The sequence below is a fragment of the Mesorhizobium sp. M0518 genome (genome assembly GCF_040321125.1).
Classification (GTDB): domain Bacteria; phylum Pseudomonadota; class Alphaproteobacteria; order Rhizobiales; family Rhizobiaceae; genus Mesorhizobium.
This window is the reverse complement of sequence record NZ_JAMYQY010000005.1, coordinates 1-57,671: the sequence shown is the minus strand read 5'-3', so window position 1 is coordinate 57,671 and position 57,671 is coordinate 1. Positions and strand designations below refer to the sequence as shown.

At 62.7% G+C, this 57,671-nt stretch carries 49 protein-coding genes (1 of these 49 running past the window's edge); 29 read left to right on the top strand and 20 right to left on the bottom strand.

Annotated features, from left to right (window positions below):
* The 6 genes from NKI66_RS08700 to gltX form a co-directional block, all read left to right on the top strand.
* On the top strand, positions 1–153 hold the final stretch of the coding sequence (locus NKI66_RS08700) for a DNA-3-methyladenine glycosylase I (RefSeq protein WP_352751449.1). The gene continues 564 nt to the left of window position 1, outside the view; 153 of the gene's 717 nt are visible here — the last part of the coding sequence; its start codon lies beyond the left edge, outside the window; the stop codon is at positions 151–153.
* Between the two features lie 129 nt (positions 154–282).
* Entirely contained in the window at positions 283–1,989 is a 1,707-nt protein-coding gene (locus NKI66_RS08695; protein ID WP_352751448.1) for an NAD+ synthase, read from the top strand.
* Between the two features lie 37 nt (positions 1,990–2,026).
* Positions 2,027–2,437, top strand: a complete 411-nt coding sequence (locus tag NKI66_RS08690) for a GNAT family N-acetyltransferase (protein ID WP_352751446.1) — start codon at positions 2,027–2,029, stop codon at positions 2,435–2,437.
* 380 nt (positions 2,438–2,817) lie between these two features.
* Positions 2,818–4,623, top strand: coding sequence for an ABC transporter ATP-binding protein (locus NKI66_RS08685; RefSeq protein WP_352751444.1), 1,806 nt, complete (start codon positions 2,818–2,820; stop codon positions 4,621–4,623).
* Positions 4,624–4,853: 230 nt separating this feature from the next.
* Complete coding sequence (locus tag NKI66_RS08680; RefSeq protein ID WP_352751442.1) at positions 4,854–6,059, top strand: hypothetical protein; 1,206 nt, start codon at positions 4,854–4,856, stop codon at positions 6,057–6,059.
* 186 nt (positions 6,060–6,245) lie between these two features.
* Positions 6,246–7,619, top strand: a complete 1,374-nt coding sequence (gene gltX / locus NKI66_RS08675; protein ID WP_352751440.1) for a glutamate--tRNA ligase — start codon at positions 6,246–6,248, stop codon at positions 7,617–7,619.
* Here gltX and NKI66_RS08670 read toward each other — a convergent pair.
* The 3 genes from NKI66_RS08670 to NKI66_RS08660 form a co-directional block, all read right to left on the bottom strand.
* A complete protein-coding gene (locus NKI66_RS08670) occupies positions 7,537–8,751 on the bottom strand; it encodes a DUF2865 domain-containing protein (protein WP_352751438.1) in 1,215 nt (404 codons plus the stop codon). The two genes, gltX and NKI66_RS08670, sit on opposite strands and share 83 nt — an antisense overlap.
* 90 nt (positions 8,752–8,841) lie before the next feature.
* Complete coding sequence (locus NKI66_RS08665; protein WP_352552978.1) at positions 8,842–11,166, bottom strand: NADP-dependent malic enzyme; 2,325 nt, start codon at positions 11,164–11,166, stop codon at positions 8,842–8,844.
* Positions 11,167–11,343: 177 nt separating this feature from the next.
* On the bottom strand, positions 11,344–12,123 hold the full coding sequence (locus NKI66_RS08660; protein WP_352751436.1) for an SDR family oxidoreductase: 780 nt from the start codon (positions 12,121–12,123) through the stop codon (positions 11,344–11,346).
* A gap of 118 nt (positions 12,124–12,241) precedes the next feature.
* On the opposite strand from NKI66_RS08660, the gene NKI66_RS08655 reads away from it, so the two are divergent.
* Positions 12,242–13,057 carry a UDP-2,3-diacylglucosamine diphosphatase gene (locus NKI66_RS08655; protein ID WP_352751434.1) on the top strand — a complete coding sequence of 272 codons (816 nt, stop codon included), beginning with the start codon at positions 12,242–12,244 and terminating at the stop codon, positions 13,055–13,057.
* Positions 13,058–13,181: 124 nt separating this feature from the next.
* Positions 13,182–14,396 (top strand): MFS transporter, encoded by a 1,215-nt coding sequence (locus NKI66_RS08650; protein ID WP_352751432.1) that lies wholly within the window; start codon positions 13,182–13,184, stop codon positions 14,394–14,396.
* On the opposite strand, the gene dgcA is transcribed toward NKI66_RS08650, so the two are convergent.
* Positions 14,367–15,350 (bottom strand): N-acetyl-D-Glu racemase DgcA, encoded by a 984-nt coding sequence (gene dgcA / locus NKI66_RS08645; RefSeq protein WP_352631662.1) that lies wholly within the window; start codon positions 15,348–15,350, stop codon positions 14,367–14,369. The genes NKI66_RS08650 and dgcA overlap by 30 nt on opposite strands.
* Before the next feature lie 76 nt (positions 15,351–15,426).
* On the opposite strand from dgcA, the gene NKI66_RS08640 reads away from it, so the two are divergent.
* The 4 genes from NKI66_RS08640 to NKI66_RS08625 all read left to right on the top strand — a co-directional run bounded on the left by NKI66_RS08640 (position 15,427) and on the right by NKI66_RS08625 (position 19,513).
* Entirely contained in the window at positions 15,427–16,614 is a 1,188-nt protein-coding gene (locus NKI66_RS08640) for an MlaE family ABC transporter permease (RefSeq protein ID WP_023810578.1), read from the top strand.
* Between the two features lies 1 nt (position 16,615).
* On the top strand, positions 16,616–17,437 hold the full coding sequence (locus NKI66_RS08635) for an ABC transporter ATP-binding protein (protein WP_352440286.1): 822 nt from the start codon (positions 16,616–16,618) through the stop codon (positions 17,435–17,437).
* Between the two features lie 14 nt (positions 17,438–17,451).
* Positions 17,452–18,825, top strand: coding sequence for an MlaD family protein (locus NKI66_RS08630; protein WP_352440287.1), 1,374 nt, complete (start codon positions 17,452–17,454; stop codon positions 18,823–18,825).
* A gap of 79 nt (positions 18,826–18,904) precedes the next feature.
* Positions 18,905–19,513, top strand: a complete 609-nt coding sequence (locus tag NKI66_RS08625; protein WP_502895168.1) for an ABC-type transport auxiliary lipoprotein family protein — start codon at positions 18,905–18,907, stop codon at positions 19,511–19,513.
* Between the two features lie 51 nt (positions 19,514–19,564).
* Here the strand turns inward: NKI66_RS08625 and NKI66_RS08620 are convergent, their stop codons facing one another.
* Positions 19,565–20,179 (bottom strand): 3'-5' exonuclease, encoded by a 615-nt coding sequence (locus NKI66_RS08620; protein ID WP_352751429.1) that lies wholly within the window; start codon positions 20,177–20,179, stop codon positions 19,565–19,567.
* A 185-nt stretch (positions 20,180–20,364) separates the two neighbouring features.
* The gene (locus NKI66_RS08615) at positions 20,365–26,676 is read right to left on the bottom strand and encodes a kinesin (RefSeq protein WP_352751427.1); all 6,312 of its coding nucleotides are present in this window, start codon (positions 26,674–26,676) and stop codon (positions 20,365–20,367) included.
* Positions 26,677–26,948: 272 nt separating this feature from the next.
* On the opposite strand from NKI66_RS08615, the gene NKI66_RS08610 reads away from it, so the two are divergent.
* From NKI66_RS08610 to NKI66_RS08600, 3 genes are all read left to right on the top strand, one after another.
* Positions 26,949–27,317: an Hpt domain-containing protein gene (locus NKI66_RS08610; RefSeq protein WP_128303564.1), complete on the top strand. Its 369-nt coding sequence runs from the start codon at positions 26,949–26,951 to the stop codon at positions 27,315–27,317.
* 111 nt (positions 27,318–27,428) lie between these two features.
* Entirely contained in the window at positions 27,429–27,749 is a 321-nt protein-coding gene (locus tag NKI66_RS08605; RefSeq protein ID WP_013531878.1) for a 2Fe-2S iron-sulfur cluster-binding protein, read from the top strand.
* Between the two features lie 193 nt (positions 27,750–27,942).
* Positions 27,943–28,971, top strand: a complete 1,029-nt coding sequence (locus NKI66_RS08600) for an NAD(P)/FAD-dependent oxidoreductase (RefSeq protein WP_352751424.1) — start codon at positions 27,943–27,945, stop codon at positions 28,969–28,971.
* Between the two features lie 3 nt (positions 28,972–28,974).
* Here NKI66_RS08600 and NKI66_RS08595 read toward each other — a convergent pair whose 3' ends face one another.
* Both NKI66_RS08595 and NKI66_RS08590 read right to left on the bottom strand, forming a co-directional pair.
* Positions 28,975–30,456: an MDR family MFS transporter gene (locus tag NKI66_RS08595; protein ID WP_352751422.1), complete on the bottom strand. Its 1,482-nt coding sequence runs from the start codon at positions 30,454–30,456 to the stop codon at positions 28,975–28,977.
* Positions 30,457–30,661: 205 nt separating this feature from the next.
* The gene (locus tag NKI66_RS08590; RefSeq protein ID WP_050592737.1) at positions 30,662–31,321 is read right to left on the bottom strand and encodes a DUF922 domain-containing Zn-dependent protease; all 660 of its coding nucleotides are present in this window, start codon (positions 31,319–31,321) and stop codon (positions 30,662–30,664) included.
* Positions 31,322–31,424: 103 nt separating this feature from the next.
* Here NKI66_RS08590 and folP point away from each other — a divergent pair, with 103 nt between their 5' ends.
* From folP to folK, 3 genes are read left to right on the top strand one after another with little or no spacing between them, the layout of a single operon-like run.
* Positions 31,425–32,276 carry a dihydropteroate synthase gene (folP, locus tag NKI66_RS08585; protein WP_352751420.1) on the top strand — a complete coding sequence of 284 codons (852 nt, stop codon included), beginning with the start codon at positions 31,425–31,427 and terminating at the stop codon, positions 32,274–32,276.
* A 3-nt stretch (positions 32,277–32,279) separates the two neighbouring features.
* Complete coding sequence (gene folB, locus NKI66_RS08580; protein ID WP_023813034.1) at positions 32,280–32,639, top strand: dihydroneopterin aldolase; 360 nt, start codon at positions 32,280–32,282, stop codon at positions 32,637–32,639.
* Positions 32,623–33,135: a 2-amino-4-hydroxy-6-hydroxymethyldihydropteridine diphosphokinase gene (gene folK / locus NKI66_RS08575; RefSeq protein WP_023813033.1), complete on the top strand. Its 513-nt coding sequence runs from the start codon at positions 32,623–32,625 to the stop codon at positions 33,133–33,135. The genes folB and folK overlap by 17 nt, the downstream gene beginning before the upstream one ends.
* A 27-nt stretch (positions 33,136–33,162) precedes the next feature.
* Here folK and NKI66_RS08570 read toward each other — a convergent pair whose 3' ends face one another.
* Complete coding sequence (locus NKI66_RS08570; RefSeq protein ID WP_023813032.1) at positions 33,163–33,708, bottom strand: DUF924 family protein; 546 nt, start codon at positions 33,706–33,708, stop codon at positions 33,163–33,165.
* A gap of 14 nt (positions 33,709–33,722) precedes the next feature.
* The gene (locus NKI66_RS08565) at positions 33,723–35,558 is read right to left on the bottom strand and encodes a monovalent cation:proton antiporter-2 (CPA2) family protein (protein ID WP_023813031.1); all 1,836 of its coding nucleotides are present in this window, start codon (positions 35,556–35,558) and stop codon (positions 33,723–33,725) included.
* Between the two features lie 160 nt (positions 35,559–35,718).
* Here NKI66_RS08565 and NKI66_RS08560 point away from each other — a divergent pair, with 160 nt between their 5' ends.
* From NKI66_RS08560 to NKI66_RS08550, 3 genes are all read left to right on the top strand, one after another.
* Positions 35,719–36,708: an AraC family transcriptional regulator gene (locus NKI66_RS08560; RefSeq protein ID WP_352751418.1), complete on the top strand. Its 990-nt coding sequence runs from the start codon at positions 35,719–35,721 to the stop codon at positions 36,706–36,708.
* Between the two features lie 60 nt (positions 36,709–36,768).
* A complete protein-coding gene (locus NKI66_RS08555; protein WP_352440296.1) occupies positions 36,769–37,977 on the top strand; it encodes an MFS transporter in 1,209 nt (402 codons plus the stop codon).
* A 182-nt stretch (positions 37,978–38,159) separates the two neighbouring features.
* A complete protein-coding gene (locus NKI66_RS08550) occupies positions 38,160–38,426 on the top strand; it encodes a hypothetical protein (RefSeq protein WP_127295927.1) in 267 nt (88 codons plus the stop codon).
* Positions 38,427–38,492: 66 nt separating this feature from the next.
* Here NKI66_RS08550 and NKI66_RS08545 read toward each other — a convergent pair whose 3' ends face one another.
* The 4 genes from NKI66_RS08545 to NKI66_RS08530 form a co-directional block, all read right to left on the bottom strand.
* Positions 38,493–39,047, bottom strand: a complete 555-nt coding sequence (locus NKI66_RS08545; protein ID WP_023813027.1) for a hypothetical protein — start codon at positions 39,045–39,047, stop codon at positions 38,493–38,495.
* Between the two features lie 125 nt (positions 39,048–39,172).
* Positions 39,173–40,273 carry a YcjF family protein gene (locus NKI66_RS08540; protein WP_352720146.1) on the bottom strand — a complete coding sequence of 367 codons (1,101 nt, stop codon included), beginning with the start codon at positions 40,271–40,273 and terminating at the stop codon, positions 39,173–39,175.
* Complete coding sequence (locus NKI66_RS08535; RefSeq protein WP_352720145.1) at positions 40,270–41,748, bottom strand: YcjX family GTP-binding protein; 1,479 nt, start codon at positions 41,746–41,748, stop codon at positions 40,270–40,272. The genes NKI66_RS08540 and NKI66_RS08535 overlap by 4 nt, the downstream gene beginning before the upstream one ends.
* A 63-nt stretch (positions 41,749–41,811) precedes the next feature.
* Complete coding sequence (locus tag NKI66_RS08530; protein ID WP_352440299.1) at positions 41,812–42,315, bottom strand: SixA phosphatase family protein; 504 nt, start codon at positions 42,313–42,315, stop codon at positions 41,812–41,814.
* Between the two features lie 330 nt (positions 42,316–42,645).
* On the opposite strand from NKI66_RS08530, the gene dksA reads away from it, so the two are divergent.
* Entirely contained in the window at positions 42,646–43,062 is a 417-nt protein-coding gene (gene dksA, locus NKI66_RS08525) for an RNA polymerase-binding protein DksA (RefSeq protein WP_023813023.1), read from the top strand.
* 214 nt (positions 43,063–43,276) lie between these two features.
* Here the strand turns inward: dksA and NKI66_RS08520 are convergent, their stop codons facing one another.
* Positions 43,277–44,017: a hypothetical protein gene (locus NKI66_RS08520; protein ID WP_352440300.1), complete on the bottom strand. Its 741-nt coding sequence runs from the start codon at positions 44,015–44,017 to the stop codon at positions 43,277–43,279.
* Between the two features lie 223 nt (positions 44,018–44,240).
* Here NKI66_RS08520 and cckA point away from each other — a divergent pair, with 223 nt between their 5' ends.
* Together cckA and NKI66_RS08510 are read left to right on the top strand one after the other, a co-directional pair.
* The gene (cckA, locus tag NKI66_RS08515; protein WP_023813021.1) at positions 44,241–46,814 is read left to right on the top strand and encodes a cell cycle histidine kinase CckA; all 2,574 of its coding nucleotides are present in this window, start codon (positions 44,241–44,243) and stop codon (positions 46,812–46,814) included.
* 86 nt (positions 46,815–46,900) lie between these two features.
* Positions 46,901–47,608 carry a purine-nucleoside phosphorylase gene (locus NKI66_RS08510; RefSeq protein WP_023813020.1) on the top strand — a complete coding sequence of 236 codons (708 nt, stop codon included), beginning with the start codon at positions 46,901–46,903 and terminating at the stop codon, positions 47,606–47,608.
* A gap of 9 nt (positions 47,609–47,617) precedes the next feature.
* Here the strand turns inward: NKI66_RS08510 and NKI66_RS08505 are convergent, their stop codons facing one another.
* The 3 genes from NKI66_RS08505 to NKI66_RS08495 are packed head-to-tail and all read right to left on the bottom strand — an operon-like array spanning position 47,618 to position 51,227.
* Positions 47,618–48,835 carry a cytochrome c gene (locus NKI66_RS08505; protein ID WP_023813019.1) on the bottom strand — a complete coding sequence of 406 codons (1,218 nt, stop codon included), beginning with the start codon at positions 48,833–48,835 and terminating at the stop codon, positions 47,618–47,620.
* The gene (locus tag NKI66_RS08500; protein WP_023813018.1) at positions 48,832–50,598 is read right to left on the bottom strand and encodes a GMC family oxidoreductase; all 1,767 of its coding nucleotides are present in this window, start codon (positions 50,596–50,598) and stop codon (positions 48,832–48,834) included. Before NKI66_RS08500 ends, NKI66_RS08505 begins: the two co-directional genes overlap by 4 nt.
* 2 nt (positions 50,599–50,600) lie before the next feature.
* The gene (locus NKI66_RS08495; RefSeq protein WP_245273274.1) at positions 50,601–51,227 is read right to left on the bottom strand and encodes a gluconate 2-dehydrogenase subunit 3 family protein; all 627 of its coding nucleotides are present in this window, start codon (positions 51,225–51,227) and stop codon (positions 50,601–50,603) included.
* Between the two features lie 580 nt (positions 51,228–51,807).
* On the opposite strand from NKI66_RS08495, the gene NKI66_RS08490 reads away from it, so the two are divergent.
* Positions 51,808–52,245 (top strand): VOC family protein, encoded by a 438-nt coding sequence (locus NKI66_RS08490; protein ID WP_023813016.1) that lies wholly within the window; start codon positions 51,808–51,810, stop codon positions 52,243–52,245.
* A gap of 10 nt (positions 52,246–52,255) precedes the next feature.
* On the opposite strand, the gene NKI66_RS08485 is transcribed toward NKI66_RS08490, so the two are convergent.
* On the bottom strand, positions 52,256–52,561 hold the full coding sequence (locus NKI66_RS08485; RefSeq protein WP_023813015.1) for a ribbon-helix-helix domain-containing protein: 306 nt from the start codon (positions 52,559–52,561) through the stop codon (positions 52,256–52,258).
* Positions 52,562–52,788: 227 nt separating this feature from the next.
* Between NKI66_RS08485 and NKI66_RS08480 the strand changes: the two genes are divergently transcribed.
* The 3 genes from NKI66_RS08480 (at position 52,789) to NKI66_RS08470 (ending at position 55,417) form a co-directional block, all read left to right on the top strand.
* Positions 52,789–53,184, top strand: a complete 396-nt coding sequence (locus NKI66_RS08480; RefSeq protein WP_023813014.1) for a VOC family protein — start codon at positions 52,789–52,791, stop codon at positions 53,182–53,184.
* A gap of 84 nt (positions 53,185–53,268) precedes the next feature.
* Positions 53,269–53,799: a twin-arginine translocation pathway signal gene (locus NKI66_RS08475; protein WP_023813013.1), complete on the top strand. Its 531-nt coding sequence runs from the start codon at positions 53,269–53,271 to the stop codon at positions 53,797–53,799.
* Positions 53,800–53,845: 46 nt separating this feature from the next.
* Entirely contained in the window at positions 53,846–55,417 is a 1,572-nt protein-coding gene (locus NKI66_RS08470; protein WP_023813012.1) for a GMC family oxidoreductase, read from the top strand.
* Between the two features lie 65 nt (positions 55,418–55,482).
* On the opposite strand, the gene NKI66_RS08465 is transcribed toward NKI66_RS08470, so the two are convergent.
* Positions 55,483–55,896 carry a hypothetical protein gene (locus NKI66_RS08465; RefSeq protein WP_023813011.1) on the bottom strand — a complete coding sequence of 138 codons (414 nt, stop codon included), beginning with the start codon at positions 55,894–55,896 and terminating at the stop codon, positions 55,483–55,485.
* Positions 55,897–56,235: 339 nt separating this feature from the next.
* On the opposite strand from NKI66_RS08465, the gene urtA reads away from it, so the two are divergent.
* On the top strand, positions 56,236–57,516 hold the full coding sequence (gene urtA / locus NKI66_RS08460) for an urea ABC transporter substrate-binding protein (RefSeq protein WP_245273273.1): 1,281 nt from the start codon (positions 56,236–56,238) through the stop codon (positions 57,514–57,516).
* Positions 57,517–57,671: the final 155 nt, after the last annotated feature.

Genomic DNA, 57,671 nt, shown 5'->3' with positions numbered 1-57,671 from the left:
TCGAAGAAGGACATGGACAAGATCCAGAGGCAAATCAACCAATGGGCAGCGGAGACGCATCTGCCGCGCCGGCATATTTCACGCATCCTGGCGATGTCGATCGGCGAGAACCATTCGCCGAAAGCGCTGCGCGAATATATGGGCGACGACTGATACCTAGTCGTCTCGCCACGATTGAAGCACGTCGATCGGTCCGTACACGATTGACGTATGTCAATCGGTCCGAATTGGTCCAAACGAACGCCATTGCCCGGGCAATTTTGCCGCGCTAAGTCAGCAGGCATGACCAAGAAGCTCGACATCCTGCGCATCGCCGTCGCCCAGCTCAATCCGACTGTCGGCGATATATCAGGCAATCTCGCCAAGGCCCGCGAGGCGAGGGCGGATGCCGCACGTCAAGGCGCCGATCTCGTGCTCTATACCGAGCTTTTCCTCGCCGGCTACCCGCCGGAGGATCTGGTGCTGAAGCCGGCCTTTTTGAAAGCCTGCGAAAAGGCGGCACAGGATTTTGCCGCCGACACCGCGGATGGAGGTCCCGGCGTCATCATCGGCACGCCGTTGAAGCGCAAGAGCGGCACGCACAATTCGATCGTCTTCGCCGATGGCGGCAAGATCATCGCCGAGCGTTACAAGCTCGATCTGCCGAACTACGGCGAGTTCGACGAGAAGCGCGTGTTCCAGGCCGGACCCGAGATCCAGGGGCCGGTCAATTTCCGCGGCGTGCGCATCGGAGTTCCGATCTGCGAGGACATCTGGGGCGATGTCGATATCTGCGAGTCGCTGGCCGAAAGCGGGGCGGAAATCCTGCTGGTGCCGAACGGCTCGCCCTATTATCGCGCCAAGATCGATGTCCGCCACCAGGTCGTCATCCGCCAGGTCATCGAATGCGGGCTGCCGATGATCTATGCCAACCAGCTTGGCGGCCAGGACGAGCTGATCTTCGACGGCGCGTCGTTTGCCATTGGCGCCGACAAGACGCTTGCCTTCCAGATGAGCCAGTTCGAGGAAGCGGTCGACATCACCACCTGGAAGCGGACCCGCGACGCCGCAGGCGCGCAAAATGGAAATTCCGAAGGCTGGGTCTGTTCCGAAGGGCCGATGTCGAAAATCCCGGACCGGGAGGAGGCCGATTATCGCGCCTGCATGCTAGGCCTGCGCGACTACGTCAACAAGAACGGCTTCAAGAATGTGGTGCTTGGTCTGTCCGGCGGCATCGATTCGGCGATCTGCGCGGCGCTCGCCGTCGATGCGCTCGGCGAGGAACGCCTGCGCGCCGTCATGATGCCCTATCGTTATACCTCGAAAGACTCGCTGAAGGATGCCGAGGATTGCGCCCGGGCGCTCGGCTGCCGCTACGACATCGTGCCGATCTTCGAGCCGGTCGAAGGGTTCCTGCACGCGCTGACGCAGATGTTCGAAGGCACCAAGGAAGGCATCACCGAGGAGAATCTGCAGAGCCGCGCGCGCGGCACCATCCTGATGGCGATCTCCAACAAGTTCGGCTCGATGGTCGTCACCACGGGCAACAAGAGCGAGATGTCGGTTGGCTACGCCACGCTCTATGGCGACATGAATGGCGGCTTCAATCCGATCAAGGATCTTTACAAGATGCAGGTCTACGCGCTGTCGCGCTGGCGCAACAGCCACGTGCCGCCGGGCGCGCTTGGTCCCTCGGGCGAGGTGATCCCGAAAAACATCATCGACAAGGCGCCATCGGCGGAATTGCGCGAGAACCAGACCGACCAGGATTCGCTGCCGCCCTATCCGGTGCTGGACGATATTCTCGAATGCCTGGTTGAGAACGAGATGGGCGTCGACGACATCGTCGCGCGCGGCCATGACCGGGCGACGGTGACGCGCATCGAGCACCTGCTCTACATCGCAGAATACAAGCGAAGGCAGGCGGCGCCGGGCGTGAAGATCACCAAAAAGAATTTTGGCCGCGACCGCCGCTATCCCATCACCAATCGTTTCAGGGATCGCAGCTAAGTACCGAAAGCGCGCGGCGGTGCGGCCGGAGACAGCCATGCCCGATTGTGAAATCAGCTTCGACATATCACGGATCGATTTCCGTGCGACATCGGACCTGTTGATGGCAAGCTATTGGGGCGCCGGACGCACTGATGAAGTCCATCGCCGCGCCTTTGCCAATTCACTGTGCGTCGGTGCCTATGTCGATGGCAAGCAAGTCGGCTTCGGGCGCGCGATCACCGACCGCACGGTATTCGCCTATCTCGCCGATATCATCGTCTGGCCGGAGAACCGCGGGCAGGGCATAGGCAGCCGGCTCGTCCAGGCCCTGATCGACCATCCGGAGGTCAGGACCGTTTTCCATTGGAGCCTGTCGACCAGCGATGCCCATGGCATGTATGAAAAGCTCGGGTTCAAGCCATCAACCGATGGCCGCTACATGCGCTTCGATCGCGTTCCTGAATGAGGCGCGGCTTGCCCGCCATTGTTGCAAAATAATCGCAGTGGTTGGACCAGATACGCTTTTGGCGTCAGCCCGTCTTGGCGATGCATCGAAGCGTCTCTATAAGGACCCCTCCGCAATTGTCTTGCGGGAGGTCCGAATGGCAGTATTTCACATGGAAGTGCGAGGCCGCGAAGCCTAGGTCTCATCCGGCGCTCCGCGAAGGTTTCCCCTTCGTGCTGATGCCGGATCGAGCACAGGCTTATGCCGATGCCGATCGCCGCCCGATTATGGGCGATACGCCAAATATGCCGCTCCGCTTCCGGGCAATCACTTGGCCCCTTGCGCGGCTTCTTCAATTTTCGACCTACTGGGATCGGGCTCGTTTGTGCCCGAATGACATCATGGCTCGTTTCAAGATCGATTTGCGCGCGAGCGCCTTTCGCAGCGTTCTTGGCTTCACGCTCACCCATTGGCGGCGCCAGCCCTGGCGGCTCTCGCTCATCATGGGCAGCTTCCTGCTGTCGACGCTGGCCGATGTGCTGACGCCGCTCTACTCCGGCCGGCTGGTGGACGCCGTCGCCAGCAGCGCCGGCGCCGACGCGATTGCCTGGAATGCCGCGATGACGGCGTTCTCGATGCTGATGGCGTTGGCGTTGGCCGGCGTCGTGTTGCGCAATCTTGCGTTCATGGGGATCGTCGAGTTGACGTTGAAGATGATGGCCGACATCGCCGCCGATGCTTTCCATCGCGTCCAGCGCTTTTCCACCGACTGGCATGCCAACAGCTTTGCCGGTTCGACCGTTCGCAAGGTGACGCGCGGCATGTGGGCGCTCGACCTGCTCAACGATACCATCCTCATCGCGCTGCTGCCGTCGGTCGTCATGCTGGTCGGCTCGACGTTGCTGCTCGGCTGGTTCTGGCCGTTGATGGGTGCGGTCGTTGCTGCCGGTTCGGTGCTGTTCATCACGGTGACGGCGCTGCTGTCGCTTGGCTATGTCGCGCCGGCGGCAAGGCTCGCCAACACCTGGGATACCCGCCTCGGCGGCTCGCTGGCCGACGCGGTCAGCTGCAACGCCGTCGTCAAGGGCTTTGGCGCCGAGGAGCGCGAAGAACGCCGCCTCGCCAAGGTCGTCGCCAAATGGCGTGCGCGCACACGGCGCACCTGGGTGCGCGGTACCATCAACGGCACCACGCAAGGCGTGCTGCTGCTGGTCATGCGCGCCGCGGTGATCGGCCTGGCGCTGATGCTGTGGTCGTGGGGGCAGGCGAGCGCCGGCGACGTTGCCTTCGTGCTGACCTCGCTTTTCGTGCTGCAGGGCTATCTCAGGGATATCGGCACGCATATCCGCAATCTGCAGCGCTCCATCAACGATATGGAAGAGCTGGTCGATTTCCAGTCCGAACCGCTCGGCATCGAGGACCGGCCAGGTGCCGAGCCGATCCGGATCACCGAAGGACGGATCAGCTTTGACAACGTCACCTTTCACTATGGCCATCACCGATCGGCGCTTTACCGCGACTTTTCGGTCGATATCGCGCCGGGTGAGCGCGTCGGGCTGGTCGGCCATTCGGGGTCGGGCAAGACCACCTTCGTCAAGCTTATCCAGCGGCTCTATGACGTGAATGCGGGGCAAATCCTGGTCGACGGCCAGGACGTCTCGCAGGTGGCGCAAGCCTCGTTGCGCGGGCAGATCGCCATCGTTCAGCAGGAGCCGATCCTGTTCCACCGGTCGCTGGCCGAAAACATCGCCTATGCCAGGCCGAGTGCGACGCAGGAGGAGATCGAGCATGCCGCGAAGCTGGCGAGTGCGCATGACTTCATCACCAACCTGCCGAAGGGCTACGGCACGCTGGTCGGCGAGCGCGGCGTGAAACTGTCGGGCGGCGAGCGTCAGCGCGTGGCGATCGCGCGCGCCTTTCTTGCCGATGCTCGCATCCTGATCCTCGACGAGGCGACATCGAGCCTCGATTCGGAATCGGAGGTTCTGATTCAGCAGGCGATGGAGCGGCTGATGGTCGGCCGCACGACGCTGGTCATCGCGCACCGGCTTTCGACGGTGCGGGCGCTGGACCGGCTGCTGGTCTTCGATCGCGGCAACATCGTCGAGGAAGGCTCGCATGACGAACTGATCCGGCTGAAAGGCGGCATCTACCGTCGCCTGTTCGAACGCCAGGCGTTGGAACTGACCAAGGGACTTGTGAGCTGACCTGAGGCGGCCTCCAGCTTCGGCCGGAGGCCGCCTCTGTCCGGCACGGTCAGCCTAGCGGGCTGGAGCAGGCATGCGATCGCAGGGCCGCGGCCAACCCGCGGATCAGCGCCGTGATGCTGGCCGACTTGATTTGCCTGTGAAGTCCTGTCCGGATAGTAAGTCTTGAGACCTCTGTTCATCATACTGACCGAGATACGTTGTTTCTACCATTGGTTGATATATATCCGATGGAGAGCAACCTACGGACGTTCTTCACGATGCATCTTTCTGCGAATGCCGAGGAAAAGTTGGCTGCGCCGTCAGTGCTGGAATCTCAGCATGGCTCGGTTCGTCCGCTCGCTGCCGAAGATCTCGAGCGCGTCGCCGCACTCTTCCTGACGAAGTTTCGCCGCCGCCGCCGCCACCTCCTCGATCGCGCGATCGCGGAGACGGCCGCGTATATGAGAGAGATTTATCTCGACCCTGCCGGCCACTCCGGGGAAAGCAACGCTCTTGTCCAGATCAACCGGCACGGTCGTCTGGGTGGGTTCCTCGGCGTTCTGAAAGCCCGCTACGAGCTCAATGGAGCGGCATTGAATGCGGCGATCATCGGGCCGCTCATGGCCGACCCCGGCACCGATGACGGCTCGGCCGGACCCCAATTGCTGCGTGCCTTGCATCAAGGCGAATTCGATCTGCAACTGACCGATTCGGCCAACCGGACATCCTTGGCCTTCGCGCGTCCGATGAAGTATCAACTCCTGCCGGTGCATTGTCTGGGATGGACATATGTTTTCCGGCCGGCGGCGATGGCCGCCTCCGCACTGCACCGTAAATGGCCTGGCCTGCCTCGCCTTGTACTCGATCCATGCGCGAGAGCATTCGATGCTCTCGCGAAGAAAAGGTTCGAGCCCCCCGTCCTCCATTCATCGTCACATCGCACCCACCGTGAGCCGATCGATGCCGTGCAATTTGCCGAGAAGCTGCCGACTCTCCTGTCTGGTTACGCTCTTCGGCCGAGTTGGAAGGATGGGGAACTGCCACGACTGCTTGCGCTGGCGGCCGAGAAGCGGGCCGACGGCCCCCTTCATTTCGGTGGGATCTACGACGAAACGGGCAAAATGCTCGGTTGTTATGCCTTCTACGGTCAAGCCGGCGACATGGCGAACCTGTTGCAAATCCAGGCATTCGGATCGCACTGGGGCGCGACACTGGATGCGCTTGTCGCCGCCGCATGGGAGATGGGCTGCGTCGGCATCACCGGACAGACGCAAACCAAATTCATCCCCCAACTCTTTGGCTACAAGAATGTCTTCTTCCGCTATGCCGGGGGAACGATGGTGCGCTCGCGGATCGCCGAGGTCACGGAAGCGGTCCGCTCCGGCGACATTTTTATCGGTGGATTGGTGGGCGACCGCTGGACCCGCCTCAGTTCCGATGATTTCGGCCGCTGATCGCCTTCAACCGGTCGTCGGCCCTAGCGGCTGGCTACGCTTGGGTCACAAAGGCCGCCTCCGGACTGCGCGCCTCCTGAGGCGTCCACCGCCCGGTCTTTTCATTCCAGCCGCCATGTTCTATGTCTGCCGGGCAACGCGGGGGCGCGTCTTGTCAACCACAAAAGCATCCGGTACGCCCCGTTCATGACAGTTACCGTTCGTTTCGCCCCGTCGCCGACCGGCCGCATTCATATCGGCAATGCGCGCACGGCCCTGTTCAACTGGCTGTTCGCCATGAACAACAAAGGCCGATTCATCCAGCGCTTCGACGACACCGACATTGCGCGCTCGAAGCAGGAGTTTTCCGACGCCATCCTCTATGACCTGCATTGGCTGGGCATTTTTCCCGACGCCACCGAGTACCAGTCGCGGCGCTTCGAAGTCTATGACGCGGCGGTCGAGAGGCTGAAGACGGCAGGCGTTCTCTATGCCTGCTATGAAACGCCGGAGGAACTCGATCTCAGGCGCAAGGTGCGCCGCACGCGCGGCCTGCCGCCGGTCTATGGCCGCGAGGCGCTGACCCTGACGCACGAGCAGATCGCCGAGTACCAGGCCGATGGCCGCCAGCCGCACTGGCGGTTTCTCCTCCCCAATTTCTCAGGCGATCCACAACAGCCGGAACGCACCGAAATCCACTGGAACGACCTGGTGCGCGGCGAGGAAACCGTCGATCTGGCCTCGCTTTCCGATCCGGTCCTGATACGCGAGGACGGCACCTATCTCTACACGCTGCCTTCTGTCGTCGACGACATCGAGATGGGCGTCAGCCATATCATCCGGGGCGACGACCACGTCACCAACACCGGCGTGCAGATCGCCCTGTTCCAGGCGCTGGCTGCCGAGCCGCCAGTGTTCGGCCACCATAATCTCCTGACCACCGCATCGGGCGAGGGCTTGTCTAAGCGCACCGGCGCGCTCTCCATCGAGAGCCTGCGCGAGGACGGCATCGAGCCGATGGCCGTCGCATCATTGGCCGTTCTGGTAGGCACTTCGGAGAATGTCGCAGCGATGCCGACGATGGGCGAACTCGCCGAACGCTTCGATCCGGCGGCGACATCGAAATCCGCGGCCAAGTTCGATCCGGACGAGCTGTTCGTACTCAACCGGTCGCTGCTGCACCACATGCCGTTCGCCGAGGCACAAGACCGTCTGATCGTGCTCGGCGTCTCCGGCGAGCAGGCCGAACCGTTCTGGCTGGCGGTGCGCGGCAATCTCGACAGGCTGGCCGATGCGGTCAATTGGTGGCGCATCCTGCGCGAAGGGCCTCAGGAGACGCCGGAATTTTCCGATGAGGACCGCGACTTTCTTCGACAGGCGTTCGACCTGTTGCCGGAGGAACCCTGGACCGCGACGATCTGGAAGGACTGGACGGGCAAGATCAGGGAAGCGACCGGCCGCAAGGGCAAGGCGTTGTTCATGCCGCTCAGAACAGCCCTTACCGGACTGCCTTCGGGGCCGGAGCTTGCAGATCTATTGCCGCTGATGGGTCGGGAAGGAACGTTGGCCCGACGACCCTGACCTTCCGCTGTTCCGGCGGCAAGGCTGATATCGGCGACGTCACCGGCTTGGCGGAAACCCGCTTGATCGTCTCGCGGTCGAGCCCGCCTTCCTGATTGGCCAGCGTTTCGGGATCGGCACCTGGATCCGGTTTGGAGATCGGCACCGGAATGAACGGTGCGGAGTCCGTCTCGGGTTGCAACTGTTCCGGATTCGGCGGGTTGCCGGCGATGATCTGAAAACCCTGCGCGGCGGCGTTGCAGCCGCAAGCCGGCGGCCGCGACATATCGGGCTGCTTGTAGAGATAGGCGGTCGGCAATTCACTGTAGGGCCGGCCGGTGATAGATGACGTCATCGAGGCCGAATCGTCGCCCATGCCGCGCGAGTAGAAAACCTGCATTTCGGTGCCGGGGCAGCTCGATTCGCAATTCTTCTGGTCACGTTCGAAATCGCCAGCCGAGGCTGAGTTCGACATCGGGAAGAAGTAGCCGTCGCAGGTGCGCACACAGGAGGTGTGGAACTCACCGCCGACGCTCGGAAAATCGGGTATGCCGGGCTGGTTGAGCACCCGGCGGACATTGCGCTCCTCGCCTGGATCGTCGGGCGGGCTAGGCTCATCAAGCATATCGAGTTGCTGGCTGTTGCCGCCAAAAAGCTGATTGAACAGGTTTGCGCTGCCGCCGTCGCGGTTGGCTTCCTGCAAAGGCGTCCGCCGAGGCGCTACGATGTCGTCGCGGCAGCCATTGGCGTCAAGCGCCGCCAGGATGCGTCCGCGGTCGCGGCGAGAGCCGCCGCCGGCCAGCCGCTCGCGCTTGTTCTGCAAGGCGTCGAGATTGGCATTCATGCGGTCGATCGTGGCGTTGAGTCCGGCGCATTGATTGAGGTTGCGGCCAAACAGCGAAAAACCGCACCCGGCCCGGCTCGCCTGGCTGCGAGCCTTCAAAATCTGTTCATGCTGCCTGGCAATTACGGAATCGTATTTCCGGATCAGCGCCGGACCGCCACCGCCGCCGCGCGAGGACGCGGCAAGATCGGCTTCCAGCTGGCGGCAGACCCGCGAAGCAGCCTGTGGCTCGGCCACCCCCCAGGTTGCAGACAACAGGAGGCCAAGCAGCACGGCAGCATGCGCCTGCTTCCACCCTCCGCTTGCCATCCGCCCAAACTCCGCCTGCCAAATCCCGACTGTTAGCCCCGCAAGGCTACCGTGTTCGCGGTTAACTGCAGTTTACCGCGAAATCCGTGTTCAGCCCAGATTGACGACCGCCTGTGCCTTGTGGGCGGCTTCGACCACGGCAAGCGCCGTCATGTTGACGACGCCGCGCGAGGTGACGGACGGCGTCAATATATGCGCCGGCATGTCGGTGCCGAGCAGGATCGGCCCGACGTGTAGCGCATCCGTCATGGTTCTGAGCGCCGTCAGCGTGATGTTGGCCGAATCGAGGTTGGGGAACACCAGCAAATTGGCTTCGCCCTTCAGCCTCGAATGGGGATACACGCGCTGGCGCAGGTGCTCCGACAGAGCAGTGTCCGCATGCATCTCGCCATCGCATTCAAGGTCAGGCGCGATGCGCGCCAGGATCGCCGCTGCTTGCCGCATCTTCAGGGCACTGGGCGAATCGCGCGAGCCGAAATCGGAATGCGACAAGAGCGCTGCCTTAGGCTCGATGCCGAAGCGCTGGATTTCTTCCGCCGCCAGCACGGTCATTTCGGCGATTTCTTCCGCCGTCGGGTCGACGGAGACGTGGGTGTCGGTCAGGAAGATGATGCCGCGCTGCGAGATCAGCATGGAAAGCGTCGACAGGTCGTGGTCCTTGATGCCGGCGCGGGGGCCGATGATCAAGGTGACGTTGCGCAGATGCCGCTCGAAGCGGCCTTCGAGGCCGCAGACCATGGCATCGGCATCGCCGCGCTTCAGCGCAAGCGCTGCGATTACCGTGTTGTCGGTGCGCACCATGGTGCGCGCGGCCTCCGTCGTCACGCCACGCCGGCCGGCGAGTTCGATCAAAAGGTCGACATAATGGCGGTAGCGCGGATCGTCTTCCGGGTTGATCAGGCCGAAATCGACACCGGGCTTGATGCGCAAGCCGTAGCGCTTCAGGCGCACCTCGATGACGTGCGGGCGGCCGATCAGGATCGGCTCGGCGATGCCTTCCTCGAGCACCACCTGGGCGGCGCGCAACACGCGCTCATCCTCGCCGTCGGCATAGATGACGCGCTTGGCGCTCGATGCCTTGGCGGAGGAGAACACCGGCTTCATCACCAGGCCGGAGCGGAAGACGAAGCGGTTCAGCTTGTCGATATAGGCGGCGAAGTCGGTGATCGGCCGCGTCGCGACACCGGTGTCGCAGGCTGCCTTGGCGACCGCGGGCGCTATGCGCAGGATCAGGCGCGGATCGAAGGGCGAAGGGATCAGGAATTCAGGGCCGAAGATCGGCGTCTCGCCGGAATAGGCGCGTGCCGCGACATCGGATGGCTCTTCGCGTGCTAGCGCTGCGATCGCCCGCACCGCCGCCATCTTCATCTCCTCGTTGATAGCGCTGGCACCACAGTCGAGCGCGCCGCGAAATATGTAAGGAAAACAAAGTACGTTGTTGACCTGATTAGGAAAATCAGACCTGCCTGTGCAGATCATCGCATCGGGACGCGCCGCACGCGCCGTTTCCGGCATGATCTCGGGATTGGGGTTGGCCAGCGCCAGGATCAGCGGTTTTGGCGCCATGTGCTCAAGCAGTTCCGGCTTCAGCACGCCTGCCGCCGACAAGCCGAGGAAGACATCGGCGCCCGATATGACGTCGGCCAGCGTGCGCGCCTCGGTGTCCTTTACATAAGGGTCTTTCCAGCGATCCATCTCATCAGTGCGGCCCTTGTAGGCAACGCCGAAACGGTCGGTGACCCAGATGTTTTCGACTTTGGCGCCGAGCGAGACCAGCAGGTTGAGACAGGCAAGGGCGGCAGCCCCGGCGCCGGAGGTGACGATCTTGATGTCCGATATGGTTTTTCCGGCGAATTCCAGCCCGTTGAGCACGGCGGCGGCGACAATGATGGCGGTGCCGTGCTGGTCGTCGTGAAAGACCGGTATGGCCATGCGGGCCTTCAACTGCTCCTCGACCTCGAAACATTCCGGCGCCTTGATGTCCTCGAGGTTGATGCCGCCGAAGGTCGGCTCCAGGGCCGAGATCGTCTCGACCATGCGCTCGATGCCGGGCGCGTCGATCTCGATGTCGAAGACGTCGATGCCGGCGAATTTCTTGAACAGGACGGCCTTGCCTTCCATGACCGGTTTGGAGGCCAGCGGGCCGATATTGCCGAGGCCGAGAACGGCCGATCCGTTGGTGACGACGCCGACAAGATTGGCGCGCGCGGTATAGTCGGCGGCGGTCGCCGGATCGTCGCGGATTTCCAGGCACGGGGCGGCGACGCCAGGCGAATAGGCGAGCGCCAGGTCGCGCTGATTGCCGAGCGGCTTGGTCGCCTGGATCTCGAGTTTTCCCGGCCTTGGGTGCTTGTGGAAGTAGAGGGCGGCTTCGTCGAGGTCCGAACGTGCCGTCTTTTTGCTCTCGCCTTCCATGCGGCCGCTCCCTCGAAATCTGGCTGGAGATTCCCTTTTAGCATGCAGCCGTGGTTTTTCGCGACGCTAATTGACGCGCCGAGAGCTTTACCCGGTGGCGCGTCGAAAGCCACAATTAATCAGATGCTTATCTTGATTTTCTGACAGACCATTCCTGCAGTTTCACGGACAAGTTGATCAGAAGGCGCTGACGTAGAGACCACCATCGACCGGTATGTTCTGCCCGGTCAGATAGCCGGCATGGACCGAGCACAGGAAGGCGCAGATCTGGCCGAATTCCTCCGGCGTACCGAGCCGCTTGGCCGGAACGTCGGCGCTGATGCGGGTCTTGCGCGCGGCTGCGGCCTCAGGGCTTTCGACACTGCCGGCCTCGTGCGGCCCGCGCAGCCGGTCGGTGTCGAGCTTACCCGGCAAAAGACTGTTGATGGTCACGTTGCGGTCGATCACCGTTCTGGCCACGCCGGCAAGAAACGAGGTCAGGCCGGCGCGCGCGCCGGACGAGAGATCAAGGCCGGGAATGGGCACATAGACCGACAACGAGGTGATGTTGACGATGCGGCCGAAGCCGCGCGCCGCCATGCCGTCGAGGACGGCCTGGACCAGCTCGATCGGCGTCACCATGTTCTGGGTGACGCCTTCGAGGATCTTTTCGCGATCAAGCGTGCGGAAGTCGCGAAGCGGCGGCCCGCCATTGTTGTTTACGAGGATATCTGGCTCGGGACAGGCCGCGAGCAGCGCCTTCTGCACCTCGGGCTTGGAGACGTCGCCGACGACTTCCGTCACCGACACGCCGTAACGCTCGCGCAGCTCCGCGGCGGTCTTGGCCACCAGTTCGGCGTTGCGGCCATTGACGACGATGTCGCAACCGGCCTCGGCCAGCGCCATGGCGCAGCCTTTTCCGAGCCCCTTGCTCGAAGCGCAGACGATGGCCTTCTTTCCGCGGATACCAAGATCCATGACGATTTCTCCTGTGATTTGGCCGGCAGGCTAGTCCTTCGGCTGGACCAATCGCAACCGTCATACGGTTGTTGCATGAATCGGGGCATAGGCTCGCGAAAGCAACGGTGAAATCGCGATGTCCGGCCAAGAGCCCCGCACTTTCCGCAGCATGTTCATTTCCGACGTCCATCTGGGCTCGAAGGCGGCCAAGGCCGAGTTCCTAATCGATTTCTTTCGGTATCACGATGCCGATATCATCTATCTGGTGGGCGACATCGTCGACGGCTGGCGGTTGCGGCGGAGTTGGCACTGGCCGCAAAGCCACAATGACGTCGTGCAGAAACTGCTGCGCAAGGCGCGCAAGGGCGCCAACATCACCTACATCGCCGGCAACCATGACGAGTTCGCCCGCCAGTTCCAGGGCGTGCATTTCGGCGGCATCGTCGTCGCCGACCGCGCCATCCACGAGACCGCCGACGGCAAGCGGCTGCTCGTCATCCATGGCGACCAGTTCGACACCGTGGTCCACAATGCGCGCTGGCTCGCCTATCTCGGTGATCACGCCTATGACGCGGCCATGCTGGTCAATCGCGTGGTGACGCGGCTGCGGCAACTGCTCGGCCTGCCGTATTGGTCGTTTTCGTCCTGGGCCAAGCACAACGTCAAGAAGGCGGTGAACTTCATCGGCTCGTTCCAGACCATGCTTGCGGACGAGGCGCGCCGCTCGCATGTCGATGGCGTCATCTGCGGCCACATCCATCATGCCGTCATCGAGAATTTTGGCGATGTCCAGTACATCAACACCGGCGACTGGGTGGAAAGCTGCACGGCGGTGGTCGAGCATTTCGATGGCCGGATGGAAATTCTGACCTGGGCGAAGGTGCTGCCAGAGTCGCTGGACGAGCCCTTTATCCCGCTGCTCATCGAAGATCGGGTAGGGCAGGCGGCATAGGCCGGAGTTCGTCTCAGCTGCGGGATCAATCGATTAGTCCAAACGGTTTCGCCCGGTTTTCGTCCATGTTAAGGGATCGACACGCGTTGCCGTCCGGTCGAATACAGCGCGATTGGATCGATTCATGGCCCTGCCGCAGCTCTCGCCCGAACAACTCGTCAAGCCGCGCCATTTCGAACTGCGCATGAGCCTGATCTTCGCGACGCTGTACGTGCCGCTCGGAACGCATTTGCCTTATTTTCCACTGTGGCTGCAGGCCAAGGGTTTTCACGCCGAGCAGATCGCCGTCATTCTGGCGGCGCCGATGTTCCTGCGCGTGGTGACGACGCCGTTACTGACCGCGCTGGCCGACCGTGCCAGGGACCGCGCCGATGTCTATGTCGCGCTGATGGCTGCATCAATGCTCTTGTCGGCAGGTTATTTCCTGCCGCCGACCTATGCGATGGTGCTGGCGGTCTCATTGGCGCTGACCATTGTCTGGACGCCGCATTCGCCGATCGCCGATTCGCTGGCGCTTTCGGGGGTCCGCCGCTTCGGTTCGAACTACACAAGCATGCGCAAATGGGGCTCGATCTCCTATCTCTGCGCCAATGTCGCCGGCGGCTTCATTCTGTCGGCAACCGGCTCGCAGGCCGTTCCGGTTGTCATTCTGGCGGCGTTTGCCGCGGCCCTTGCCGCCGGCCTGCTGGCGCCGCGTCTAGGCCGTCCGCGGCGCGCCTCACCGCTGTCGGCCGCCGACATCCAGCATTCGGCGCCGAAGCTTCTCAACCCGTATTTCCTGTATTTTTCCGTCGGCGTCGGCGTCATCACCGCCAGCCACGCATTCCTCTACGGTTTCGTCTCCATCTATTGGAAATCGATCGGCATCAGTGATTCGGTTGTCGGTCTCTTATGGGCTTGGGGTGTGGTGTCGGAAGTCTGCATGTTCATGATGTTCACCCGCTTTTTTGACCGGTTCTCCGTCGTGTCGATCATGGTGATGGCGGGGATCGGCTCCATCGTGCGCTGGATCGCCTTTCCGCTGGTCTGGCCGCTCGGCCTCGGCATTCCCGGTTTCTTCGGTGTCCAGTCGCTGCACTCGGTCTCGGTGGCGCTTGGGCTGATCGGCCTGCAGAAGATGATCGGCGAAACCGTCTCCGAGGAGCGGACAGGTGCCGCGCAAGGCATTGCCTATTTCTCCAACGGCTTCTTCATGGCGGTGGTGACGCTGGCGTCCGGCCCGCTCTACGACCGTCTCGGCGTGGACGGCTTCTTTGCCATGATCCCGATCGCCTTGATCGGGCTGGTGCTCATCGGGCTTGCTGCGCGCTCAGCCCCACAGCGCCACATCGGGCGGTGACACCAGCGATCCCTGGTAGATAAGGCCCGGTACCCGGTCGCGGGCAAGCAGCAGCGGACCGTCGAGGTCGACGAAATCGGCATGCTGGGCAAGCAGCACCGCTGGCGCCATCGCCAGTGACGTGCCGACCATGCAGCCGACCATCACGCCGAAACCGAGTTCGCGGGCGCGATCGCGCAGCACCAGTGCCGCAGTCAGGCCTCCCGACTTGTCGAGCTTGATGTTGACGGCATCGTAGAGACCGACAAGCGCTTCGAGATTCTCAGCCTCATGCACGCTTTCATCGGCGCAGATCGGCACGGGATGGGCGATATGGCGCAGGATCTCGTCACGACCGGCCGGCAGCGGCTGTTCGATCAGCGCGATGCCTTGTTCGGCGGCAAAGGCGAGGTTCGCAACGATGTTGTCGTCGCTCCAGCCCTCATTGGCGTCGAGGATGATGCGGCTGTCTGGCGCTGCCTGCCTGACCGCGCGGATGCGGGCAATGTCGTTGTCGCCGCCGATCTTGACCTTGAGTAGCGGCCGCGCGGCATTGGCGCGGGCCTGCGCCGCCATCGCCTCCGGCTCGCCCAGCGACAGCGTGTAGGCGGTTTCGAGCGCCTGCAAGGGAAGAGCACCTATCGCGACTGCTACCGAGGTTCCGCTGAGCTTTGCCTCCAGATCCCACAGGGCGCAGTCTATGGCGTTGCGGGCGGCTCCGGCCGGCATCGCATCGAGCAAGGCGGTCCGGCCGATGCCACCGGCGATCCGGCCACGCATGGCCTCGATGGCGTCGCGCACGCCCTCCATGGTCTCGCCATAGCGCTTGTAGGGGACACATTCGCCGCGGCCGAAGTGGCCGCCGTCGCCGATCGTGCAGGAAATCACCTCGGCTTCGGTCTTGGAACCGCGCGAAATGGTGAAGGTTCCGGCGATGGGAAAACGCTCGGCCTCGACCGAAATGACACGCGCCATATTTTTCTGCTCCTGCTATGCGACAACCGTTGTCGGCAAATCGACAGGTCAGACCCGTCAGGCTAAACAGGACGCCATGTTGACCATCGGCAAGCGCGACGCAAGCGGCACGACCGCAGGGGAGGCTGACCACGAACCGCGCGTGGCGATCGGCGAGGAGGATGGCGTTCTTGGCTGCGCTTTCTCCGGAATCTGGACCACAAGGACCGTCGCGCTCATCGACGCCGACATGCGCAAGATCGAAAAGCGAAGCGGCTTCAAAACCTTGGCGCTCGATGTTTCCAAGATCGAGAAGATGGACACCGCCGGCGCCTGGCTGATCGACCGGCTGGTCAGCGCCTTCGAGAAGAAGGGCGTCGAGATCCAGATGCAAGGCCAGAGCGAGATCGCTTCGATCCTGCTCGAAGCTGTCGGCGAGGCCGTGCGGCGCGAACCCGAATCCGGCCCGGCGCGACCGCCCAACATCGTCATTCGCGCGCTGGAGGCGGTTGGCCGCCGGGTCTACGAGATGCGTGACGATTTTCTCGCCTCGATGAACATCCTCGGCGCCACCATCCGTGGCGCGCAAATGAAGCTCGGCCGTGGCCATGCCGTCAACCCGGCGGCGATTTTCAACCAGATTGACCGCATGGGCGTCGGCGCCATTCCGGTGGTGGTGCTGATGTCGGCGATCGTCGGCGCCATCGTTGCCCAGCAAGGCGCCTATCAGCTCAGCTATTTCGGCGCCGATATCTTCGTCGTCGACCTGGTCGGCGTGCTGATCCTGCGCGAGCTTGGCGTGCTGATGACGGCGATCATGATCGCCGGCCGCTCCGGCAGTGCGATCACCGCCGAGATCGGCTCGATGAAGATGCGCGAGGAGGTCGACGCGCTGAAGGTCATCGGGCTCAACCCGATCGGCGTCCTGGTCTTTCCGCGGCTCGTGGCGCTGGTCATCGCCTTGCCGTGCCTGACCATCATCGCCAATTTCGCCGCACTCGGCGGCGGCATACTGGCTGCCTGGCTCTATTCCGACATCCCGCCCGCCGCCTTCATCGACCGGCTGCGCGTCGCCATCGATCTCAGCACCATCTTTGCCGGCCTGATCAAGGCGCCGTTCATGGCCATGATCATCGGCACGATTGCCTCGGTCGAAGGCATGAAGGTCGGCGGCAGCGCCGAATCGCTCGGCCAGCATGTTACCGCTTCGGTTGTGAAGTCGATCTTCGTCGTCATCATCCTCGACGGACTTTTCGCCATGTTCTACGCAGCGATCGAGTTCTGAGATGAAGCTGCGAAACAGGAAAAGGGCAGGCGCATTGGCTGATGACGCGGGTGAGGGCGACATCGTGCTATCCGCGCATGACATCAGCGTGTCCTTCGCCGACAAGCTTATCCTCGACAGACTGTCGCTCGACATAAGGCGCGGCGAAATCCTTGGATTTGTCGGCGCCTCGGGTGCTGGTAAATCCGTTCTGCTGCGCACCATTCTCGGCCTGACGCGCAAGCAGTCGGGTACGATCAAGCTGTTCGGCGTCGATATCGAGAAAGCTGATGATGCGGAGCGTCTGCGCATCGACATGCGGCTTGGCGTGCTGTTCCAGCACGGCGCGCTGTTCTCGGCGCTGACAGTGCTGGAAAACGTCCAGGTGCCGATGCGCGAATATCTCGACCTGCCGCGAAAGCTGATGGACGAACTGGCGATGCTCAAGATCGAGCTGGTCGGGCTGCCGCCCGATGCAGCGCAGAAATTCCCGTCCGAACTGTCCGGCGGCATGATCAAGCGCGCCGCGCTGGCCCGGGCGCTCGCGCTCGATCCCGACATCGTCTTCCTCGACGAGCCGACATCGGGCCTCGATCCGATCAGCGCGGCGGAGTTCGACGAGCTGGTGGTCAAGCTGCGCGATACGATGGATCTGACCGTCTACATGGTGACGCACGATCTCGACACGCTGTTCACCGCTTGCGACCGGGTGGCCGTGCTCGGCAAGAAAAAAGTGCTGGTCGAAGGCACCATCGGCGACATGCTGAAGAGCGAGGAACCGTGGGTAAAGTCCTATTTCCGCGGAAAACGCGCCCGGCAACTTGATCTTGCGGCGCGCGCATAGCCATAAGTGGGACAATGGAAACCAGAGCCAACTACGTCATTGTCGGCATCTTCACGCTGGCCGCGATCCTGGCGGCGTTTGCCTTCGTCTACTGGACGGCGGCCATCGGCGACAAGGGCGAGACGACGTTGCTGCGCGTGCGCATTCCGGGCTCTGCGTCCGGGCTTGGCCGCGGCAGTTTCGTGCTGTTCAACGGGGTCAAGGTCGGCGACGTCAAGCGCGTCTATATCGACGTCGACAATCCGACGGTTGCCATCGCCGATACCGAGATCGACCGCATGACGCCGATCACCAAATCGACGCAAGCCGATATCGGGCTTGCCGGCCTGACCGGGCAGGCCAACATCGAGCTCAAGGGCGCCGACCCCAAGGAAGTGAAACTCCTCGACCAGGCGGAAAAGGAAGGCAAGGTCGCCGAGATCGTCGCCAACCCGTCGGCGGTGACCAACCTCTTGCAGACGGCGCAGAATATCTTCACCCGCGCCGACAAGGTGCTGACCGAGCTCGAAGGCTTCACCAGGGACGTTCGCGGGCCGCTGACGCAGACCGTCCAGAATGTCCAGACCTTCTCCGATGCGCTGGCCAAGAATTCGGACGGCATCGACAAGTTCCTGTCCGCCGCCAGCACGCTGGCGGATGAGCTGAAAGGCGTTTCCGGCAAACTCGACGGCACGCTGAAAGCAGCCGAAGGCCTTCTCAACGCCGTCGACAAGGACAAGATCAAGAGCATCGTCGCCAATGTCGACGCGGTAACCGGTAACCTCAAGGAGACGTCGAAACAGCTCGACGGCGTGATCAAGAACGTCGATACGGCCGTGGGGTCGGTCAACGATTTTACCAAACGGACGCAAGGCACGCTGGCCAAGGTCGACAACGTGCTCGACGGTATCGATCCCGCACAAGTGCGCTCGGCGCTCGCCAACATCCAAAAGGCCAGCGAGAGCGCCGACAAGGCCGCCGCCGACATCGCTGAGGTGACCCACAAGTTCGCCAACCGGGCCGACGACATCGACCAGACGATCAAGGATGCAAAGCAGCTCGCGCAACGGCTCAACGATGCCTCGGTGCGCGTCGATGGCATTCTTGCCAAGGTCGATACCTTGCTCGGGTCGGGCCAGGCCGACGGCGTGATGGCGGATGCCAGGGCGACGCTGAAGTCGTTCAAGCAGGTTGCCGACACGCTGAATGCCCGCCTTGGCGTCATCACCGACAATCTGGCGCGCTTCTCGGGACAGGGGCTTTCGAATGTCGAGGCTTTGGTGCAGGACAGCCGCCGTTCGATCAGCCGCATCGAAGAGGCGGTGACCGATCTCAGTCGCAATCCGCAGCGCATCCTTTCGGGTGGCGACGGCGAGGTTCGGCAATTCGATGGCAGGGCGCGGCGTTGACTTCGGCGTCGGCGCGCCCCAGAAACATGAGCCGCGAAAGCGGGTCGATCTTACGATCCGGGGACAACGGGGATCGCGCGTGAAGTCTGTGTGGGTGAAAACGGGCGGGTTGACATCGGCTGCGGCACTGCTTGCCTTGACGCTGGCCGGCTGCGCGGCGTTGGGCGGCAAGCCCGCGCCGCTCGATACGTTCGAGTTGTCGGCGCCTTCGGTCGACGCGCATGGCCACAGCCGCCGGCAGATCCTGATCGCGCAGCCGTCGGCGCTCAAGGCGCTGGACAGCCAGAACATCGTCATCAAGCCGTCGGATCGCTCGATCCAGTATCTCAAGGGCGCGCAATGGGCCGACCGGCTGCCGCTGATCGTGCAGGCGCGGCTGGCCGAGACCTTCCAGCGCTCGGGCAGCTTTGCCGGCGTCGGCAAGCCGGGCGAGGGCCTGGCGATCGACTATCAGGTGATCGTCGAAATCCGGTCCTTCGAGGTGCGCGTCGAAGGCGGCGAGCATGCCGAGGTCGACCTGTTCGTGCGCATCCTGAACGATCGCAACGGCGAGGTCCGTGCCTCCAAGAGCTTCACCGCAGCCGCACCCGTCTCGGGCAGCGGCAATCCTGCCTATGTCAGCGCGCTCGACAAGGCGTTCGGCGACGCCGCCGGGCAGATCGTGAGCTGGACGGATTCGGTGATCTGAGCGCGGGGGCGCCGGAATCCCACAAAGCTTCATCCCCCCAGGCTTCTCTACCTACAAGCGGTCGAAGATTTCCGGGCGGAGCTTTCCGGTCTTCATCAGGTACTGCAGGGTATAGGTGACGGACAGCGCGTCACCGAGCGCGTCGTGCCCCTGCAATGGCGGGTGTTCGACGCCGTAGTAATCGGCGAGCTTGTTGCTCGGCGTTCTCGCCAGATCCTCGATCGGCATTCCGGCCGCGATCAGCAGCTTGACGGCATTGTCAAACCGGGTGGCCGGGACCGGAGGCTGAATGCCCGCGACATAGCAACTGATGGCGATCATGTTCAATTCGTCCTTGCCCCAGGACCAGAATCGCGACCCTCCGGAAAAACGATCGACGTCGGCGAGCGCATCTCCTAGCGCCACGCCTTCGGTCTCCAGATCTTCCTCGGTGATGCCGGTCAGTTTGGTGAAGAACGGATCGAGGGCGTATCTCTGACCAAACCGGTCGACCGGTCTGATATAGGCTTTGTGTGTGCCGAGCAGGGGGAAGTCGCCTTCAAGTCCAAGCCTGACCGCACCGATCTGCGCGATCACCGGGTCGGGGTCGTGTGCCGCGCACCAGAATCGGCGTTGCGAGCCCTCCAGGCAAAGAAACTCGCAGTCGAATATGATTGCCGTCTTCACGATCACACCCTTCGAGCGTCAGGCAGCGGGTATTGTCGGTGGACTTCAGTGCGTCGGAAATCCGACTTGGGCAAGTCCCGAACGCGTCGATCGGCTTGCAAACGTGCTGCGGGCAGGTTCGGCGCGTGCCGGAGGTTCAGCGCAGTCACGGGCGGGACCATGGCCCCGCCTGTTCAATTCCTGTCTCAATGCAGGCGGCCGCTCGCATGGGCCAGCATGGTGTAGACCTTGCCGGTGTCCGACGTCAGGTAGGTCTGCGCCATGATGTTGTCACGGTCGTTGCGCGAGACATCCTTGAGCAGCTTCTCGAAATCGTCGCAGTAGCGGTCGACGGCGGCGCGGAACTCGGCCTCGGCCTGATACTTGCGACGAATCTCGTCGAACGTCTGCTGTCCCTTCAGCGTGTAGAGCCGCCGCGTGAACACGTCACGCTCGCCGCGTCGGTAGCGGTTCCACAGCTCGATCGAAGCATCGTGGTCGATGGCACGCGCGATATCGACGGAGAGCGAGTTCAGCGATTCCACGACATGCAGGGGCGAGCGCTGGGCAGGAGTAGCGCGCTGCGCTTCCACGGGGGCCGTAGGGGCTGCCGACCTGAGGTCCTCATCGTTCGATGCCGCGGTAAGCAGATCGCGCACCCATCCGCCCTGAGGCGTGCGGGCACTGGCATCGCCGCGCGGACGCGGTGCCGCCTCGGCAGGACGCTCAAGGTCGAGCGTGCCTCGCAATGCAGGGCCGCCCAAGGGCGCCTGAGGCGTGCGCAGGTCCGGCTGCGGTGCCGGTGCGCGGCGCGGCGGCTCGGCAGCGCGTGCGGCCGGCGCTTGCGGCGCCGGGCGCAGGTTGCGTGGTTCTGATCCGTCACCGCCGCCGCGGCCGGACTTGGCCACGATGTCCGAAAGCTCCTTGAGGGCGTTGATCTGCTCGGAAACGGCGCGGCGGATGGCCGAAGTCGATTCCTTTGCCTCTTCCGGCATTTCGATGACGCCCTTCTTGAGCTCGGCCCGGGTCAGGTCGAGTTCGCTCTTGATCGAGCCCGCGGTGCGCCGCATCTCTTCGGTCGCATCGGCAAAGCGCTTGGTTGCCGAATCGACGACGTCGGTGATGGCATTGCGGATCTTGTCGGCCGATTCCATCGTCTTGCCTTCGGCGTTCTGCAGCGTCTGGCCGACGAGATTTTCGAACGAGCGCATGACCCTTTCGAGATCTTCCGACTTCTTGACCAGGCCGACGGCGAGGTCTTCGAGCGACGATTGCCTCTCGAGCGTGTGTTCGAGATTGCTCTGGGCCGAGCTCAGCAGGTCCGAAGCGCTGGACAGCAGGCGGCTGTGTTCGTCGAACTTGGTGGCGATCGACGCCACCTCGCGCAAGGTGGACGACGACAGTTCCGTCAGCCTTGTCGTGTTCGAATCGACCAGTCGCGCCGAGCTGGCGAAGGTCTGCGCGGCTTTCTCCGTGGTGGCGGCGAAGCTTTGCGTGCTGCCGCTCAGGCGCTCATCGACCTGGCCGAGATTGACCGCGGCCTGCTCGATCAGCTGGCCGAGCTGCGAACTGGACTTGGTCATCCGGCCGATGAGATCGGCGACGCTGTCGGACAACGACGAGCGGGCGCCCTCGACCGCCGACAAGGTTTCGGCGGTGCGGTTCGCGAGTGCGTCGACAAGCGCGGCATTCTCGCTGCGCAGCTTCTCGGTGGCGCGTTCGGTGACCTCTTCCATGCTCTTTTGCAGGTCCGAGCCGCCCTGGGCGAAACGCTCGACCAACGGCCGTGCGGTTTCGTCGAGGATCTTCGACATTTCGGCCGAACGTGCGGCGAGCATGGTGTTGAGTTCGCGGGTGTTGGCGCCGATCGTCTTGGCGGCATCGTTGGTGCTCTGGCCGATATGCTGGCCGACCGCGGTGAAGGTCTCGGCGATCACATTGGCGCGCGAGACGAGTTGCGCCTCGGCATTCGACACCTGTTCGTTGAGCTTCTGGCCCATCGTCTCGGCCGTGAAGGCGAGGCGGTTCTCGACGCCTGAGACCTGCTGTTCGACACGGGCGGCCGCGGCCGCCGCGCTCGAGGCGAGCCGCTCGTCGGCGCCGGCAAGCGCCTGCTCGATTTCGCGGGCGTGCACGGCCATGTCCTGGCCGGTCCGCCTGGCGCGTTCGGCGACCCTTTGCTCGGTATCGGCAAAGGCACCGACGATGGTCTCGGCATGCTCGCCGATCGTGGTGGTGCTGCTGGCGATGCGCGACACCAGACGCTGATCCGCGTCGTCGAAGATACGGCCGATTTCCGAGGCACGGCTCGACAGCGCTTCCGAGCCTTCGGCGATGCGCGAGACGAGTTGCTGGTCGGCGGCATCGAAGATGCGGCCAAGGTCCGATGCGCGTGCGGCAAGCGCTTCGGCCGATTCGCCGATGCGCATGCCGAGCCGCTGGTCGGCGCCTTCGAAGTTGCGCAGGATGTCGCCGGCGCGCGCGGCCAGCGACTGGGCCGTTTCGATGGCGCGGGCGACCAGCTTCTGGTCGGCGGCATCGAACGTGCCTGCAATCTCGCTTGCACGAGCTGCCAGATGATCGGCGGTGTCCTGAGCCCGGGCGGTCAGCTGATCGGCGGTTTCCTGGGCGCGGGCGGCGAGCTTCTGGTCCGCCGCTTCGAAGGTGCCGGCGATCTCGCTTGCGCGAGCAGCCAGTTGATCGGCGGTTTCGTGGGCGCGGGCCAGCAGCGAGCTGGACGTGTCGTCCGCACGGGCAAGCAAGGCGCTCGACGTATCTTCCGCACGGGCGTGCAGGCGACGGTCTGCATCCTCGAAGGTGCGGGCGATGTCTTCGGCCCGCGCCAGCAGGGCGGCGGAGGTCTGCTCGGCGCGCTCGGCGATCTTGCGGTCGGCGTCGCTGAACGCGGCACCGGCCTGCTCGTGCAGGGTGCTGGTGACTTCCAGCACCTTCTCGCGCAGGGCGCCGGCGACAAATACGGCGCTCTTCTCGAGCACGGCGCGGACGTTGTCGACGCCTGTCGAGAGCGCACGCTCCATGGTGCCGGCGCGCTCCTCGATGATGCCGGTCTGACGGCTGAACGCCTGCTCGATCTTCTCGACGTCTCCTGCAATCGCGGCAGAGATGTCCGAGCTTCTGGCGGCGATCTGGTCGATGTGACCCGACAGCGACCGGTCGACGTCCTTGCGGGCCTCGGCCAACTTGCCCAGATCGTCTTCCAGTGCGCGGGCCAGCATATTACGGCCCTCGGACAGCTTGCCGACATGTCCGGCGATGACGTCGTCGATATCGCCACGGCTTTCGGTCAGCTTCTGCAGGTCAGCTTCGAGGGCGCGTTTGAGAATGTCGCGGCCCTCGGCCAGTTTCTCGACCTGGCCGGCGACCAGACCGTCGATGCTGGAGCGGCTTTCGGCCAGCTTGGCGAGATCGGCTTCCAGCGCGCGCTTGAGAACATCGCGGCCTTCGGCGAGCTTCTCGACCTGGCCGGCGACCAGGCCATCGATGCTGGAGCGGCTCTCGGCCAGCTTGGCGAGATCGTCCTCGAGCGCCTTCGACAGGGTCGAGCGTTCCTGGACAAGCCTTTCCGCGTGGCTGTTGACGAGGCCGCCGACATTTTCGAGGTCGGCTTCAAGCGCTTTCGACAGCGTTGAACGATCCTGGACGAGCCTTTCGGAATGGCTGTTGACCAAGCCGTTGACGCTTTCGAGATCAGCCTCGAGCGCCCGGGCGAACTGTGCCCGGTCATCGACCAGCTTCTGCGACTGATCGGCAATGGTTCCCTTGATCGCATTGAGGTCGGATTCCAGAGCGCGCCGCAGGATGTCGCGACCCTCGGACAACTTCTCGACCTGACCGGCAACGAGCCCGTCGATGCTGGAGCGGCTGTCGGCCAGCTTGGCGAGATCGTCCTCAAGGGCCCTGGACAGGGCGGAGCGGTCTTGGACAAGCTTGTTCATGTGATCGGCGATGACGCTGTTCACATTCTGCAGGTCGGCTTCCAGGACCCGGGAAAGCTGACCGCGGTCCTCGGCCAGCTTTTCCGACTGACTTGAGATAACGCCCTTGATCGTGTTCAGGTCGGATTCCAGGGCGCGCTTGAGAATGTCGCGGCCTTCGGCCAGCTTTTCGACCTGACCGGCGACCAGACCGTCGATGCTAGAGCGGCTCTCGGCCAGCTTGGCAAGGTCGGCTTCGAGCGTCTGCGACAGCAGGCCGCGGTCCTCGGCCAACCGTCCCGAATGGCTTTCGATCAGGCCGCGTATGCCGGACAGATCATTGTCGAGCGAATGGGAAAGCTGCGTGCGGTCCTCTGCCAGTTTGGCGGAATGGGTTTCGATGAGGCTCTTGATGCCGAGGATGTCGTTTTCCAACGCCTTGGCGAGCACGGCGCGGCCTTCGGCGATCTTTTCCACCTGACCGGCGACCAGACCGTCAATGTCGGCGCGGCTGTCGGACAGTTTGCCGAGGTCGGCTTCCAAGGCGCGCGACAGAATGTTGCGGCCCTCGGCGAGCTTGCCGACATGGCCAGCGACCATTTCATCAATGATCGTACGGGCTTGCACCAGTTTCCCGGAGTCTTCGTTTAGGGCAGTGGAGAGCCTGTTGCGGCCTTCTTCCAACCTTTCGAGATGGCTGCCGAGCGACGCATCGATGGCCGCCCGCGATTCATTGACCTTGCGCAGATCCTCTTCGAGAGCGCGCGAGATCAGGCTGCGGCCTTCGGCCAGCTTCTGCACCTGGTTGGTCACCGCCGCATCGATGCCGGCGCGGCCCTCGGCGAACTTCGCCAGGTCGGCCTCCATGGCCGCGGCCATGCGCTCGCGGCTTTCGGACAGTTTCCTGCTGTGGTTCTCGACAGCTTCCTCGATGCCGACGCGGGCGTCGGCGAGCCGCTGGATGTCGCTGTCGAACGAACGCGACACGACGTGACGGGCGGCTTCCATGCGTCCGGCGAAGTCGCTGGCGCGGGCTTCGAGCATGGAGGAGGTCGAGGTGACGATGTCGGCCATGTCGGCGCCGATCTGGGTCTTGCCCTGATCGATCATCGCCGACAGCGTGTCCTTGCTCTCGGCGAAGGTGTGCGCGATTTCACGGGCGCGCTCGACCAGCGTTTCGTTGATCTGGCGGGCGCGGGCCTCGAGTGCCGCATTGAGCTTCTGCGTTCCGGTGTCGAGCGCCTCGGCGCGGGTCTGGAACTCGCTGATCAGTGCCTGGCCGCGTTCGGCGAGCGTGCGCTCGATGCCGTTGAGGCTGGCCTCGAATTCGGAATTGAGGGTGCGCGCGGCACCGCCGAGCAGTGACACCATGCCGGTGGTGCGATCGTCCAGCAGATCGGTCAAGGACCGCGTCAGGCCGTCCGTGGTGTCCGTCAGCTTGGCAATGCGGGTGTCGAGCAGGCTGGCGAAGGCCTCGCCCGAGGTCGACAGCCGGTCGGTGATCGAATCGAGCCGGCCTTCCACCGAATCGAAGATCGACATCGAGCTTTCGTTGATGCGGTCGATGAGCGTGTCGCCGGAATTGGTGATCGTCATCGACAATTTGGTCGATGCATTGAGGATCGAGTCGCGGATGATGTCGGAGGCGGCGCCGATCTCGTCCTTCAGCGTCTCATGCGCGCCGGTGATCGAGGCGCGGACGCGCTCGGCATGGGTGACGACGGCTTCGCGCTCGCTGCCGAGCCCGTCGACCAGCGAACGGATGCGGGATTCATTCTCGGAATAGGAGCGTTCGATCTGGTTGACTTCGCTGTGGACAAGCGTTTCCAGTTCGACGGCGCGGGCAAGTGTGCGTTCGATGCCTTCGCCCATGGCCGCGACCTCGCGACGAACGGCCTGGCCGATCATCATGACGCGATCCTGGGCAAGGTTTTCCGGCTCGGTCAGGCGGAAAGCCACTTCGGTCATCGACTGTGCGGCGATGCGCATTTCCTGGGCGCGGCGAATCATGGCGGCGAAGGCCCAGAACAGAATGACGGGCACGATGGCCGCGACGGCGAGGCCGATCAGCTCCGGACGGGCAAGGAACTGGTCGAGCGTACGGATTCTCCAGATGCTCGGTCCGAAAAGCAGATTGGCCAAACCGCCGGCGCCGGCGAACCAGGCGAGCGAAACGAAGGCGACGACCCAGTAAATGGTGTTCGAGGCACGCCTGTTGAGGCTGTGCAGAAGCGTCTTGTAGTCCTTCTGGCGATCGTCATTGGCCGGCGCGAAACCCGCGGGCTGGGCGCCATTGCGCGGTTCCACGGGGCGCAATTCGGCAGGCTTGGCCTTGGGCGCGGGTTTCGCGGCGTGGTTCTGATTGACCACGGGCTCCGGGTTTTGTTCCGGCTTATGATTGCGTCCCTCGCGCGCCAGCTCGTCGGCCGCCTGGGATATCTGAGCTTCCAGATCCTCCATCGAAGCCGCGATGTCGAGGTCGCCGCTGCCGATCTCGTTGCTGAGGTCGAGATCGAGCGCCTTTTCCAGTTCCCTGGCCACGTCGCTGTCGAGAGTTCTCGTCGTCGTTGGTTTCTTTGCCATGCCTTCGCTACCCTGTACTAGCTGCCGCGGGCTTATAATTCTGTTTGTCTTGCCCCGCGCAGGAGGCTGAAAATGGACCCCTCGTATCGTAATGACACAGGGGGGTAAAGAAAACATGCATTCCGCGGGATACGTAAAACTTTAAATATAAGGTTAACGGAACTGTGATTTGGGCGCCGCTTTGGCAACATTTTTCCCGGCCATTCATTAACCCGTTGTCCATTGGATTCGCCTAGGTTTTTGGGCGAATCGAAGAAACGGAGTTCGAGTTTATGCGTGGCGAAAGCGGCATTGCCTTCTCAATGCCCGGGGGCGACGTATCCGGACCAAGGCGGTCACGGCCGGTCGATTTGGCACACCTTGCCCGCCAGACGATGGGTGACCGCAGCCTTGAGCAAGAGGTGCTGGCGCTGTTTGTACAGCAGGCGCTGTCCGTGCGCGACAGAATAGTCGACGCCGACATCAAGGACCGGCTTCTGCTCGCCCATGGATTAAAGGGTTCGGCACGGGGCGTGGGCGCCTTTGCCATTGCCGATTGCGCCACCGAGATCGAGCGCCGGCCGGAAGACGGCCAGACGCTCAAGCGGCTTGGCACGCTGATCGACGAAGTGCGCGATTTCATCGCCGCCATCAACCGCTGAATCCGCGCCGAACCCGATTTGCGGAAAAACGTCATCGGGCGGCGCTTTCATGCGGCAGTTGACTTGTCAGCCGGAGTGATTATCTCGGCTGGAACTCCCTTCAGGTGACAAATGACCAAGCTGACTTTCATTGCCCATGACGGCACGCATTTCGACATGGACGCCGAGAACGGCTCTACGGTCATGGAGAACGCGATCCGCAACGCCGTGCCCGGGATCGAAGCCGAATGCGGCGGTGCCTGCGCCTGTGCCACCTGTCACGTTTATGTCGACGAAGCCTGGACGGCTGAAGTCGGCGAGCCGGAAGCGATGGAAGAGGACATGCTGGACTTCGCCTACGACGTCCAGCCCAACTCGCGCCTGTCATGCCAGATCAAGGTCCGCGATGCGCTTGACGGCCTGGTTGTCCGCGTGCCCGCTCGCCAGGGATAAGCGGTATCTTTGCCAACTGATTTTTCCCGCTGTGGCTTGGCAGCGGAGCGATGGTCATGCAGTGTCCTGCTGTTTCACTACAGCGCCGAGCGTCATCTTGGACGCGCAAAGGACGCTGTAGCACTTTTATTTGCGCATGATCCTTTCCGAAAATCGATCCGATTTTCGGGGTCATGCGCTGCGAGGCACAGGCATGACCGAAACCACCAGGACAGACGTGCTTATTGTCGGGGCAGGGCCGGTCGGCCTGTTTGCCGTGTTCGAGCTCGGCTTGTTCGACATGAAGTGCCACCTGATCGACATTCTCGATCGGCCGGGCGGCCAGTGCGCGGAGCTCTATCCGGAAAAGCCGATCTACGACATTCCAGGCTGGCCTTCGATCTCGGCGCAGGGGCTGGTCGACAAATTGCTCGAGCAGATCGCGCCGTTCAAGCCTGATTTCAGCTACAACCGAATGGTTTCCAGCCTGGAAAAACTGGGGGACGGCAGTTTTCGCGTCACCACCGACGAAAATGAGGTGTTCGAGGCCAAGGTGGTGGTGATTGCCGCCGGCGGCGGCTCCTTCCAGCCCAAGCGTCCGCCGATCCCCGGCATAGAGCCCTATGAAGGCAAGAGTGTCTTCTATTCGGTGCGCCGGATGGAGGATTTTCGCGGCCATGACCTCGTTATCGTCGGCGGCGGCGACTCGGCACTCGACTGGACGCTGAACCTGCAGCCGGTGGCAAAGAGCGTGACGCTGGTGCACCGGCGGCCCGAGTTCCGTGCCGCCCCCGACAGCGTCAACAAGATGTATGCCATGCAGGAGATGAGGCAACTCGAATTCCAGGTCGGGCAGGTGACCGGATTGACCGGTGCCGACGGCCAACTGTCATCGGCCACCATCAAGGGACCGGACGGCGACGTCGAGGTGCCTTGCACGCGCATGCTGCCGTTCTTCGGCCTGACCATGAAGCTCGGACCGATCGCGGAGTGGGGCCTCAACCTTCACGAGAACCTTATTCCGGTCGATACCGAGAAGTTCCAGACATCGGTGCCTGGTATCTTCGCGGTCGGCGACATCAACTGGTATCCGGGCAAGCTGAAGCTGATCCTGTCGGGCTTCCACGAAGTGGCGCTGATGGCGCAGGCCGCCAAGCGCATCATCAGCCCCGGCGAGCGCATCGTTTTCCAGTACACGACCTCCTCGACCAGCCTGCAGAAGAAGCTCGGCGTCTCCGGCTGAAGCTTACTCGGCGAGGATGGGCGCCGCATTGTCGGCGTAACCGCGAAGCTCCTTTTCGGGCATCAGCGTCAGCGTGATCAGCCCCAGCAGCAATGTAGCGGCGGCGACGGCAAAGATCATCACGAACGGCTCGACCGTCGCGCTATGGCCCACGATCCGCACGCCTTCACCGGCAAGCGGCAGGCCGTAGCCCAGAGCGACCGCGCCGAGCATCGCGACACCAAGCGCACTGCCAAGCGAACGCAGGAATGTCAGCACGCCCGTCGCGACGCCGAGATGCACGCGATCGACGGCGTTCTGGACCGACACGGTGGTGACCGGAAACGTCGTTCCGGTTCCAAACCCGATGCAGATCGTCAAGACCTCTACCTCCAGCAGCGTTGCATATCCTGCGACGACGGCCAGCAGGCAGAGGCACAGCATGCTGAAGACGACGCCCACCATCGCAATGCGCTTGTAGTGGGTGAAATGCGGTATCATACGCCCGCTGAATGCCGCGCCGCCGACCGTCCCCAGCAGAAGCCCAAGCATCGCGATGCCCGACTCTGCTGCTGACAGGCCGAGCACCGCCTGAAGATAGACGGGCAGGTACACAGCCATGCCGACGCTTGCGGCCTGAAGCAGGAACATCGAAAGCGTGCCCGCCAGAACGATTGGATTGCCAAGCACTTCGAGTGAGATGAGCGGCTCGGCGGCTCGCATAAGCCGCAAGGCAAAAGCGCCCCAGAAAATCGCCGAACCGCCGAGAACGCCGATGACTTCAAGCGAAATCCAGGGATAGGCGCTGCCGCCCCAGTTCAATGCGAGCAGCAGCAGCGCCGTGGCAATGATCAGAAGCAACGCGCCCAGGCCGTCGATACGATGGCGCTTTGCGGCAACGGGCAGTTTCTTGAGCGGTTTGTTGATGATCGCCATCGCAAGAAGTCCAAGCGGAATGTTGATCCAGAAGATCAGTGACCAGTGCAGGTGCTCGGCGAAAGTGCCGCCGAGCAACGGACCGGCAACGCTGGCGACAGCCCATGTGCCGGAGAACCAGGCGGCATAGCGTGCCCGCTCGCGCGGCGGAACGAGATCGCCGACGACGGTCTGCGTCAAAGCGAACAAGCCGCCGCCACCGGCGCCCTGGATCGCCCGCCCGACAACCAGCACAAACATGTTGGGAGCCATCGCACTGACCAGCGATCCCGCCAAAAAGATCAGGATCGCGGCATAGACGGTTGGCCGGCGGCCGTAGACATCGGAAATCTTGCCGTAGAGCGGGGCCACGGCGGTAGCGGTCAGGAGATAACCGGTGACGATCCATGGCAGATAGTGTGCGTTTCCGAGCGCATGCCCGATGGTCGGCATGGCCGGCGCGACAATGGTCTGGTCGAGTGCCGCCAACAGCATCGACAACAGCACGCCGCCGATGATGGCGTTCTTTTCGCTCTCTGTTATCGGCGTGCCGGTTTCCGCCATCGTTTTGTTATCGACAGCCTGGTCCATGATCGTTCATCCAAAAGCTTGCGATTTGACCGGCGCTGTTCAGCCGTTCCGGTTTCTTGACCGTTTGGATCGCATTGGTGTTTTAAGCTCGCGTCTGGCGAGCCTGATATATGTCGTCCCATATAGGCCGGTTTCGACAGGGGCTCGAAAGTTTTTCGAATCTGGCACTACGCTTCGGCGAATTTGGCTTTCAGTTCGGGTGCGTTCAGGCCGGCGGCAGTCGGCCGTTGCCGATGCGCTCCATGCGGTAGCGCAGCAGCCGCAGGATGCGGCTTTCGAAATTGACGCTTTCGACGCGGTCGAACTGAAGCTGGGCGCGGTCGTGCCTGGCCAGAACAGCCGCGGTGATCGCGGCCGCCTTGGCCTTGGCGGCGTCGCAGTTCTTTTGCGGGTAGGTGGCCTTCAAGGCTTCTTCGAGTTCGCCGCCATGGTTCTTGGCGATTTCGACATGGCGCTCCTCATGGCGCTTGATGTCGGCGGACAGCGTATCCCAGAACAGCCTGACATCGGCATCGGCCTTGCGCGGGCGGCGCCACTCCGGAAGGATCACCTTCACCTTGACGGTCACCACCGCGTCGGCGATCCGGCAGGCACTCGGTGTCTGCGCATAGCTGATGCGGGTGGTGAAAGCCATTTGCGTGGCGCCCGGGTGCCGCGTGCCGGTGCTTTTCACCTCCGGCCCGCGTTTGGAGAGTTGTGCCTCGATGTCGTCGAGCGTGCTGCCGCCGATGGCGAAATAGCTGTACGTCTTGACGAGATTGGCGGCAGCCGCCGGAAGCGGGGTCATGGCGAGCAGCAGCGCGCAAGCCAAGGATTGTTTCACGCCCAAGGACGGTTTTTTCATGCCAAGCATGGATCGTTTCATCATGTTGCCTCTTCGACCACCTTGCTTTACGGCCGTTGCCGGCGCAATGAAATTGATCCGCCAGGGATCACACATGATTGATGAACTCCATGGTCGATGAGCAATGACGGCCAGGCGATGGCAGTTGGCGCATGGGCGCCATCTCGACCTTGGCGGCAAGGCCGTGGTCGTCGGCATCCTCAATGTCACGCCCGATAGCTTTTCCGATGGCGGCCAGTTCGACGCCCCTGAAAGGGCGCTGGCCCAGGCGCGCCGCATGATCGGGGAAGGCGCACGGGTCGTCGATGTCGGCGGAGAATCGACGCGCCCAGGTGCCGCCGCGGTATCGGCCAGCCAGGAACAGGACCGCATCCTGCCTGTGATCGAAGCGCTGGCGGGCGTGAGCGAGGTGCTGATTTCGGTCGACACCTATCGCGCCGACACGGCGCGGCTGGCGGTTGCCGCCGGCGCGCATATCGTCAACGATGTCTGGGGTTTGCAGCGCGAGCCCGATATTGCGCGTGTCGCCGCCGACACCGGCGCCGGGCTTGTCATCATGCATACCGGGCGGGATCGCCAGAAGCTCCCGGATGCGGTTGCCGATCAACTGACGTTCCTGCGAAAGTCGCTGGAAATCGCCCGCCAGAACGGCATCGCCGACGATCGTATCGTGCTCGATCCCGGTTTCGGATTCGCCAAGGAGACGGCGGAGGAAAATCTCGACCTGATGGCACGCTTTTCGGAATTGCATGCACTCGGCTTGCCGCTGATGGTCGGTACGTCGCGAAAACGCTTCATCGGCACGGTCACCGGCCGTGATGCCGCCGACAGAGGGGTCGGAACAGCGGCGACCAGCGTTATATTGAGGCTCCAGGGCGCCGATCTGTTTCGCGTCCACGATGTCGCATTCAACGTGGACGCTTTGGCGCTTGCGGATGCTATGCTGGCGCGTCAGACGGACCGGGCGAGAAACTGAGCGATGTATGTCATCCGCATGAAGAACTGCGCTTTCTTTGCCCGGCACGGCGTGCTGGACGAGGAGGAAAGGCTCGGCCAGCGCTTCTATGTCGATGCCGTTCTCACCGTCGATCCGGGCCGGGCGCTTGCCGAGGATTCCATCGAGGATACGGTCCATTACGGCATTGCATTCACCGTCATTGAAAAGATCATCACCGGGCAGCGCCGTTTTCTGATCGAGTCGCTGGCGCTCGAAGTGGCCCGTGCGCTGACGGCGCGTTTTCCGCAGATAAAGAAAGCCGAGATCACGGTGCGCAAGCCGAACGCACCGGTGCCCGGCGTGCTCGATTATGTCGAGGTGACCGTTGTCTGGCCCGAATAGTACCGTTTATCTCAGCCTTGGCGGCAATCTTGGCGATCCGGCGAAATCCATGGGCGCGGCGCTGCGAATGCTGGATGCCGACGCGGATACGCGCGTCACCGGCGTCTCGTCGCTTTATCGCACGCCGCCCTGGGGCAAGCTCGATCAGCCGGATTTTCTCAATGCGGCCGCCGAGATTTCCACCGTGCTTGCACCGCGTGCCTTGCTCGACCTCTGCCTCGATGCGGAGCGCAAGCTGAAGCGGGTGCGCGAGGAGCGCTGGGGGCCGCGGCTGATCGACATCGACATTCTGGTGTTCGGCGACCGCGTCATCCACGAGACCGGGCTGGAGGTGCCGCATCCGCGCATGCTGGAGCGCGCCTTCGTGCTGGCGCCGCTGGCCGAGATCGCGCCCAGCCTGGTTGTCAGCGGCCGCAGCATCACCGACCGCCTGGTCGCCGTCGATACTTCAGGCATCGAGCGATTGTCGTCCGGCCGGGATTGGTGGCTGGCCTGAGGTCCGGACGAGGCAGTAGCCGGATCTTCAGCCAGAGAAGCCGCCACCATCCAGGAACGCCTGCTCCTGCACCGTGGTTTCGCGGCCAAGCATCTTGTTTCGATGCGGAAAACGGCCGAAATGCTGAATGATATCGCGGTGTTCGACAGCGTATTTCAGGTAGGGCTCGGCCCTGGCCTGCGTCAGCTCGACCGAAATGTCCTGGTCGGCCAGCAGTTCCGAATGCTCGTACGGCAGGTAGAGGAAAACGCGGAGTTCTTCCTCGAGTGCCAGGTCATGGCCGGCCGCGACCGCCCTCTCTGCGAAATATCTGGCGAGCGGATCGGTCGCGTACATATGGCCGGTGCCGCGAAAACAGTTCCGCGGAAACTGATCGAGCAGGATCATCAGCGCCAGCGCGCCTTCGGCATGTTCCAGCCAGTCGTCGCATTCACGCCGAGCGGCGGCATAGTGCAGGCCGAGAAAGCGGTCGCGGAACTCGGCATCGAATGCTTCGTTCTTCTCGAACCAGGCATCCTCGCCGGCATCGCGCCAGAATTTGGTGACCGATAGGGCCCGGCTGTCCAATTCCATGCATAGTTCCTTGCTCAATCGGCGGGTTCGGACTTGTGCAGCACACCCGCGGTTTCTTCATTGAGTGCCTGACCAGGCCGGCGCGGCGTGGAGAGCGGTGTCGGAATCGGCGTGCCGATATTGCCTCTCAGGAAGCGCTGTCCGGCGCGAATGCCTTCGGCAAGCTGGGTTTCGAAGCGATCGGTGTCGCGGCGCCTGACGTCTTCGATCGTTTCAGCCACGTCTTCGGGGTCGACGCCCAGCGATTCCAGTGCCGAGCCACCGAAAACAAGTGCGGATTCGAAGGTTTCGCGCAGTTGGTAGTCGACGCCGGCACGAATGAGCTGCAGCGCCGTTCCACGGTCGAATGCGCGGGCCAGCACTGTGAGCAGTGGGAATTCGGCCTTGATCAGCTGGGCGATGCGAACACCCACATCGGCCTTGTCGACGCAGATCAGCACGGCACGCGCCCGGCCGGCACCGGCGGCATGCAGGATGTCCAGTCGCGTGCCGTCGCCATAGTAGACCTTGAAGCCGAAATCGGCCGCCGCCTGGATCATTTCGACATCATTGTCGATGATCGAGACGTCGATGCCGCGCAGCAGCAGCGGCTGGCTCGCGATCTGGCCGAAGCGGCCGAAGCCGATGACCAGCACGCTGCCGGTCAGGCCATCGGCGACATCGACGCCGTCGAGCGACTGCTCGTCGCGCGGCGTCAGATAGCGCAAGGCGATGATCGCCAGCGGCGTCAGCACCATGGAGATGATGACGATCGCCGTCAGCGTCGCGTTGGCGTTGCCGTCGATGATGCCGACCGCCGCGGCCGCCGAGTAGAGGACAAAGGCGAATTCGCCGCCTTGTGCCATGAAGACCGCGCGCTCCAGGGCTTCGCGGTGGCCTGATTTCAGGATGCGGGCGACGATGTAGATGCCGAACGCCTTCATCACCATGTAGGCGACGACATAAAGGGCGATCAGCCGCCAGTTCGCCGCGACCACATGCAGGTCGAGCGACATGCCCACCGCGAGAAAGAACAGACCGAGCAGGATGCCGCGGAAGGGTTCGATGTCAGCTTCGAGCTGATGGCGGAAGGTCGATTCGGACAAAAGCACGCCGGCCAGGAAGGCACCCATCGCCATCGACAGGCCGCTGAGCTGCATGGCGAGGGCGGATCCGAGAACGACCAGGAGCGCTGCCGCCGTCATCACCTCGCGGGCACGGGCATCCGCCAGGATGCGGAAGAACGGATTGAGCAGATAGCGGCCTGCCACCACCAGGCCGACGATCGCGGCGAGCCCGATGCCGACCTCGGTCAGCCGCTCCGACAGGCTGGTGTCGGCCCCACCGGGCGCCAGGAACGCGATCAGGGCCAGCAGCGGTACGATGGCTAGGTCTTCAAACAGCAGGACCGATACGATGCGCTGGCCTTTCGGGGCGGCGATTTCACCGCGTTCCTCGAGAAGTTGCATGACGATCGCTGTCGAAGTCAGCACGAAGCCGGCGCCGGCGACGAAGGATTGTGCGATCGGAAACCCTCCAGCCATGCCGACACCGGTCAGCAGCAGCGCGCAGACGCCGACCTGCAGCGCGCCGAGGCCGAATATCTCACGGCGCAGGCCCCAGAGCCGCGATGGCTGCATTTCCAGCCCGATGATGAACAGGAACATCACAACGCCGAGTTCGGCGACATGAAGAATGGCTTCCGATTCGGAAAAGACGCCGAGGCCGAACGGGCCGATCACCACGCCGGCGGCCAGATAGCCGAGAATCGAGCCGAGGCCCATGCGCTTGAAGATGGGGACGGCGACGACGCCGGCAGCAAGCAGCGCCACCACCTGAACCAGATCACTGCCCGATGCTTCCGCCGCCATGCCTCTTGTCCCTGTGTCTCGCAGCACTCCTTGCATGCAGTTGGAGCGGGAGGCAAGGCGAGAAATCTGCCGGGAAAGGTAGGGTGCCGTTGCAGCGATTCCCCTGGTGGAACAACGGTCCCCGCTTGCCTGTCGGACGTTCGGCATCTATATCTCGTATATGCCTGACTATTCGTCCCGGCCGTCTTCGACGCCACATATCCCGATGGATGCGCTCAGCGAAGTTTTACAAGACTTTCGCTTGAGTGGTGTCAACTATGGTCGCTGCGAGCTCCGGCACCCATGGAGCATAGACTTTCCGCAACAACAGCTGCTTCGGTTTCACTTTGTCGGCCAGGGCCCGTGCTGGATTCATACTGAATCGCAAGGCTGGCAGGAGTTGCGCGATGGCGATCTGGTGCTGCTGCCGCAAGGCATCGCCCATCGGCTGGCCAGCGCGCCGGACGTTGCAGGGGACTCGCTCGAAGGTTGCCAGGTGATCAAGTTGGGGGGCAACGTCTGCGAAGTGGTACGGCAAGGAACGGGAGCGACGAGCACCCTTTTCTGCGGCTCCATGGCCTTGGACTCCTATGCGCTCAACCCATTGATCACGTTGATGCCGCCTGTCATCAAGGGTTGCGACGTGGCCGGCAATGACCCGGTCGTCGGTCCTTTGCTGGCGGCCATGACGGTGGAGGCCTCGCAACCGCAGATGGGCAGCGCCACGATTCTGTCGCGTATGGCCGACTTGCTAACGGCCCGGCTCATACGCTGCTGGGTCAATTGCAACGGAGCCTCGACCACCGGTTGGCTCGCAGCCATCCGCGACCCCCATATAGGCCGCGCTTTGGCGGCCATGCACCGCGACCCCGGCCACAACTGGACGCTGGGAAGCCTGGCCGGCGTGGCAGGCCAATCGCGTTCGATTTTCGCCGAGCGTTTCAGTGCGGTATTGGGAGAGGGTGCCGCACACTATCTCGCCCGCCTGCGTATGCAGCTTGCCCGCGAATTGCTGGGCCAAAACGGCTTGTCGGTTGCCGAAGTCGCTACCCGTTTGGGCTATGATTCCGAGGCATCCTTCGCGCGAGCGTTCAAGCGCATCACCAATGTCTCGCCGGGCGTTGTGCGTCGCACAATTCCCGGACGAACGGACATGAATTTCGGATTCTAAGATACATATCATCCGAGCGGACTCGCCTATTTAAGACCTCCAAACTTTGGAGATCTTTCCGTGACTGACACAACATTACAGCTTGAAGACGCGGCGATTGGCCTTGATGCCGATGCACCAGCCGCGTGGAGCGCAGCCACTTGGTTCGCGGTCATTTCATTGGCGGCCACCAGCTTTGCCCTGGTGTCTGCCGAATTCCTGCCCGCAGGTCTGCTGACGCCAATGGCACGCGATCTCGGCATCAGCGAGGGGACGGCCGGCCAGGTCGTCACCGCCACCGCTTCCGTCGGCGCCGTGACGGCCATGTTGAGCAATGTTCTCATCGGCCGCTTGAACCGCAAGGCGGTGCTGGTTGGTCTCAGCGCCCTTGCGGTCGGTTCCAATATCCTGGCGGCGCTGGCGACCGATTTCTGGCTGTTGCTGTTGGGCCGGGCCGGACTGGGCATCGCTCTCAGCGCTTTCTGGGCACTTTCGGTCGCCGTCGTGGCGAGGCTGGTTGGCGCCAATGCGACAGGTCGGGGCATGGCGATCGTCACCCTCGGCGTCTCGCTTGCCACCATTGCCGCACCGTCGATGGGCGCGCTGATCAGTGACTGGATAGGGTGGCGCAGTGCCATGGCCATGACGGCGGGGCTGGCCGCGCTTGCCATGCTGCTGCAGTTTCTCAGCCTGCCGACCTTGCCTGCAACGGCAAGCAACAGCCTTGCAGATGTATTTCGGCTGACCCGGCGGCGCGGCATCCAACTCGGCATGTTGGCTATTGTTTTGCTGATGACGGGGCATTTTGCCGGCTCGGTCTATGTGCGTCCCTTCCTCGAACAGGTGACACTCCTTACAACCGGACCGATTGCCCTGGCTCTGCTCGGGTTTGGCATCGCTGCCGTGATCGGTAATGTTGCCGGCGGCCGCATGGCCGACACCAACATCCACATGGCCCTCGCAGTCACCGCAGCGTTGATGGCGGTTGCGGCACTTACTTTGGTGCTTTGGGGCTCGCATATCGGCGTTGCCTTCGGCTTCGTTACGCTGTGGGGTTTCGCCTTTGGCATGGCGCCGGTGGTGCTGCCGACCAATATGTCGCGCGCGGCGCCTGATGCGCTGGAGGCAGCGGGCAGCCTGATGGTCACCTCTTTCCAAATTGCCATCACCATCGGCGCGGTTGTCGGCGGCTATGTCGTGGACACCTATGGCGCGACTGGGCCTTTGACTCTGACTGCTATCCTTGCCGCATCGACCGCCGTCTTGGCGCTGCTGCAGCCGCGCAGCTGAACTTTGCTGCCGCTGATAAAATAGCCTGAATCCGGGCCGCCGCCGATGTTGCAGGCGCGATACACAAGTTGAGGCCGGGAACACGTTGCATCTTGCCGCAATCGAAGGCTAAGGACGCTCGGCTTCGGCCATTGGAGGGTGATCGACGATCAAGTCGCGCCCTTTTTGAGGAGATGACTGACATGAAGAAGTTTTTGTTTGTTGCCGTCGGCCTGGCGGTGCTTGCCGGTTCGGCTTGCTCGAAGGCGCCTGAGTGCACGGCGGAGATCGCGACCAAGAAGGCGCAGGACATGGCTGCAGCACTTCAGGAAGCGATTACCAAGGACCCGTCCAAAGCGGCTGATCTGACGGCCAAGGTCCAGGCGGTGACAACCAAGTATCAGGGCGCTACGACATTGGCCGACTCCTGCAAGGCCTATGACGAACTGACGGCCACGATCAAAGGCTAACGCCCTGATTCGATTGGATCAAACGAGGCGGCGACCGGGTGGCGGCCGCCTTTTCTTTTGAATTGTTCAGTTCGGCGCGATGGAGCCGACTTCGACCGCGTCGACGCGCTTCAGGCTCATGCCGATCACCGGCACCAGCTGGTCGTCGACGCGCACGGCAATAGTCACCGTCATCGAATTGTCGTCAGGGATGCGAGCCTGCATGACGCCGCGCAGCTGGTTGCGGTTGATGGTAAAGACCACTTTGCGGGCATCGACGACGTTGCCGCCGATGATGTCGAGGCCGGAACCGGTCGCGCCACCCATGAAGCTGCCCTTGTAGCCCTCACGGCCCTTGCGCTCGATCTTGGCCGACATCGGTTGGGTGAACATGCCGACCCGACAGCCGCCGTCGAGCGACATGCCGACCTTGCCGTCGGGCGTCGAGCCGGTGAAGCTGCAGTTGAACTTCGTGCCTTTGTATTTGCCGGCGACGATTTCGCCGGGACCGATCCACTTGCCTTCGGCGGACTGGAAGAACTGCTTGTCCGGCTCCGCCGCAGAGGCCACTCCGGCAATGCCGACGACTGCCGTAATCACCGTTGCCAAGGGCAGGACGCTGGATAGAATTACGCTTTTCATCGACGACACCCGGCAACAAAGATGCTGTTTGGAACCCGTCTGACCATGAACAAGATTGGTTAATGCTTCGTCACCGCGGGGCCGCCGCAAAGCAGTCCGGTAACAATTCCGAAGATCCAGACACTTCAGCCCGGCTCACTTGCCGGATGGGTCGTTTCACCGTCTTTCCTGGTTGCGAACGATGTCAGCGCCGAGAGGAAGTCGCCCAATCCGGGACGCTTGGCGGCGCTGAAGGGCAGGGGTCGCGCCGTCTCCATCGCGGCAATGCCGATGCGTGCCGTCATCATGCCGTTGACGACGCCCTCGCCAAGCTTGGCCGAAAGGCGCGCGGCCAGGCCGTGGCCGACGATCTGCTGGACGAAACTGTCGCCGATCGCGATCGAGCCGGTAACCGCCAGATGCGCCAGCACGCTGCGCGCCAGGCGGAAGAAACCCAGCGTTCCCGGCCGTCCGCCATAGAGTTCTGACAGGCGGCGAATAAGCCGCCCGGCCTCGAACACGACATAGGCGACATCGACCAGTGCGCGTGGACTGACCGCCGTCACCAGCGAAACGCGTTTGGCGGCTTCGAGAATCATCACCTTCGCCCTGGCATCGAGTGGTCCGAGAATTTCAGCCTCGGCCAGGCGCACGAGATTGCCGCCGTCGATGATTTCGCCGCGCAGTTCGGCCAGCGCGCGCCGGCCGGCCGCGGTTTCGGGTTTGGCCGCGACAAAGGCCGACAATTCGTCGACGACCGATCGTGCAGCCTTGGGATCGTCGCGGGCGATCGCGTCGAGCGCACGCTTCTGCAGTTTTTCGACCTCGGCAAGGCGGGCGATCGCCAGGAACTCGCGAATCAGGATCACCATAAGCGCCAGCACGGCGATGGCAGCCATGCCCGCGGCCAGCCAGCCCAGCCATTCGGCGCGCGCGAAGAGGTCGCGTATGAGCTGGTCGGTCCACAGGCCGACAGCTAGCGAAACCAGCACGCCAAAGGCGCCGAAGAAGATGCTGCCGAGCAGTGAGCGTTTTCTGGGGGCGATCGCCGGCGGCGGCTCCGCGGCAATGATGTCAGGCTCGTCGAAGACATCGACTTCCGCCGGGATGACCATCGCGACATCGGCCTTCATCGCGCGGGGTTTGCGCTGGGCATCGGCCTGGGCACGGCGCGCCTGCGGCGCCTCTTGCCTTGGTTCGGCTTCCGGCTCGATGCGGAACGCTGCCGGCTTGCGGGGCGCAGTCATGCCAGATGATCTCCGATCAGGAACTGCAAGGCACGGTCGAGCCTGATATGCGGCAGCGACAGGGTGATACCTTCGGCCGTGCGTTCTAGCTTTGGGGGACGGAAACGGACGAAGCGGATTGCAGGGTCCGCGGCATCCTGCTTGTGATCGGCTCCCGAAAGATCAAAAACCGCATCAATTTTCTCCGGTAAATCACCGGGAAATATGGCTGTTTCAGTCTTTCCATCGAAGGTTGCGCCATTGATCTTCTCGCCGGCGATCGGCGTGCCGATAATGACTGGCAACGTCTCTCGGCCTTGCTTGACGGCGCCTTCGCGCGTCGCGCGCACCGCCGCCATGGCGACCACATCGACATCGGCGCCGGTGAAATTCGCCCGTGCCACGGCGCGGTCGGCAAGCCGCCGCACGATCGCCTGCAGCCGGTCATGGCTTTCGTGATGCAGATGGTCGGCCTTGGTCGCGGCAACCAGGATGCGGTCGATGCGCCGCGAGAACAGATCGGTGAGGAAGCTGCCCCGGCCGGGTCGGAAACAGCTGAGGATCTCGGTTACCGCGCGTTCCAGGTCGGCCATGGCGCCGGGGCCGGCGTTCAGCGCCTGCATGGCGTCGATCAGCACGATCTGGCGATCGAGGCGGGTGATGTGTTCGCGGAAGAAGGGTTTGACGACATGCGTCTTGTAGGCCTCATAGCGCCTGTCCATCATGGCGTGCAGCGACCCCGGGCGCGGACGCCTGTCGCCGATCCCGGCCAAGGGCGCGAAGGTCAGTGCCGGCGAGCCTTCGAGATCGCCCGGCATCAGGAAACGGCCGGGCGGCAAGGTCGAAAGCGCCCGCTCGTCGAGCTTGCAGGCCTTCAGATAGGCGGCGAAGCTTTCGGCCAGGCGGCGCGCCGTCATCTCGTCGGCGTCGGCGTTCGGATCGATCCCGGACGACAACGCCCGCCAGCCCTGCGAAAGGTCCTCGCGCACCGGCAGAACGGCCATTTCAAAGGCTTCGTGCGAAAAATCGGCAAAGGATTTGCCGAGCAGCGGCAGATCGAGCAGCCATTCGCCGGGATAGTCGACGATATCGACCGACAATCTGCCGGAGGAAAACATGCGGCTCCAGCCGGAAGCCGATTCATATTCGATGGTCAGCCGCAGTTCCGAAATGGCGCGCGTCGAATCGGGCCAGGCACGATCGTTGACCAGGGCGGCGATGTGGTCCTCGTACTGGAAACGCGGCACCGCGTCGTCCGGCTGCTGCTCGAGGAAGGCGCGGGCGATGCGCCCAGATTTCTGCGCCTCGAACAGCGGCAGGCGGCCGCCATGGATCAAATTGTGGACAAGGGCCGATATGAACACCGTTTTGCCGGCGCGGGACAATCCCGTCACGCCGAGGCGCAGCGATGGGGAAAAAAGCCCGGTGGCGCGGCCCGACAGCGTGTCGAGGGCAATCCTCGCCTCGTCGGTGAAGGTGGTCAGCGATGATGCCAAAATATGCTCTCTCGAACTTCGGTCCGTCCGATATAGGCTCTGCTACCAGGCTTTGAAATGGCTTCAGAGATCGGCCGGCGTCAGGAACGCTTCGAGATAGCCGGCGCCTTGGGCGGCGCTGGCAAGATCGCCGTCAAAGCGGACGACTGCCAGGCCCGCGGTCGGGAACCCATGGTTCAGCGTGACCCGCGCAGTCTCGTCGCCGTCGCCCGAAACTGCCATGGTGAGGTCTTCCATCATCGGGTTGTGGCCAATGACCAGCAATGAGCCTGATCCGCCATTGTCGCGGATAAGGTGGAGGTACCCGGCCGCGTCCGCGCTGTAGAGCGCGTCGAAGAACAGAACCCGGCCGGTGTCGGTCTGGCCGGCCAGGCCTTCCAGCGTCTCCTTGGCGCGCTTGGCATTGGAGCAGAGCGTCCGGTCCGGAACATAGAGGCGGGAGCGCATGGCGGCCCCCACCATTTCGGCATCGGCGCGGCCGGACGCATCGAGCGGGCGATCGAAATCCCGCATGCCGGGCAGTGCCCAGCCAGCCTTTGCATGTCGCAACAGATAAAGCCTGCTCACCCAACCTCCGAATGCCGAAGCGTCCCGGATTAGCCACGAGAACGGCGTTGCGCACAATGGCCCGTGCTCTTCAACACGGCGAATCACCCAATGCTGCTTGCTGCAAAGGTCTCTTGCGTATCGGCCCCCGGGGTCACGGCAATCTCGGAAAGCATGTGCCACCGGATCGAAAGTGTCTCGGCGAATTTTGTACCAAAGCGACCGTACGCGGCCGCAGAGACGCGTGACGGGTACTTTAACAATTGCGTGAGACAGCGGCCGATTGCGCTTGTGCAGGCGTCGGACGACGAATATATAGGCGCCAAAATTGGGGCAGTTTGGGTGAGTCGAATGAACGACATCGTTACCGCCGATTACGTACCCTCCGAAGACGAGCCGTTCATGAACGAGCGGCAGAAATCCTACTTCCGCTCAAAGCTCGTCACCTGGAAGAGTGACATATTGCGCGAAGCGCGCGAAACACTGGAAATCCTGCAGCAAGAGAACGCCAACCACCCCGATCTGGCCGATCGCGCCTCTTCGGAAACCGACCGTGCCATCGAACTCAGGGCCCGCGACCGTCAGCGCAAGCTCATTGCAAAGATCGACTCCGCCCTGCAGCGCATCGACGAAGGCACTTACGGCTATTGCGAAGAGACCGGCGAGCCGATCGCGCTGAAGCGGCTCGATGCACGTCCGATCGCGACATTGTCGATCGAAGCGCAGGAGCGGCATGAGCGCCGCGAAAAAGTCTATCGCGACGACTGAAGGTCAGGCCGGCGGCTCACGGCCGGCTGTCATCGAACGAACTCGATTCTGAAATGGCCGGTTTTCCGGCCATTTTTATTGGTGCGGCATCCACCGCTCAGGGCGGGCGAAGGCAGTAAACCCTTGATATTTGGCGCTTCGGACGAGGTGGTTCGGCAGTAGACCAGTAGACCGGCGACGATGTTTTCCGCGGGGATAGCGACCCGGCAGTTGCTCATCTCTTCTGACTGGAGAGTTCGCCGAGAAGCTTGGTCATCTCGTCGTCGAGCGACTGCGGCGCCGCCGGCTTGCCCACCGGGCCGCCCGAACGGGGCTGATCCAGCGACACTTCGAGTTCCCTCATCAGCGTGTCGTCGATGCTGTCCTGCACCGGCTGCGGTGGTGGCGGCGCGTGCCGGGCGGTGTTGGCGTTGGCGGAGCCGTAGGCAGGCAACGGCGTGACATTGGTCGGCTGATAGCTTTGCGTTGCCGGCTTCGGTGCAGGTGCCGGCGGCGCTGTTGTACGCGGGCGGGCGGGTGGCGTCGTGTTCACCGGCTGTGGAGCGGGAGCCTGTCTCGCCGGCGGCGGAGCGGGTTGCGGCGGACGCGGTCTTGCCGGGGCCGCGGCGGCCGGAACCGGCTGCAAGCCGCCATCTCCGGTCAATGCCGGCCGGCGTAGCGCCGAAAGTCGGATATCGCGCTCGACGACGACGTCGGTCGGGCCGCCGATCAGAAGCAGGTGCTCGATATCGTCACGGCGTATCAGCACCAGCCGGCGATGGCTGTCGACGGCGGTGGCATCCATGACGGCCAGTCGCGTCTTGCGGTTCCGGCCACCGGCGACGAAGGTTCCGAATGTCAGGTTGCGCACCAGCTTGATGATAACGAGAACGATAACCAGCAGGACAAGCGCTGCAAACGTCCACAACAATGCTGCGGCATAACCGGGACCTGCCACGCTATCGAGCCATTGCATTGGGTTCCCCTGATCGCCCTTGGAAGTGAAGAGACACTAGACCGTTGCAGCGGGCCACCGCAAGTTGCGTTTCACGCTGGTGAACAGCTAGAAAAACTCCGAAGCCTGGAAGACATCATTTTTATCCGACATTTGCCGCCCAGGCCTTTTCCGGACTAGGAGAATGTGATTCAACCCGCTAGGGGCGGGTGTCGGAACACCGGAATTCACGAGCAGGGGGCACATGGCCAAGGAAGCGCGCGGCGATTTCTATCCGGTACCGATCGTCGACCAGAATACGCGACCCGGCGCGGTCACCCGGCTTATCATTTTCATCGTCGTTCTGACGGGGGCGGCGATCGTCTTCGGGCTTTTCCGCGAGCGCCTCGGCGATCCTTTCCTGCTCGGCATGCTCGGCGTGCTGGCGATGATCGGCGTCGGCTTCCTGTTCGCGACGGCGATCGGCTTCGTGCAGGTCACGCCACGCTCGACAGGCGACGAACTGTCGAAATCCTTCGTCGATTCGATGTCGCAGGGGCTTCTCGTCACCGACACCAAGGGCCGCGTCGTCTACGCCAATCGCGCCTATGCGGATATGACCGGAGCATCGTCCGCTGCCGACCTGAAGACCGTCGAGGGATTGCTCTCGGATGTCCCCGAAGCCTCGGTGACGATCTATCGCCTGGCATCCGGCCTGCGCGACGGCCAGCCGGGCGACGGCGAGTTTAGGCTCGCACAGTCCATTCGGCCCGGTGCCGAGCCTGGCGCCCGCTGGTACCGGGCACGCGCCCGCGCCTTCAGCGTTCCAGGCCAGCGGCTGCCGATGCTGGCCTGGCAGCTTGCCGACATCTCGCAGGAGCGGGCCGAGCAGGAGCGCTTCTTCCTCGACCTGCAGAAGGCGATCGATCATCTCGACCACGCGCCGGCCGGCTTCTTTTCGGCCGACCAGGAGGGCCGCGTCACCTATATCAACGCCACGCTCGCCGAATGGCTGGGCATCGACCTCACCAGCTTCACGCCCGGCGCCGTGTCTCTGTCGGAGATCGTGGCTGGCGACGGCATGGCGCTGGTCCGCTCGGTCAAGGCCGACCCCGGCACCACACGCAACGCGGTGATAGATCTCGACCTGACGACCACGACGGGCGAAGCGCTGCCGGTGCGCTTCATGCACCGCGTTTCGGCCAGCCGCGAAGGATTGAACGGGCCGACACGCACGATCGTGCTCAACCGCACGCAAGGCGAGGATGCCTCTGCCGATTTGCGGGCTTCGGAAGTGCGCTTCACCCGCTTCTTCAACTCGACACCGATGGCGATCGCCGGCGTCGACCACAATGGGCGCATCCTGCGTACCAATGCGCCGTTCCTGTCGCTGTTTTCGTCTGTCGTCGATCGCGACGCCGTCGACCGTCGCGTAAGGCTCGACACGGTGATCCACGAACGCGACCGGCCGGCCTTCGCGGCTGCCTTCGAGAAAGCGCAGCAGCGGCAGGCCGACATCGAGCCGATCGACACGCTTTTGCCTGGCAACGACGAACGGCACATCCGCTTCTACGTCAACGCCGTCGCCGACGGCACCGGCGGCGAGGGGGCCGAGGAGTCGGCCATCGTCTACGCCGTCGAGACAACGGAGCAGAAAGCGCTCGAAGGGCAGATGGCGCAAAGCCAGAAGATGCAGGCGGTCGGCCAGCTTGCCGGCGGCATCGCGCATGATTTCAACAATGTGCTGACTGCCATCATCATGGCGTCCGACCTTTTGTTGACCAACCACCGCCCGTCGGACCCGTCCTTCCCCGACATCATGAACATCAAGCAGAACGCCAACCGGGCGGCTTCGCTGGTGCGGCAGCTTCTGGCCTTCTCGCGCAAGCAGACATTGCGACCGGAAGTGCTCAACCTGACCGACGTACTCGCCGATCTCAGGATGCTGCTCGCCCGCCTGGTCGGCAACGACATCAAGCTGAAGGTCGACCATGGCCGCGACCTGTGGCCGGTCAAGGTCGATATCGGGCAGTTCGAGCAGGTGGTGGTCAATCTTGCGGTCAACGCGCGCGACGCAATGCCGGCGGGCGGCGATCTCACCGTGCGCACCCGCAATGTGACCGCCGAGGAGTGCAAGGCCTTTTCCTACCGCGAACTCGCCCCGGCGGACTATGTCGTGGTCGAAGTCGAGGACACCGGCAGCGGCATCGCGCCCGACGTGCTGAAGAAGATTTTCGAGCCCTTCTTCACCACCAAGGAAGTCGGCAAGGGCACCGGCCTTGGTCTGTCGATGGTCTACGGCATCATCAAGCAGACCGGCGGCTTCATCTTCTGCGATTCCGAAGTCGGCAAAGGCTCGACTTTCCGCATTTTCCTGCCGCGTCACATCGCCGAAGCGAAAAAAGCAGGCGAGCCCGGCGATGCGCCGGCAGCGCCGGCAAAGGTCGCCGATCCGGCCAAGGATCTGTCGGGCTCGGCCACGGTGCTGCTCGTCGAGGACGAGGATGCCGTGCGCATGGGCGGCATGCGGGCGCTGACCTCGCGTGGCTACACCGTGCACGAGGCATCGTCGGGCGTCGAGGCGCTGGAAGTGTTCGAGGCGCTGGGCGGCAAGGTCGATATCGTCGTTTCCGACGTAGTCATGCCGGAAATGGACGGACCGACACTGCTTGGTGAATTGCGCAAGCGCCAGCCGGACATCAAGTTCGTCTTCGTGTCCGGCTACGCCGAGGACGCATTCGCCAGAAACCTCCCGGCGGATGCGCATTTCGGCTTTCTGCCCAAGCCGTTTTCGCTCAAGCAACTGGCGACGATCGTCAAGGACGTGCTGGAGTCTTAGAGCCTTTCCCATGTTCCTCCTTGCACAACGCCGTGACAACGCCATGATTGCGGGTGAAACGGCAGGAAGGCTTAGGGGAGCAACTTGTGACGCCGCACAACGAAGCGGACAAGGACGACTACGCCGACACGGTGTTGTTGCCGGGTGATCCGCAGCGTGCCGAGTGGATGGCGCAAACGTTCCTGGAAGCGCCGCGCTGCATCAATCGCCGCCGCGGCACGCTTGGCTTCACCGGGCTGTTTCGTGGCAAGTCCATCAGCATTCAGGCGACGGGCATCGGCGTTTCATCATTTCTGATCTATGCGCATGAACTGCTGGACCATTATGGCGCCCGGACCTTGATCCGCACCGGCACCTGCGGCAGCCTGACCGCAAAGGCAAAACTGCGCAGCCTTGTCATCTCACAATCGGCACAGGCGGAAAGCGCCCAGAGCGGCCAGGTTTTCGGCCTTTATGGACCCGCTGGCCCCGACCCGGCGCTCCTCGCATCGTCACTGGCCAAGGCGGTAGAATTCGGCATCGACCATCATGCCGGCCTGACGGTGTGCAGCGACATCTTCTATCACCCGGAAGGGCGCGCCCGTTTTGCCGTTGCGCGGGCGGAAGGAGCCCTGGCCGTGGATATGGAAACCAGCGCGCTCTATCGCATATCGGAGCATTTCGGAGCGCGTGCGCTGTCGATGTGTGTCGTGGTCGACAACATCGAGACCGGCGAACAGACCGACTATTCCGAGCGCCAGGAATTGTTCGCAGACATGAGCCGTCTGGCGCTCGCTGTCGCAGCAGAGAGCTAGAGTACGGGTCTACCGGGTCAGCCCCTTGCGTACGGCAGCGACATCGTCAGAGGAGACCGCCGGGGCGGCGTTGCCCCAGCTGGCGCGCACATAGGTCAGGACGTCGGCGACCTCCTGGTCCTTCAGGCGCCAGGCCAGGGAGGGCATGGCGGGCGTAGTCGGTGCATCAGCCGTGTGCACGGCCTGGCTGCCGGCAAGGACGAGCCGGGCCAATGTTTCGGAACTGCCCTGCGCGACGATCGAATTGCCGGCAAGGGAAGGGAAAAGCACGCCTGACCCGGCACCATCTCCACCATGGCAAGCCGAGCAATTGTCGCGATAGATTGCCTCGCCCGTTGCCATCCGTGTCGCGTCAGGCTTTGCCGGTTGGACGCTGTCGACATCCGAGCCCAGGCTCTTGAGGTAGACTGCAACCGCCTTGAGATCGGGATCGGTCATTTTCGACGTGGAGTTCTCGATGGCCTCCGCCATCGGACCTGATGCAATCGAATGCGCGTTGACGCCGGTCTTGAGGTATTGGACCAGATCCTCCTGAGACCATTTTCCAAGGCCCGATTGCGCGTTGTTGGTGATGTCGGGGGCAAACCAGCCTTGCAGGGAGGCACCTTGCAGGAACTCGCTGTCCTTGTCGGCGCCAAGGAAAGATTTGGGCGAGTGGCAGGTGCCGCAATGTCCTGCGCCCTGGACGATATAGGCGCCGCGATTCCACTCCGCCGACTTGGAGGAATCCGGCTGAAAGCTTGCCTCGGTAAAGTTGAGGACATTCCAGCCCAGCATCGCCAGCCGGATGTTCAACGGGAAGGGCAGCTGATTGGCCTCGACCTTATTCGATACCGGTTCAACCGTCGTCAGATAGGCCCACAGGTCGGAAATGTCCCGATCGTTCATCCTGGTATAGGCGGGGTAGGGCATTGCGGGGTAGAGCCGCACGCCATTGTGGCCGACGCCTGACTTCATCATGCTGCGGAAATCGGCTTCCGACCAATTGCCGATGCCCGTTTCGCCGTCGGGGGTTATGTTGGGCGGGACAAGCATGCCGAACGGCGTCTCGAGCGGCAGTCCGCCAGCCAGCGGTTTGCCCCCGGCCTGCGTATGACAGCCTGCGCAGTCGCCGAGCACGGCCTGATACTGTCCACGTATGATCTGGTCCGCCTGGTCGGCACTCCGTGCCGGGCCCGCGTTGAGGGCCGCGGCGCCGATGGCGAGCGTGAAAACGAGCTTGTTCATGCCTGCACCAGCGGTGCACCGGGATTGCGCAGATATTGATTGCGGATGGCATCGGCGGCGCGGAAAGCGAGCGCGCCGACGGTTCCTGTCGGGTTCTTGCCGGCATTCTGCGGGAAGGCCGACGCGCCGATGACGAAGACATTGGGGACGTCCCAGCTTTGGAGGAAGGTGTTGACCGCGCTCTTCTTCGGGTCCGTTCCCATGATGGCGCCGCCCGTATTGTGGGTGCTCTGGTAGGGGACGCTGTCCCAGCCCTTCTTGCGGCGGCCGACGGCGTACTGCTTGCCGCCGAGTGCCTTGGCGATTTCCTCCATCCGGTCGCAGACATAGTTCGACATGCGGATGTCATTGTCGGGAAAATCAAACGTCATGCGCATCAGCGGACGACCGAAACGGTCCTTGTAGGTCGGGTCGAGGTCGAGGTAGTTGTTGCGCGTCGCGTAACTGCTTCCCTGGGACGAGTAGCCAAGCGTGCTCCTGTAACCCTCGACCGTTGCCTTCTTCCAGGCGCTGCCCCATTTCGGCGTGCCGGGCAAGGTCGGCCTGGTTCCGATCGGGCGCCCGTTGGTGGGAATGCAGTTGATGCCCGCGCCGCCGACGAAGTCCAGCGCGCCGTGGTCGAACGCGTCACCATTGTAATCGTCGATCGTCTGGCCGAGCGCGCCGGCGGCGATGAACGGGTTGAAGTTCTTGTCGTCGAAGAACACCTGCACGCCGGCATTTGTCTGGTAGCAGTAATTGCGCCCAACCGTTCCTTCGCCACTGCCGGGGTCGTAGATCTTGCCGATGCCGGACAGCATCATCAGCCGGGCATTGTGCAGGCCGTAGGCGCACAGCAGCACCAGATCGGCCGGCTGGAAATATTCCTCGCCTGACGTATCGACATAGGTGACGCCGCGCGCCGACTTGCCTCCGGGGGCCAGATCGACATGCAGCACCTCGCTGTCGGTGCGAACCTCGAAATTCGACTTCTTCATCAGCACGGGAAGGACGGTGGTCTGGGCGCTCGACTTCGAATAGTTGGCACAGCCGAAGCGTTCGCAGAACCCGCAATAGGTGCATTGACCCATGGCGATGCCGAGCGGGTTGACATAGGCCCGCGACATGTTGGCGGATGGGGTCGGGAAGGGATGCAGGCCGATCGACCGGCCAACCTCGGCGAACAGGGTTGGCGCGTAGGTCATCTGCATCGGCGGGTTCGGATAATCCCGCGACCTTGGATCCTCGAACGGATTGCCACCTTCCTGCAAGTGCCCCTTGATATTGCCGGCCTTGCCCGAGATGCCTGCCAGATACTCGAACTGGTCGTAATAGGGCTCCATCTCCGCGCCGGTCACGCCCCAGTCCTCGACCTGGAGATCGGCGATTCTCGATGCACCATATTTCTTCGTCAGATTGGTCTTTATCTGAAAGTCCGAATCCCAGAACCGCCAGGTGTGGCCGTTCCAGTGGACGCCGGCGCCGCCGACGCCGTTGCCGGGGAGAAAGGAGCCGAAATCGCGCATCGGCAGCGCCTTCTGCGACGGGTCATTGCGCACCGTCATGGTTTCGACGGTCGGCTGCAGGAAGAGGTCGCGCCGGATGCTGTAGCGCAACTCGTCCTGCGCATAGCCGATGTTGAAATCGGTTGCCGTGTCGCGCCAGGGGCCGCGCTCTATGGCCACCACGTCCAGGCCCTGATCGGTCAATTCGTGGGCCAGAATGGATCCCGTCCAGCCGAGGCCGACGATCACGACGTCTTTGCGAGGCAGTATCTTGGTCATGATCAGGCGCCTTTGCCGAGCCATTCGGGACGCCCGATGATCGAGACAGGCGGCTGCGGATATGGCTGATTGTGTTTGCTGACATGGTCGCGGTAGTCGTAGCGGGCACCTGGAAAACCAAGCATGCGCCACGAGACCATGTCCTTGTTGCCGCCATAGACGGGGTCGGCAAAAAACCCTTCCATGGTGTTCTGCAGCAGAAGCCCGAAGAAACCGGGACCCTTGACGCCATTGGGCAGGTCGACTTTCCCGGCCTCCATTGCCGTCAGGAAGGCATCCTGTTCGGCCGATGCGAGCTCGACGAATGTCTTGCCGTCCCGCTGTTTCAGGAAGGCGTCGATGGCGGCAAGCCCGGTGCGGTAACGCTGCGCCGGATTGGCCTCGCCCTGATAGCCCTGGGTGGGCAGTCCAGGCAGAAACGGGCCTTGCGTGTAAAGCCGGCTCGACACTCCGAACGCCCCCATCAACTGCCTGTCGATATAGACGGCGCAACCGGCTTCCTTGCCGCCCATGCTGAGCTCGTCGGCCGGAATGATGCGGTCGACGATCGCCTCGACAAGGGCTGCTTCCTGGGCTGAGAAAAAGTGCCAGCCGCCGGCCACGACCTGCGCGGGTGGATCGGATGCCATTGGCGTCCAGGGCAAAGTGCCCGAGAACGATCGCGTAAAACCGGCCGATGTCGCGGTTGCCGTAAATATTGCGACCGAGGACAGGAAAAGACGCCGATTCATTCGAACAGGATTGCGATGGTTCATATTAGGAATCTCGAAAATAAGAGAACGCACCCGGGAAGTGACGCCCAAGTAATCATGACAACGATAGTTAGTTTAATCCGCAGATCGAATGCCGATAGACTGCGAGATGAAAATGACCTCGTCAACCACATCACAAAATCGTTAGCGAGGGTTCGGTCGACTGCCGATCGGGTCTGGGTGTGTTGTTGAAGCCGGATGGCTGCCCGAAAGTCGGGCCACGATCCCGCGAAGCATCCGGCCTACCTGCCCGGATGCTGGACCGATAGAAACAGCGTCGTGCCATCAGGCATGAATCAGGAACCAGCCACTGACCGGGTGGCGTTCGAGGTCGCGGTCAATGCCAGGCCCACCGCGACGCATCACCAGGCTCTCAAGATCCCTTGATCATACTTGCTCAGCTGGCAAGCAGGCTAATGAGTTTACGACCTGGACGACACCTTGTAGACTAAAAACCATGGCGCTCAAACGGATGGACAACATAGGAATCGTCGTCGATGACCTTGAAGAGACGATTGGTTTCTTTGGCGAGCTCGGCCTTGAGCTCGAAGGGCGGGCTACGATCGAAGGAGAATGGGCCGGACGTGTCACTGGACTGGGCGATCAGCGCGTCGAGATTGCCATGATGCGGACGCCGGACGGCCACAGCCGGCTCGAACTGTCCCGTTTCCTCACGCCGCCTGTCGTCGCGGATCACCGCAACGCCCCGGTAAACGCCCTGGGCTACCTCCGCGTCATGTTCACTGTGGACGACATTGACGGGACGCTCGAAAGGCTCCGCAATCGCGGTGCGCGGCTCGAAGGCGAAGTCGTCCAGTATAGAGACGTGTATCGGCTATGTTACATTCGAGGGCCTGGAGGGCTTCTCATCGGGCTCGCCCAAGAACTCAGCTGAGCGCAATACGCTAAGCGGCCTCCCGCTTCGGCACCATCTGCTCATCCATTCCCGGCCGATGGCCGCGCAAATAGAGCGCGCAGGTGGTGCGCAGCATCGACGCAAAGTTCGGGATGGCGCCGTTGATCTCTATGGCTTCGTCATAGAGCTTGGAGATGAATTTCGGCGTCGTCAGGTTCTGGTTTTCGGCGATCTCGTCGAGCAACGCCCAGAATGTTCCTTCAAGCTGGATGCTGGTCGAGTGGCCGTCGATGCGAATCGACCGGTTGATCTGGCGATAGCCTTCGGGATCCTGGCCCGCAAACACCCTGCACATCCGACAAACCTCCCATAATTGTTGGTCTTGGGTGGACGGGCGTGCAGTTTGATACTGCTTGACCTGTCCCCACATGCATTCTCGGGCAAAATCGCCGCCACGGCAATCGAACTTTTGTCCTTGTTGGCGATGGAGGACGGTTCACGGCTTCGGGCGTGGTAACCGGCTGCCACCACCTTATTGTCCGTGCCGCGCATAATCGTCTCCACACCAGAGCGGAGACTGATTTGGCCAAGGCGATCCACAGCATGATCCGGGTTCTCGAAGAGGCCCGGTCCGTCGATTTCTACAGAAATGCATTCGGGCTCGATGTCGCCGACAGGCTGGACTTCGAGACATTCACGCTCATTTACCTCAGCAACGCAGAGTCGGGGTTCGAACTCGAACTGACCGTGAACAAGGATCGGCAAGAGCCTTACGGGCTCGGCGACGGCTACGGTCACCTCGCTGTCTCGGTCGCCGATCTCGACAGCGAACATGACCGTCTCGGTGCGCTTGGCCTCAATCCGAAGAAGATCGTCGAGTTCAACCGCGACGGATCGCTGATCGCCCGCTTTTTCTTCATCGAGGACCCCGACGGCTACAAGATCGAGGTTCTGCAACGCACAGGTCGCTTCCAATAGGAGACATCGCAGCCGCCTCTGAGGGGCGGCGCGCCAGCAACGGCGTTCTGAGCAGAGCGCACATAGCAAGCAGGGAGGAATAAAATGGTCACGATCTATGACGCGAAGCCTGGGCTTTCCCGTCGAGAGCTTCTCAGACGCGGCGGCATCGGTGCGCTGCTCGTCATCTCCGGCAGCGCCGTCATCAGCCCCGAACATGCCTGGGGGCTCGAGACATCGGCACTCAAGCCCGAAACCATGGCGACGCTGATCCAGATGGCGCGTGACATCTATCCGCACGATCAGGTTCCGGACAAATATTACGCCATTGCCGTGAAAGGTCATGACGAGCAGGCCGGCAAGGACGCCGCCTACAAGTCGATGCTCGAGGACGGCATCGCCGACCTCGACAAGAAGTCCGGTGGCGGCGGCTATCGCGGCCTTGGCTGGGAGGACCAGCGGATCGCCGTGCTGAAGCAAATCGAGGTGACGCCATTCTTCCAGGCCATCAGAGGCGGCCTCGTCGTCAGCCTCTACAACCAGAAAGAGGTGTGGCCGATCTTCGGTTACGAGGGCGAGTCCTATTCCAAGGGCGGCTACATCGCGCGCGGTTTCGACGACATCGAGTGGCTCTGAGCCCCGTCGTTCCTGAACCCGCAAACAGAAATCATGGGAGGAAACCATGGCAGCTTCATTTGATCTGAACAACGACGGCGTGGTCGTCATCATCGGCTCGGGTGCCGGTGGCGGCACGCTCGGCAACGAACTCGCCCAGAAGGGTGTCGACGTCGTCATCCTGGAAGCCGGCGCGCGCCACGAATACGAAGACTTCATCAATGACGAGTGGGGTTCGTTCAGCCAGCTCGCCTGGACGGACAAGCGCACCACGTCGGGTGACTGGCGTGTGGCCAAGGACTTTCCCAACCTGCCGGCCTGGATCGTCAAGTCGGTCGGCGGTTCGACCACGCATTGGGCCGGAGCTTCGCTGCGCATCCAGGAGCATGAGTTCAAGACGCTGTCGACCTACGGCAAATTGGAAGGCGCCAACCTGCTCGATTGGCCGATCACGCTGGCCGAGCTGGAGCCCTACTATGCCAAGGCTGAAGCCAAGATGGGCGTCACCGGCACCAATGACTGGCCGCGGCTGCCGGGCAACAACAATTTCAAGGTGTTGAAGGCCGGCGCCGACAAGCTCGGCTACAAGGAATGCCACACCGGCAACATGGCGATCAATTCGGTCGATCGTGACGACCGCATGTCTTGCCAGCAGACCGGCTTCTGCTTCCAGGGCTGCAAATGGGGCGCCAAATGGTCGACGCTCTACACCGAGATCCCCAAGGGCGAGGCGACAGGCCATCTCGAAGTCAGGCCGAACGCCATGGCGATCAAGATCAACCACGACGCTAGCGGAAAGGTGACCGGCATCGTCTACGCCGACAAGGACGGCAAGCTGCAGGAGCAGAAGGCGCGCATCGTCGCGGTTGCCGGCAATTCGATCGAGAGCCCAAGGCTGCTGCTCAATTCGGCATCGGGCAAATTCCCCGATGGGCTTGCCAACTCATCGGGGCAGGTCGGCAAGAACTACATGCGCCACACCACCGGCTCGGTCTATGCCATCTTCGACAGACCGGTGCATATGTATCGCGGCACCACTATGGCCGGCATCATCCGCGACGAGGCGCGGCATGATCCGTCTCGTGGGTTCGTGGGTGGCTACGAGTTCGAGACGCTGTCGCTCGGCCTGCCGTTCATGGCGGCGTTCCTCGATCCGGGTGCCTGGGGGCGCTCGTTCACCACCGCACTCGATCACTACGACCACATGGCCGGCCTGTGGATCGTCGGTGAGGATATGCCGCGTGCGGAGAACCGCATCACGCTGCATACCGACGAAAAGGACGCGCACGGCATGCCGATCGCCGACGTGCATTTCGACGACCATCCGAACGACACCGCGATGCGCAACCACGCCTACAAACAGGCTACGGCACTTTACGATGCGGTCGGCGCCACCCGCACCTTCCCGACGCCGCCCTATCCGTCGACCCACAATCTCGGCACCAACCGGATGAGCGAGAAAGCGGAAGACGGCGTCGTCAACAAGCACGGCCAGGCGCACGACATCAAGAACCTGTTCGTGTCCGACGGCAGCCAGTTCACCACCGGGGCCGCCGAAAACCCGACCCTGACGATCGTGTCGCTCGCGATCCGCCAGGCCGACTACATCGCCGCGCAGATGTCGGCAAAGACGATCTAGTCAAATCCTCCCGACAGACTGCTGGCGCGGAACCCGCAAGGTTCCGCGCCTTTTTTCCTGCCGCTTCATTGCTTGGTGCAGGTCGAGGCGGTGAAGGCGCCGTCGGGCTGCTTCATGATGATGTCGAAGGAAGGGGCGGTTTCACCGTCGAGCGTCGCCTGGGTCAGCGACAGCGAATTGCCGCCGGTGGTATATCCGCCCAGCGGCCCCAGCCACGAGATCACGCCGTTTGCGTCCATTTGATAGTTATAGCCCTGCTGCACGGGGTCGAAGACGCGGAGGCTGGTGTAGACCGGGCCGCTGTAGACGTTCCCCTTGATGGTGATGTCGCCGAGGCTGAGGAACATGCCAAGCAGGTACACTTCGCAATGATAGGTGCCGTCAGGCATCTTGCCGTCGCTGAAATCGGCTCGCGCAGGCCCGGTTGCTGCGGCCAGAAGCAGTATGCCGATAAAAATGCGTGAAATCCCTGAAACCATGACGTCGCTCGCTTGAAGAGCGAGCTTGCCCTATTTTTGCACCGCGCCGCAACATCGGTCGCCTGAGGCAATGGTGAGATCAAAATCTAGGCAGATTGGGCAAATGATCGAAAAATAGGCAGCAGCTGCGAAAGCTGCGCAAATTTCCCTCAATCGATTTCTGGCCACCTCTCTTTGTTTTGTAAGCTCTATATTCCAAGGTGCTGATATCTCTAATTTATTTGTGCCCTTTCGGGATTGCCAGAGCGGTTGGCATGGGGGTTGCTTTGTAGTGTTGCGGTGCAATCAACCAGCTTGGGAGTCCGTCATATGAGGGGTAATTTCTCGACAATAACAAAAATGTTTTCGGCGAGCGTGGTCGCCGCCGGCCTGTTGATCTCCGCTCCGGCGAAGGCCGCCGACGACACGATCAAGGTCGGCATTCTCCATTCGCTGTCGGGGACCATGGCGATTTCGGAGACGACGCTGAAGGACGCCATGCTGATGCTCATCGACGAGCAGAACGCCAAGGGCGGCCTGCTCGGCAAGAAGCTCGAGGCGGTCGTTGTCGATCCGGCTTCCAACTGGCCGCTGTTTGCCGAAAAGGCGCGCGAGCTGATCTCCAAGGACAAGGTCGCGGCGGTGTTCGGCTGCTGGACCTCGGTGTCGCGCAAATCGGTGCTGCCGGTGTTCTCGGAACTCGACAACATCCTGTTCTACCCCGTCCAGTATGAGGGCGAGGAAAGTGAGCGCAACGTGTTCTACACCGGTGCGGCGCCAAACCAGCAGGCCATTCCGGCCGTCGACTATCTGATGAGCGAGGATGGCGGTTCGGTGAAGCGCTGGGTGCTGGAAGGCACCGACTACGTCTATCCGCGCACCACCAACAAGATCCTCGAAGCCTATCTGAAGGCCAAGGGCGTGGCTGCGGAAGACATCATGGTCAATTACACGCCGTTCGGCTTCTCCGACTGGCAGACCGAGGTTTCGGCGATCAAGAAGTTCGGTTCGGCCGGCAAGAAGACCGCCGTCGTCTCGACCGTCAACGGCGACGCCAACGTGCCGTTCTACAAGGAACTCGGCAACCAAGGCATCAAGGCCGAGGACATTCCGGTCATGGCCTTCTCGGTCGGCGAGGAAGAGCTTGCCGGTCTCGACACCGCGCCGCTGGTCGGCCATCTCGCTGCCTGGAACTATTTCGAGAGCATCGATACGCCCGAGAACAAGAAGTTCATCGCCGACTGGCACAAGTTCATCAAGAACGACAAGCGCACCACCAACGACCCGATGGAGGCCCATTATATCGGCTTCAACATGTGGGTGAAGGCGGTCGAGAAGGCCGGCACCACCGATCCGGACAAGGTCATCGACGCCATGATCGGCGTCTCGGTGCCGAACCTGACCGGCGGCTATTCGACGATGATGCCGAACCACCACATCACCAAGCCGGTGCTGATCGGCGAAATCCAGGCCGACGGCCAGTTCGAAACCGTGTCGCGCACGCCGGGCCTGGTGATGGGCGACGAATGGTCCGACTATCTGCCTGATTCCAAGGACCTGATCTCCGATTGGCGCGCGCCTCTGTCCTGCGGCAACTTCAATGTTGCCACCGGCAAGTGCGGCGGCAAGGGCACGAACTGATCCCTCCCAGGGCTGACCTAGTCAGACCGCGCGCGTCCGGACGGCTTCCGCCCCCCGACGGGCGCCCCCAGAAACCAAAAACGGGTAACCAAGACCCCAGAACCCGTTTGGGTAGATTGTTTTTATTGTGGTTTTTAATCTGGCGACACAGTGGT

Bases quoted from the DNA above. Each gene is read 5' to 3' on its own strand.
- NKI66_RS08690 (WP_352751446.1), top strand. From the start codon at position 2,027: ATGCCCGATTGTGAAATCAGCTTCGACATATCACGGATCGATTTCCGT.
- NKI66_RS08520 (WP_352440300.1), bottom strand. From the start codon at position 44,017: ATGCAATGGCTCGATAGCGTGGCAGGTCCCGGTTATGCCGCAGCATTG.
- folP (WP_352751420.1), top strand. From the start codon at position 31,425: ATGACGGCCAGGCGATGGCAGTTGGCGCATGGGCGCCATCTCGACCTT.
- NKI66_RS08680 (WP_352751442.1), top strand. From the start codon at position 4,854: ATGGAGAGCAACCTACGGACGTTCTTCACGATGCATCTTTCTGCGAAT.
- NKI66_RS08570 (WP_023813032.1), bottom strand. From the start codon at position 33,708: ATGGAATTGGACAGCCGGGCCCTATCGGTCACCAAATTCTGGCGCGAT.
- NKI66_RS08635 (WP_352440286.1), top strand. From the start codon at position 16,616: ATGAAGCTGCGAAACAGGAAAAGGGCAGGCGCATTGGCTGATGACGCG.
- gltX (WP_352751440.1), top strand. From the start codon at position 6,246: ATGACAGTTACCGTTCGTTTCGCCCCGTCGCCGACCGGCCGCATTCAT.
- NKI66_RS08640 (WP_023810578.1), top strand. From the start codon at position 15,427: ATGTTGACCATCGGCAAGCGCGACGCAAGCGGCACGACCGCAGGGGAG.
- dksA (WP_023813023.1), top strand. From the start codon at position 42,646: ATGAACGACATCGTTACCGCCGATTACGTACCCTCCGAAGACGAGCCG.
- NKI66_RS08590 (WP_050592737.1), bottom strand. From the start codon at position 31,321: ATGAAACGATCCATGCTTGGCATGAAAAAACCGTCCTTGGGCGTGAAA.
- NKI66_RS08565 (WP_023813031.1), bottom strand. From the start codon at position 35,558: ATGGCGGCGGAAGCATCGGGCAGTGATCTGGTTCAGGTGGTGGCGCTG.
- NKI66_RS08605 (WP_013531878.1), top strand. From the start codon at position 27,429: ATGACCAAGCTGACTTTCATTGCCCATGACGGCACGCATTTCGACATG.
- NKI66_RS08650 (WP_352751432.1), top strand. From the start codon at position 13,182: ATGGCCCTGCCGCAGCTCTCGCCCGAACAACTCGTCAAGCCGCGCCAT.
- cckA (WP_023813021.1), top strand. From the start codon at position 44,241: ATGGCCAAGGAAGCGCGCGGCGATTTCTATCCGGTACCGATCGTCGAC.
- NKI66_RS08695 (WP_352751448.1), top strand. From the start codon at position 283: ATGACCAAGAAGCTCGACATCCTGCGCATCGCCGTCGCCCAGCTCAAT.
- NKI66_RS08685 (WP_352751444.1), top strand. From the start codon at position 2,818: ATGGCTCGTTTCAAGATCGATTTGCGCGCGAGCGCCTTTCGCAGCGTT.
- NKI66_RS08490 (WP_023813016.1), top strand. From the start codon at position 51,808: ATGGCGCTCAAACGGATGGACAACATAGGAATCGTCGTCGATGACCTT.
- NKI66_RS08495 (WP_245273274.1), bottom strand. From the start codon at position 51,227: ATGGCATCCGATCCACCCGCGCAGGTCGTGGCCGGCGGCTGGCACTTT.
- NKI66_RS08500 (WP_023813018.1), bottom strand. From the start codon at position 50,598: ATGACCAAGATACTGCCTCGCAAAGACGTCGTGATCGTCGGCCTCGGC.
- NKI66_RS08540 (WP_352720146.1), bottom strand. From the start codon at position 40,273: ATGACTGCGCCCCGCAAGCCGGCAGCGTTCCGCATCGAGCCGGAAGCC.
- NKI66_RS08560 (WP_352751418.1), top strand. From the start codon at position 35,719: ATGCCTGACTATTCGTCCCGGCCGTCTTCGACGCCACATATCCCGATG.
- NKI66_RS08545 (WP_023813027.1), bottom strand. From the start codon at position 39,047: ATGAAAAGCGTAATTCTATCCAGCGTCCTGCCCTTGGCAACGGTGATT.
- NKI66_RS08595 (WP_352751422.1), bottom strand. From the start codon at position 30,456: ATGGACCAGGCTGTCGATAACAAAACGATGGCGGAAACCGGCACGCCG.
- NKI66_RS08485 (WP_023813015.1), bottom strand. From the start codon at position 52,561: ATGTGCAGGGTGTTTGCGGGCCAGGATCCCGAAGGCTATCGCCAGATC.
- NKI66_RS08660 (WP_352751436.1), bottom strand. From the start codon at position 12,123: ATGGATCTTGGTATCCGCGGAAAGAAGGCCATCGTCTGCGCTTCGAGC.
- NKI66_RS08465 (WP_023813011.1), bottom strand. From the start codon at position 55,896: ATGGTTTCAGGGATTTCACGCATTTTTATCGGCATACTGCTTCTGGCC.
- NKI66_RS08610 (WP_128303564.1), top strand. From the start codon at position 26,949: ATGCGTGGCGAAAGCGGCATTGCCTTCTCAATGCCCGGGGGCGACGTA.
- NKI66_RS08655 (WP_352751434.1), top strand. From the start codon at position 12,242: ATGTCCGGCCAAGAGCCCCGCACTTTCCGCAGCATGTTCATTTCCGAC.
- dgcA (WP_352631662.1), bottom strand. From the start codon at position 15,350: ATGGCGCGTGTCATTTCGGTCGAGGCCGAGCGTTTTCCCATCGCCGGA.
- NKI66_RS08475 (WP_023813013.1), top strand. From the start codon at position 53,269: ATGGTCACGATCTATGACGCGAAGCCTGGGCTTTCCCGTCGAGAGCTT.
- NKI66_RS08505 (WP_023813019.1), bottom strand. From the start codon at position 48,835: ATGAACAAGCTCGTTTTCACGCTCGCCATCGGCGCCGCGGCCCTCAAC.
- NKI66_RS08600 (WP_352751424.1), top strand. From the start codon at position 27,943: ATGACCGAAACCACCAGGACAGACGTGCTTATTGTCGGGGCAGGGCCG.
- urtA (WP_245273273.1), top strand. From the start codon at position 56,236: ATGTTTTCGGCGAGCGTGGTCGCCGCCGGCCTGTTGATCTCCGCTCCG.
- folB (WP_023813034.1), top strand. From the start codon at position 32,280: ATGTATGTCATCCGCATGAAGAACTGCGCTTTCTTTGCCCGGCACGGC.
- NKI66_RS08630 (WP_352440287.1), top strand. From the start codon at position 17,452: ATGGAAACCAGAGCCAACTACGTCATTGTCGGCATCTTCACGCTGGCC.
- NKI66_RS08670 (WP_352751438.1), bottom strand. From the start codon at position 8,751: ATGGCAAGCGGAGGGTGGAAGCAGGCGCATGCTGCCGTGCTGCTTGGC.
- NKI66_RS08615 (WP_352751427.1), bottom strand. From the start codon at position 26,676: ATGGCAAAGAAACCAACGACGACGAGAACTCTCGACAGCGACGTGGCC.
- NKI66_RS08470 (WP_023813012.1), top strand. From the start codon at position 53,846: ATGGCAGCTTCATTTGATCTGAACAACGACGGCGTGGTCGTCATCATC.
- NKI66_RS08550 (WP_127295927.1), top strand. From the start codon at position 38,160: ATGAAGAAGTTTTTGTTTGTTGCCGTCGGCCTGGCGGTGCTTGCCGGT.
- NKI66_RS08665 (WP_352552978.1), bottom strand. From the start codon at position 11,166: ATGGAAGGCGAGAGCAAAAAGACGGCACGTTCGGACCTCGACGAAGCC.